The organism is Rhizobium sp. LjRoot98 (assembly GCF_964252935.1).
In the GTDB taxonomy this organism is placed as follows: Bacteria; Pseudomonadota; Alphaproteobacteria; order Rhizobiales; family Rhizobiaceae; genus Pararhizobium.
On sequence record NZ_CAXUPW020000001.1, the window covers coordinates 226,230 to 282,637 of the forward strand.

Genomic DNA, 56,408 nt, shown 5'->3' on the forward strand with positions numbered 1-56,408 from the left:
GCCTATTTCGTCCTCTCGCCTCTGAAAGCGAGCCCGCTGGCCGCAAGCTTTCGAAGTTGGCTGCATGTGGAGGCGGGCCGCACCGCCTGAACCGGCATCCACAAGCAAACACTAAAATTTTACCAAAACCTTTAAGTCACCGTTCAAATGGAGGCTTTAACTTTCCGTTCCATGAAACACGAATCGCAAAATGCCTTCCGGTTCCGGCGCGTCAAATGGGGCGATCCCAGGCACGCGATGAATGCGCTGCGCAACAAGGAGCCGGTTTTCATCGAGGAGGAACCGGCGTCAAACCGCCTGTTCTGGACCCTCGTCGTGCTTCTGGTGATTGCGGTGTTCGTCAGCATCGTCATCTTCGGCAGCCATCGCAACCTGCCGTTTTGGAACTGACGCGCCCTATCCCAACTCGAAAGTGGTAATTCCGTAGATCTGACCGAGCGGCAGGTCCGGCGCAGGGCCGCGATACATCCGCGCCGTTTCGAAGACCGGCTTTAGATTGTAGCGATCACACAGCGCGCGGGCGGCCGCGTTCGGCTCGGGAATATCCAGATAAACCTGGCCACCGCCGACACTGGTCACCAGCTTGCGGAAAATCAGATCGGCGTTCGTTTCGCTGTCGGCAAACAGCGGACCGATCTTGTGACCCTCGCGGCAGGCGCGAATCGTCCCGTAACCAACGACTTCGGAATTGCGCAGGAGAGCAAAGCTTTCGCGCGTATCCATGGCTTTCAGCCATTCGCGCAGGAACGCATCTCTGCGCACCGGATTGAACCGCGCGTCATAATCGGCCAGCATCGGCACAAGGACGGGCGAGACAGAAACCAGTTCCGTGCCGGGCGGCTCGGTGCAGACAACCTCGCCGCCGTAGCGGAAATTGGCATGAGCATAGGCAAACCCGGACTTGCGGTAATTGTCCTGCTGGGCCACCACCCCATCCAGCCCCACCGTTCGGCTGCCTGCCTCCGAAAGCGCCCTTTGCCATAGCGCCAGACCGATCCCCTGCCCGCGATAATCGGGATGGGCCATGTAAAAACCCAGAAAGGCATAGGTTTCGTCGTAGCGCACCAGCGACAGTGCCGCAGCCATGGTGCCATCCTCTTCGGCAATCCAGTAGCCGTCCGGATCCGCCGCCCAAAACGCCGGCGCATCGTCGAAACCGGGGTTCCAGCCCTCCGTCGCAGCCCAGTCTATCAGGATATCGAGATCGGCGCGGCTGGCTTTTCGAATGATCGGGGACATGGCGACTCCTGTTTCAAAATGCAGACTACCCAAATAGCGCAGCTTGGCTATTGTCCACCACCGGCAAAGACGATTGTCTGCAAGTCATCGTTTACAGACTGCGACAGCCGCTTGCCCGGAACCGTCTTTCTGCTACAAAGCCCACCATAAAAGTCATACAAATCGAGCGACACATCATGAGCCCCATTCATATCTCGATCGTTGGCGTCGGCAAGATCGTCCGCGACCAACACCTTCCCTCCATCGCCAAGAATGCCGACTACAAGCTGATCGCCGCCGCCAGCCGCCATGGCGTCGTCGATGGCATCGACAATTTCAAGTCGATCGAGGCGATGCTCGACGCGGTTCCGGCCATCGATGCCGTCTCGCTCTGCATGCCGCCGCAGTTTCGGTATGCCGCCGCCCGTACGGCACTCGAAGCAGGAAAGCACGTCTTCCTCGAAAAGCCGCCAGGTGCGACCCTGAGCGAAGTCGCCGACCTTCAAGCGCTTGCGGATTCGAAAGGCCTGTCGCTGTTTGCCAGCTGGCACTCGCGTTATGCGCCCGCTGTCGAGGCAGCCAAGGCCTTCCTGGCTTCAACGAAGATCAACGATGTCAAGGTGATCTGGAAGGAAGACGTGCGCCACTGGCATCCGAACCAGGACTGGATCTGGGCCGCCGGCGGTCTCGGCGTCTTCGACCCGGGCATCAACGCCCTGTCGATCGTCACCCATATCCTGCCGAACCCGCTGTTCATCACCTCGGCAACGCTGGAATTCCCGGAAAACCGCGATGCGCCGATCGCTGCCTCGATCGTCTTCAGCGACGCCAACAACCTGCCGGTCTCGGCAGAATTCGACTGGCGCCAGACCGGCCATCAGAGCTGGGACATCGTCGCCGAAACCGATGCCGGCATGATGGTTCTCTCCGAAGGCGGCGCAAAACTGTCGATCGACGGCAAGCTGGTGCATGACGAACCGGAGCAGGAATACCCAGCGCTTTACGCCCGCTTCGCCGAAATCATCAAGGCGAAGACGTCGGACGTCGATCTCTCCCCGCTCCGCCACGTCGCCGACGCCTTCATGCTCGGACGGCGCAAATTCGTCGACGCGTTTTTCGATTGAGTCTTCAGTCTGCCTCCAACATCAAAGGGGCCGTGAAGCGATCCGCGGCCTCTAACTGAATGTGGAACCAACGCATATTTTGAGATCGAACCGCTTGCAGCACAAACATTCAGCTGCCGCCGGATGCCCATTTTGCAACAACGGCACGATGTCCGCTTTCGGCCCTGAGCGGACACCGGGGAGTTCGGCATCGCAATTGCAGAGTTAGGCCGCAATGCCCCGCGGCCTAACTTGTTGTTGATGGTATGTTCAGCAATCCTCGCCTATAGCTCAGACGGTTAGGGTTTCCCCGTCGGCTGGGATGAGCAGGCTTCCCGCGAAACCGCGTCTGTCGGCAAAATCTTTCAGATCAGCACGGCTGAGGATGCAATGGTTGATCGCCTCCATGTGCGTCGCGACGATCTTGGCTGCCGGGGCGGCCTTATGGACGGCCAAGACGTCTTCGCGTCCCATTATGATCGGGTCCAACCCGAGCACGACGGCGTTGCCCGTGTTGAGGATGATCACATCTGGCTTGTGCTGGGCCATACTGCTTGCGACGAAGCTGTTCCAAACGGTATCGCCTGCGAGATAGATCGTCTTCTGATCTGGATGGCTGAACACGACGCCGCAGACCTTTCCGAGGACCTCACCTGCAACAGCAAGTGTTGCATCCGAGCCGTGCTGACCTTCAGTCTTTGTCAGTTTCACGCCCTTGAACTCCGACGTGCCCGAAAGCACACGGACATCGCTGAAACCATCCTTCCTGATCAGCGCGGCATCCGTATCGTTCTGGGCGTAGATGGGCAGAGACTTTGGCAGTTTCGATTTCGCCGCTTCGTCCCAGTGATCGGGATGTAGATGGGTGACGATGGCTGCGTCGACATCGATGATCCTGTCTATGGGCATCGGCAGTTCGACGAGCGGGTTGCGAAGCTGGCTATGGGCCGTTCCAGGAAAACCCGGAAACGCGCCCTTGTCGGATAACATCGGGTCGACGAGGAACCGTGCTCCACCGTATTCGACGAGAAGGGTCGCGTTGCGGACCTGGGTGATTTTCGCGTTGCCGCCTTTGGTCGCGGTCTCGGCCAGGGAGAGAGAGGGCGATATCAACGACGAGGCAAGGGCCGCGCCGCCGATCATCAGCGTATGTCGTCGTGTTACGGAGTTCGTTTTGATATTCATGACAGGCTCTTTCGATCAGTTTTTGCTCTGCGAGGCGAGTTCGGCGGCAGACAGCACCTGGCCATAGGCGAACGCGAGTGCCGACATGTAGGCTGCGTGGACCTTGGCGGCGGAAACGACTTCACCTCTGAACTCGACATCGCGTGTGGCGCAGGCATCTTCGACAATGGTAGTACGGTAGCCGAGATCGACTGAGGCCCGTGCGGTTGCGTCGATGCACATATGGCTCATCGCGCCGACCAGAACGACATCCTCTACTGCCGAGGCATTGAGGACGCCGGCAAGGTTCGTTTCGCGAAACGCATTGGGGTAATTTTTTGTAATCACCGTCTCGCCTTCAGCCGGGGCGATCGCCGGAATAAACTCCGTGCCCTCGGTTCCGATAGCGAAGAACGGTGCTTCTGCGGGGCTCTCATGCCGGACATGGATGACGATGTCACCCTTGTTCCGGGCAGCCTCTACAACCTGCGTCGCCTTTGATACTGCCGCATCGATCCCCACCAGCGGAAACCGGCCCGAACCCAGATAATCCTTTTGGAGGTCGATGATGACCACTGCGCGTTTGCCCATCAGGCATCTCCTTTTCTGAAGTGATGAGCTAGAATAGTCGCGTCATTTGCACCATGTGAGTGGCGGTAATGACAAATGGCGGGTCGATATGGACAACGATGAGCTCATTCCTGAGATAGGCATTGTAGACTACGAGGGCGCACAGACAGCCTCGGTGCTCGGGATGACCGACCTCTTGGCCGCCGCCGAGGCTCGTGCGCGCGAGCGAGGCGGCGGCAACCAGTTAAGACTAAGAATTAGCCATTGGCGCACAGCTGCAGGCCAGAGTGCACCCGAGAGAACCTACGACACCCTGCCGGGAGCACTTGGACACCCAACGGTGATCATTGTTCCGCCCGGATTGGGCGATCTGCCTCCGACGGCCGAGGCAGAGGTCTATGCGGATTGGCTTCGCGAGCAACACGCCAAGGGCTCGGTGCTCGGTTCGGTCTGCAAGGGAGCATTCCTTCTAGGCGAGACGGGACTTTTTGCGGGGCGAACGGTCACGACCCACTGGACCTATGAGGAACAACTTGTCCGAACGTTTCCCGGCGTCTCGATCAACACGGACAGGATCATCATCGACGACGGTGATATTCTGACAGCCGGCGGCGTGATGGCCTGGATCGACCTCAGTCTCAAGCTGATCGAACGCTTTCTCGGTCCTAGCGTGATGTTGGATACTGCTCGTGCATTCTTGGTCGATCCCCCCGGTCGAGAGCAAAGCTACTATAGCGCCTTTTCTCCGCGCCTGAACCATGGTGACGCGGCCATCCTGAAGGTCCAGCATTGGCTTCAGGCCATTGAAGGAAAAGAGACCAGGCTAGGTGTCCTTGCCGAACAGGCTGGTCTTGAAGAGCGCACCTTCATGCGCAGGTTCCAGAAGGCTACCGGCCACACCACAGGCGAATATGTGCAGCGCCTGCGCATGCATAAAGCCCGCGATCTCCTGCAGTTTACCCAAGACCCCGTCGGTACGGTCGCCTGGAAAGTGCATTACATCGATCCGAGCGCGTTTCGAAAAGTATTCAATCGGATTGTCGGTCTCACTCCGGCGGAATACAGACAGCGATTTCGAGGTGGATTGTAGCTTGCGCCACGGCAGTCCCGATTTTTTGCTCCCAGTCGAGTTGGATCGAAGCTTCAAATACCCCGAGATATCCGGCCATTGGTTCGCAACGACATAGGCAGATCATGCAGTCCCATTGTTGCTGTCTCGACCATACAGAGCCGTCGACTTCAGTTTCAATGTCCGGTATTGGGCGCAAAGCCGACGTGATGCCGTCGACTTTCATGACCGCTTCCTGCAACAATACGCCTTCCACGTTCAAGCCAGAGGCTAACGGCACGATCCTTGGCCTCTTCGATTGATGCCCGAAAGCATCACGCCTTCTTCACCCAGCGCCCGTCCTGATTCTGCTGCCAATAGGTCAGCGTGTGCCCCTCGCCCTTCAGCACCTTCCAGTGCGCCCGCGCCCCTTCCAGCTGTTCCTGATCGTATCCATCGAACATGAACACCACCCGTTCATAGTCGCCGACCGGTGGCGGCATGGCGCCGTCGATGATGAAGCGGACGGTGGCGGCGTTGCCGTTCCCCTCGCCTGCCGTCAGGAGAATCGGCTGGTCGCCCGAAAACTCCGTCGCATCGGTGCCGTGCGGCAGGAAACTGTCATCCCGATAGGTCCACAGATGACTGTCGAGCATGTCGCGGCGCTCGTCGTTCAGCGTCTGGACGACGACACGCCAGCCGCGCTCGACACAACGGTCGAGCAACGGCGGCAGCGCGTCTTCGAGCTTGGATTCTGTCAGGTGGTAGAACAGGATTTCGGTCACGTCGCGGGTCAGTTCTCGTAATTGGCGCGGACCAGTTCATCCAGCAGCCGCACACCGAAGCCGGAGGCCCAGGACTGGTTGATCTCGTCGGTCGGTGAACCCATCGCGGTTCCTGCGATGTCGAGATGCGCCCAAGGCGTATCCTTGACGAAGCGCTTCAGGAACTGGGCGGCGGTGATGGACCCGGCGTAGCGACCGCCTGTATTCTTCATATCGGCAAACTTGCTGTCGATCATCTTGTCATATTCCTTGCCGAGCGGCAGGCGCCATAGGCGTTCCTGCGTGGTCAGCCCGGCCGCGGTCAGCTGCCCGGCCAGCCGGTCGTCATTGGTGAACAGGCCGGCATGATGGCTGCCGAGCGCCACCATGACGGCGCCAGTCAGCGTCGCCAGGTTGATCATGAACTGCGGCTTGAAGCGGTCGTTACAATACCACAGCGCATCGCACAGCACGAGCCGGCCCTCGGCATCGGTGTTGATGATCTCGATGGTCTGGCCGGACATCGAGGTGACGATATCGCCCGGACGCTGGGCGTTGCCATCCGGCATGTTTTCCACAAGGCCGATGATTCCGACGACATTCGCCTTGGCCTTGCGGCTTGCCAGCACGTGCATCAGGCCGGTCACGGCGGCAGCGCCGCCCATATCGCCCTTCATCTCTTCCATGCCCGCACCAGGCTTGATCGAGATGCCGCCACTGTCGAACACCACGCCCTTGCCAACGAAGGCAACCGGCTTATCCTTCGGCTTGCCACCCTTCCACTGCATGACCGCCAGACGCGGCGGCCGCACCGACCCCTGTGCCACGCCGAGCAGCGCACCCATGCCGAGCTTCTTCATTTCGCGCTCGGTGAGGAGCTCGACTTCGACGCCGAGCTTTTCCAGCTCCTTCGCTTTGGCCGCGAATTCGACAGGTCCGAGAATATTGGCGGGCTCGTTGACGAGGTCACGGGCGATGAAGACACCTTCGGCAATCGCCTGCGAATTGATCGCGGCCTTCTTGGCGGCAAGGACGGCGCCTGTGACGATCGTCACCCTGACCGGCTTGGGCGGCCCTTTCTGGTCGTCATCGTCCTTCTTCGTCGTCTTGTAGGCGTCGAAGCTGTAGGCATTCATCTCCATGCCGAGGGCGAAATCGGCCGCCGCCTTGCCCGACACCTCGATGCCCGGTGCATCGAGGAAAATCACCACCTTGTCGGCACCACGGATTTTCGACGCAGCAGCACCGCCAGCCCTCAGCCAGTCATGCGCCGCCAGCTCGGCACCATCGCCGATGCCAAGCACCACGATGCGATCGACGGGCGCGCCCTGCGGCGCAACGATGTCGAGTGTCCGTAGCGATTTCGCCTTGAACTTGGCGATTCGCGCAGCCTTTTCAATAATTGCGCCGGGATCGGCTTCCGCAGCCCCAGCCGCCTCTTTTCCGTCAAGAGTCTTCAGCAGGATCGCCAGGCCGCCTGACAGGCGCGCTGACTTGCTGAAACCGATTTCAAATTTCAATGACATGAAGAAACTCCAGAATTGCCTTTGGCCGACGCCAGTCTGTTACATGGCGGTTACAGTGGCAAACATTCGCCATCAACCGCAAGCCCGGAAACATGTTCATGCACCGTTGTCGGTTTCGATGACCTTGGCAAGGCGCCGCCTTGCGTTTACATGCTGTTAACTATCATTCTTTGCCGAGCCTTAGCCCTGCTCTTTTACAATTTGGTTATCGTGGAAAACTTGCAAACCGGTTCGATCAGCGCGATAGGGACATTTGGCTTGGCCATGCCCAGACTGGCGATGGCAAACCGGACATACGGCAGGAAGATGGGCCAGGACCCCGCATGAAACTGATCGAACGCTATATCCTGAAGCGGGCAACGGGCATGTTCTTTGCCACGCTTTTGCCGCTGATGGCGATTGTCTGGACGACGCAGGCGCTGGCAAGCGTCAATCTGGTTACCGATAGCGGCCAGTCGGTGCTGGCCTTCATGCGCCTTGCAACGCTCGTCCTGCCGTCGATCATTCCCCTTATTCTCCCCTTCGCGCTGGTCATCGGCGTGGCACAGACGCTGACGGCGATGAATGCCGATTCGGAGTTGACGGTGCTAAATGCCGCCGGCAGCTCCCGCATGATGATCATCCGGCCGATCATCTATCTCGGCCTCGCGCTCAGCGCGGTGTCGTTCACCGTCGATAACTTCGTCGAGCCTTATTCGCGCATGGCCGTGCGCAAGATGATTGCTACCGCGCATGCCGACCTTCTGTCGTCGGTCGTTCAGGAAAACACCTTTCGCAAGATCGCCGATGGCCTCTATGTCCAGGTCGCCTCACGGCGCAGCGGCGGCGTCCTGCACGGCATTTTCGTCGCCGATTCGCGCGACCCTGCCTACGAACTCGTCTATTATGCCCGCGAAGGCGCCGTTGATGACAGCGGTTCTGCACTGGTGATGAAAGACGGCGAGGTGCATCGCAAACTGCCCGACGGCAATGTTTCGATCATCAAATTCGACAGCTACGCCTTCGATCTGACCGATATGACGAAAGCAGCCGGCCAGGCGACGATCCGCGCCAAAGACCGGGACCTGCCCTTCCTGATCAATCCCGATCCGAAGGACCCGGTCTATGAGAAAAATCCGGGATCTTTCGAGGCGGAACTGCATCGCCGTCTCACCGAATGGACATATCCGCTACTGTTTGCCTTGATCGCGCTGGTCTTCAGCAGCGATGCCCGCTCGCACCGCGAAGCTCGCGTGCATCCGATGATCACGGCGCTTTTGACCTGTCTGTTCATCCGCTGGACAACCTTCTATGCGGCCAACAGCGCCGAGGAATCGCGCTTCTTCATCCCGATCATGTATTTGATCCCGCTTGGCACCGGCTATCTGGCGATACGGCAGTTGATGGGCAACAGGCGGCTTGAAATTCCTCTCACGCTGGAGCAGAAGGTCAACGAGATTCTGGTTCGCCTGCGCCTGACCAAGGCCAACCCGGCATCTGACGGGAACCAGGTGAAATGATCTTCACGACGCTCGGGCGTTATTTTTTCAAGCGATACGCGATCACCACATTCTGGTTCCTCGCCGGTATCTTCGCGTTGATCTTCATCATCGACTTCAGCGAACTCGCCAACCGGATGTCGCAACTGCCGCGCTACTCTGTTACCGGGGCGCTGTTGATGACGACGTTCCGCATCCCGATGATTTTGCAGCAGACAGTGCCTTTCGTCGCCCTGTTTGCTGGCATGGCCGCCCTGATTTCACTCAATCGCCGCTATGAACTGGTGGTGACACGCGCCGCCGGCATCTCCGTTTGGCAGTTCCTGCAGCCTTTCGTTATCGGCGCATTCCTGTTCGGCGTTGCAACGGTGATCGTGCTCAATCCGATCGCATCCTGGGGCACGAAACAGGCAGAAGCGCTTGAGGCTGAATGGGGCAGTTCATCCTCGGCCGTCTCGGCAATTTCCATCCCCTGGCTGCGCCAGATCTACGGAAAAGACGATACGATCATCGGCGCCCGGTCCGTTCAGGACGAAGGCAAGACGCTGATCAATGTGACGGTGATCCATTTCGATCCGCTTGGCACGATCGTTTTAAGGCAGGACGCCGCCTCGGCAAAACTGGAAGATGGTTACTGGCTTCTTAATGGGGTGACGGAAACCCGCAACGGTGAGCTGCCACGCCGCCTCGCAACGGTACAACTGCCGACCCATCTGAAGCCGGAATTCGTCCAGGAAACGTTGACGAAGGCTGATTCTATTCAATTTTTCGACCTGAGGCGCAAAATCGAAGTAGCGAAGTCCTTCGGCTTCCCGACCAATGCGATGGAAACCCAATTCCACTCCATGCTGGCGCTCCCGCTGCTTCTGGTCGCAATGACTCTGATCGCTGCAAGCGTCTCGTTAAAATTTAGCCGGTTTAACCAATCGAGACCGGTAATTCTCGGTGGAATCCTGTCGGGCTTCGTGCTTTATGTCGTCACCGTGCTTGTCAAAGCATTCGGGAGCAGCGGCATAGTGCCTCCGTTCGTTGCAGCCTGGTTGCCAGTTGTTGTAGCGATGGCGCTGGGTTCGACGATTCTATTGCATGAGGAGGATGGCTAGTGGCGGCAAGCAACCGCAAACATATCAGGCTGCTGGCGGCCATTCTGCTTTCCGGTGTTGCGCTGCAGGTGCTGACGCCGATCGCACCCGCATGGGCACAAGACACCAATATCGATTCGCTCAATCCGAAGCTCCCCGAAGACGCCAAGATGCTTCTGTCGGCCAACGAGCTCGTCTACAACAAGGATGCGGAGCGCGTCATCGTACGCGGCGCAGTCCAGATCAATTATGGCGGCTACCAGATGGTCGCCCAGCAGGTCGAATACAGCCAGAAGACCGGGCGCATCATTGCGACCGGTGAAATCGAGCTGATCGAGCCCGGCGGCAACAAGGTCTATGCCGACCAGATGGACGTGACCGACGATTTCGGCAACGGCTTCATCGAGCGGCTGCGGGTCGAAACCACCGACCTGACGAAGCTCGCCGCCGTGACCGGCGAGCGGCGCAATGGCGAGGAGATGATTCTCAACAACGCCGTCTACACGGCTTGCACCCCCTGCGCGACCGATCCCGACCACAAGTCGCTCTGGCACGTCAAGGCGCAGCGCATCGTTCAGAACGGCAAGACCCATACGATCCGTATGGAGAATGCCAAGTTCGAGCTGTTCGGCAAGCCGATCCTGTACCTGCCGGTGCTCGAGGTTCCTGACCAGACGGTCAAGCGCAAGAGCGGCTTCCTCATTCCGAAATTCGGCTATACCCAGAAGCTCGGCGCCGGTGTCAGCATTCCTTATTACTGGGCGATCTCGCCCTATATGGATGCGACGGTCACGGCAACCGGCCTCAGCCGCCAGGGTTTCCTGCTGCAGGGCGAGTTCCGCCAGCGCTTCGAAAACGGCGAACATATTCTCAGCATGGCTGGGATCAGTCAGCTGAACCGCAGCAGCTTTACCGGCAACACCGTCGACGCCCAGGAAACCAATCGCGGCATGATCGGTTCCAAGGCCAAGTTCGATATCAACCCGCGCTGGACCTTCGGCTGGGATGTTCTCGTCCAAAGCGACAACAACTTCGCCAAGACCTATGAGCTTTCGACCTTCGACGGCACGACCTTTACAAACCAAGTCTATCTGTCGGGTCTCGGCAAGCGCAATTCCTTCGATGCCCGCGCCTTCTATTTCGATATCCAGGATGCCGATCCGGACAGCATCGCGGAAAACAAGCAGGCCGTCGCTCAGGTTCTCGATTATTCCTATACCCACCCGGCACCGGTGTTCGGTGGCGAGTTGACCGCCGATATCAATCTGACAAACATCAATCGCAACCGCGAGGATGAGCTGGAAATACCGGGCATTGTCGATCGCTTCCGCGGCCTTGAGGGCACGTATCAGCGTTTCACGGCCGACCTTGAGTGGAAACGCAATTTCATCGTTCCCGGTGGCCTGTCGCTGACGCCGATCCTGGCGGCTCGCGGCGACCTGATCGGATCGTCGATGACCGATCCGGGCATCGACTATACCGGCAACTTCAACAGCGACGACGCCACCACGCGGCGGATGCTGACCGCCGGTATCGATGCACGTTACCCCATCCTTTTGGCGACCGACTACAGCAGCCACATCATCGAACCGATCGCCCAGATTTTCGCCCGGCCCAATGAGGAATATGCTGGCGGTTTGCCGAACGAAGATGCGCAGAGCTTCGTCTTCGACGCGACATCGCTGTTCGACCGCGACAAGTTCTCGGGTTATGACCGTATCGAAGGTGGAACACGCGCCAATCTTGGCGTGCGCTATACCGGTGCTCTTGGCAACGGCTATGCCTTGCGTGCCATCGCCGGCCAATCCTTCCATCTTGGCGGCGTGAATTCGTTTGCAACCGACGACCTGGTCAAGGCCGGTGCGAATTCGGGCCTTGAAACCGACCGCTCCGATTATGTAACGATGATCGGCATCGACGCGCCTTCCGGCATCACAGCCAGCCTCAGTGGCCGCTTCGACGAGAAAGATTTCAACATGCGCCGTGCCGATGCGACGCTTGGTTATCAAGGTATCTTCTGGCAGACGGCCCTCACCTATACCAGTATCCAGGCACAGCCACTTTATGGCTCGACCAGTGATCAGGATGAAATCCAGACGGCTGCGGCCTACAAGTTTGCCGATTACTGGTCGGTGTTCGGATCGATTACGTACGATCTGAACAGTAATGTCATCACCCGCAATGGCATCGGCATCACCTATGACGACCGGGATACGATCTTCTCGCTGGTCTACAAGGAAGAGCGCGACAGCAATCAATCCATTGCCAATGACTGGTCGATCGGCGCGCGTATCAGCTTCCGTACACTCGGCGATATCTACGTTGGTGACACGAAGTTTGACGGCTTGAACTGAGGCGCGCCGCCCTGATGGCGCCCTCGTCTCCGCTGTAACAGCCGTTTTCTAAACGTGCTGTCACAGAGAATTGACGGCCGAAGCGCTATTTTGCGGCGAACGGCAGGTCTTGTCATTGTTCGGCCGCATGTATTATGCATCTGTTGCGCAGAAATGCGCAGGATGATGGCGCTTGGCATGAAGACCATGGCCCGGACACAGGATGTCCAGGGCAAATGAAAAGGACTAAAGAATGGGCGGGAAGCTTTCGATCACGCGCACGGTTTCGGCAATAGTTCTTGCCTGCGGCCTGGCTCTTTCCTCCGCGCCGGTCACTTACGCCGCAAGCAAGGTGGTTGCTGTCGTCAACGGTTCGCCCATCACATCCGGCGACATTGCCAAGCGCGCTGCTTTCATGCGCCTGCAGCGACAGAGCGGCGGCCCGGGCGCTGCCCGCGAGCAGATGATCGATGAAGCCCTCAAGCGCGAGGAAGTTCTGCGCGTCGGCGCCTCGGTCAGCACCACGGAAGTCGAAGGCGCCGTTGGGCGCTTCGCCGCCGGCAACAAGCTCTCCGTTCAGCAGCTGTCGCAGGTTCTCGATCAGGCAGGGGTCGGCATCGATCACTTCAGGAACTATGTCGCCGTTGCCATGAGCTGGCCACGGGTCGTCAATGCCCGCTTCGGCGGCGGCGGCGGTGGACGCCTGTCGAACGAAGACCTCGTCCGGCGCATGCAGGAAAACGGCGGCAACAAGCCGGTCACCACGGAATACTTCCTGCAGCAGGTGATCTTTGTCGTGCCCGCCGCCAAGCGCAACGCCATCATCGGCAAGCGCCAGGCTGAGGCCAATGCGTCGCGCTCGAAATTCCCGGGCTGTGAGCAGGCAAAGGTCTTTGCTGCCACGATGCGCGACGTATCGATCCGCAATCTCGGCCGCATGATGGCGCAGGAGCTTCCGGCCGACTGGAAGCCACTGATCGAAAAGGCTGGCGACAACGGCACGACCGGCACCCGCGTCACGGAACGTGGTGTCGAATATCTCGCCATCTGCAAGAAGCGCGAAGTCTCTGACGATCTGGCTGCCGAAATCGTTTTCCGTGCCGAAGATCTCGGTAAGAAGACCGGTGGGGAAGATCCCAACAGCAAGCGTTACATCGAGGAACTGCGCAAGCGCGCACAGATCATCGAAAAGTAATAAAACAGCATGAACCCGACGCGCGCCAGGCCGCTCGCCCTGACCATGGGCGATCCCGCCGGGATTGGCCTCGACATTACCCTTGACGCCTGGATCAACAGGCAAGCCTGGCAGACGCCGCCGTTCATTCTGATCGGCGATGCCGCTGCGCTTGAGGCCAGAGCCCGTGTTCTCGGCCATAGCGCTGCCATCCGCGAAACGGATTGCGCCAGCGCTATCAGCATCTTCAACGATGCTCTGCCAGTGCTGCCAGTGGCCTGCGCGGCAGCTGTCACGCCCGGCATGCCGGACTCCACCAATGCAGCCGCCATCACCGGTGCCATCGAAACCGCGGTGCGGCTGACGATGGAAGGTTCCACCTCCGCCATTGTCACCAATCCGATCGCCAAGTCGGTGCTCTATGACGCCGGCTTTCAATTTCCAGGCCATACGGAATTTCTCGCCGACCTCGGCGAGCGCCTGACAGGTGAGCCGCTGCTTCCGGTCATGATGCTTGCCGGGCCGAAGCTGATGGCCGTTCCGGTGACGATCCATATCCCGCTGAAGGATGTGCCGGAGCAGTTGAGTGCCGATCTGATTTACCGCACCTGCGCGATCACCGTGCGCGACTTGAAGGAACGCTTCGGTCTTGCCTCCCCTCGCGTCGCCGTTGCCGGTCTCAATCCGCATGCGGGTGAAGGCGGCGCACTTGGGCTGGAAGACGATGCAATCATCCGCCCCGTCATCGAACGATTGAAGATCGAAGGCGTCGATATCACCGGCCCCCTGCCCGCCGACACCATGTTCCATGACCGCGCCCGCGCCACATACGATGTAGCGATCTGCATGTATCACGATCAGGCGCTGATCCCTGCCAAGGCGCTCGGCTTCGACGACAGCGTCAACGCGACGCTCGGGCTGCCGTTCATCCGCACCTCGCCGGATCACGGCACGGCGTTCAGCCTTGCCGGCAAGGGCATTGCCCGCGCCGACAGCCTGCTGGCAGCACTGCGGATGGCACAGCAATTGGCCGATAATACCGCACGAGGAGAAAACTGATGGCAGCGATCGACGGTTTGCCGCCGCTGCGCGACGTTATCGCCCGCCACGGCCTGGATGCTAAAAAGGCGCTCGGCCAGAACTTTCTGCTCGACCTCAACCTCACCCAGAAGATCGCCCGCACGGCTGGTCCGCTTGAGGGCGTGACGGTGATCGAGGTCGGCCCCGGTCCGGGCGGCCTCACCCGCGCCATCCTGTCGCTGGGCGCCAAGAAGGTCATTGCCATCGAGCGCGATTCCCGCTGCCTGCCCGCTCTTGCCGAAATTTCGGATTTCTATCCCGGCCGTCTCGAAGTGGTCGAAGGCGATGCGCTGAAGACACGGTTCGAGGAGCTTGTCACCGAGGGGCCAGTCAAGATCATCGCCAACCTGCCTTACAATGTCGGCACGCAGCTTCTGGTCAACTGGCTTTTGCCGAAGGTCTGGCCGCCGTTCTACCAGTCGATGACGCTGATGTTCCAGCGCGAAGTGGGCCTCAGGATCGTTGCCGAAGCCGATGACGACCATTACGGCCGCCTCGGCGTGCTTTGCGGCTGGCGCACGAACGCCCGCATGGCCTTCGACGTACCGCCACAAGCCTTCTCACCGCCGCCGAAGGTCACGTCATCCGTGGTGCATCTCGAACCGCTCGAAAACCCGATCCCCTGCTCGGCAGAAGCCCTCGAAAAGGTAACGATGGCCGCCTTTGGCCAGCGCCGCAAAATGCTGCGCCAGAGCGTCAAATCGATCGGTGGAGAAGCCTTGCTGGCCAAGGCCGAGATCGACCCGAAACGCCGGGCGGAAACACTGTCGGTGGAAGAGTTCTGCCGGTTGGCGAATTGTATGTAGCCTGTCCTCTTCTCCCCAGCGGGGAGAAGTGCCGAGCGCATTCGAGGCGATGAGGGGGAGCTTTCCACGAATCGGAAGCCTGCCGCCCCCTCATCTGGCCCTACGGGCCACCTTCTCCCCGCTGGGGAGAAGAGAGAGCAATTGGCACCTGATCCCTAACCAGAGACCATCAGAGCTTCGGCGTTTCCGTCAGCAAACCATTGACGAATTCGAACAGTCCCGGACGACGGTCGCGGCGAAGCCGCTCGGCCTCGACAATGGCCTTGACGGAGGCGAAGGCGCTGTCGAGATCCTCGTTGACGACGATATAGTCATATTCCAGCCAGTGCTCGATCTCCGAGCGCGAATTGGCCAGCCGCGTGGCAATCACCTCTTCGGTATCCTCGGCACGCCGATGCAGACGGGACTGCAGTTCGGCCATGGTCGGCGGCAGGATGAAGATCGAGACGACATCGCCGCCCATCTTTTCCTGCAACTGCTGGGCACCCTGCCAATCGATATCGAACAGCATGTCCTGCCCTTCCGACATCGCCGTCTCGACGGCATCGCGTGGCGTGCCGTAGAAATTGCCGTGAACCTCGGCCCATTCCAGCAGCGCATCGGTCTGGCGCAACCCCTCAAATTCGCGGATCGACTTGAAGAAATAGTGCCGCCCTTCGATCTCGCTCGGACGCCGCTTGCGCGTCGTGACACTGACCGAAATGCTCATATGCGGATCGGATTCGAGCAGGTTGCGCGCAATCGTCGACTTGCCCGCGCCCGAAGGCGACGAGATCACCAGCATGAGACCGCGGCGCTGAATGGCTTTGGTGGACGTTTGGCTCACGGGGTTCACTCCAGATTTTGGACCTGTTCACGGAACTGGTCGATGACGACCTTCAATTCAATACCAGCGGCAGTGACCGCAGCGGCATTCGACTTGGAACAGATGGTATTTGATTCGCGGTTAAATTCCTGAGAAAGGAAATCGAGTTTGCGGCCGACAGGGCCGCCTTTTTGCAAAAGATCCCGGGCTGCCGTCACATGGGTGCGCAAGCGGTCGATCTCCTCGCGGATATCGGCCTTGGCCGCCAGCAGTGCCACTTCGGCATAGAGACGTTCCGGATCGATCTTCGAGCCGCCGTCCATCACCAGGGCCACCTGGCTGGCAAGGCGGGCGGTAATGACGGCCACACTGCGCGACGGGTCTGCCTCGATCTCGCTGGTCAGCGTCTCGATCCGGTCGATCTGTTCCAGCAAGACCCGGCGGAGCGCCACGCCTTCCCCCTCGCGCATCGAGGTCATGTCGGAAAGGGCCTGACGCAATCCGGCGAGGATATCGCTATCGCGGGTGGCGCGCTCGCCCTCCTGTTCTTCCGGTTCGCGAAAATCAACGATGCCGCGAATGGACAGAAGCGTATCGAGGCGCAGTGGCGCCGGATCGATGACATCGCGCAACTGCTCGCGCAACGACAGGACGGCTGAAAGAGCCCCCTGGTTGATCACCGGCTCGACGCTGGTTTCGCTGGCGCTGACGGTGAGGTTGACCTGCATGTTGCCGCGCGCGAAGCTCTCACCGGCCAGCTTGCGGACGTCCGTTTCCAGATGCTCCGTGCCCGTCGGCAGCCGCAACCGCAGATCCAGCCCCTTGCCGTTGACCGAACGGAGTTCCCACGCCCAGCGGTAACGTCCGCAAGTCCCCTCGCGGCGGGCAAATCCCGTCATGGATTGCAGCGGCATCGTTTTTTCCTCCGGCCCGGCAGTATTCTCCTCAACGAAGTGTCGGAAGCTGCGGAACTTTGAATTGTTGCATGAATGTGTACGGCCCCGGCACGGTCAACCGCAAGGGTCAAGCGTACCGGAGCCGTGTCATCCACAAGCCTGATGGAGGCCCGATTATTCCTGGGCTGGTGCGGTCTCCGCCGCTTTCGCCGCAGCGGCCTTTTCGGCCTCGATCTTGCGCCAGCGGCGGACATTGCTGTTGTGTTCATCGAGCGTGGCGGCAAACACATGCCCACCCGTGCCGTCGGCGACAAAATAGAGGTCGGACGTGCGCGACGGATTGGAAACCGCTTCGAGCGCTGCCCGGCCTGGATTGGCGATCGGTGTCGGCGGCAGGCCCTTGATCATGTAGGTGTTGTAAGGCGTGTCCTTCTCGAGGTCAGACTTCAGGATCGGCCGGTCGGTCGGTTTGCCATCACCGCCAAAAATCCCATAGATGATCGTCGGGTCGGACTGCAGCCGCATGCCCTTTTCCAGGCGATTGATGAAGACCGATGCAACGCGCGACCGTTCATCCGCAATGCCGGTTTCCTTCTCGACGATCGATGCCAGGGTGACGAATTCTTCACGGCTGGCAATCGGCAAGTCCGGATCACGCCGGTCCCAGATCTGATCGACAAGCTGCTTCTGTGCCGCTGCCATCTGCGCGACGATTTCAGCCCGCTTGGTACCACGCGAAAACTTGTATGTATCCGGACGCAGCGTGCCTTCTGCCGGCATTGCCGCGGGAAGGTCGCCTTCCAGAACGGGGTCACTGCTCAATCGGGAGAACATCTGCTTGACCGTCAGGCCTTCCGGCAGCGACACCGAATAGAGGATGGACTTGCCCGATTTCAGGAGCTGCATGATCTCCTGCATCGAGGAACCGGCCTTGATCTCGTATTCGCCGGCCTTCAGCGTATCGTTGTCATCGAGATAGGCCTCCGACATGAAACGGAAGACGCGACCATCGGACACGATATTGTTGCGCTCAAGGCTGCTGGCGATTTCCTGGATGCCGGCGCCATTGCGCACGATGAAATTCGTATTGGCCGTCAGCGGGCCGTTGTCCTCATAGGCGGACATTGCATAGTAAACCGTACCGGCTGCCGCGATCGTCAGGCAGACGATCACGGTCATCAGGAAATTCAGAAAGATAACGACCTGGCTTTTTGCCTTGCGCGACCGCTTTGGCGGCTGCGGCACTTTTTCTGGACGAAGAGCTTCGCTCGCCGATTTCGGGATGATCGGGCCGTTATTGCCCGCCTCGTTGCGGCCGAAAGGCGCTGCGCTGTTTTCGTTTGCGTCGTTCACTGGTGTCCTGGGTCTGGAATTCGCGTCATGCACGTCTTCATCCCTGATGCGAACTCCAGAAGAGAAACAGGAATGAGAATCACCTTGTTGCGATTGTAGCCGCAGTACGCTTTTGGCCTTGTGTCAGTATGGACACAAGGCACTGGGCTGACGATACCGGTTCAGTCGCAAACGTCCGTATGCCATGTTTGAACCGAGCAATGCGGCAAAAGCACGATAGTGGGAGAATTATCGTGCTTGCGGGGTACGCCGGAATGATACCGGCGTTGATGACGGGCCGCCATCCGGCAGGCCCGCTATATCCAAAATCAGGCGTAACGACGCAGAACCAGCGAGGCGTTGGTGCCGCCGAAGCCGAAGGAATTCGACAGGGCGACATTGATCTCGCGCTTGCGCGCCACATGCGGCACCAGATCGATCTTGGTTTCGACCGACGGATTGTCGAGATTGAGCGTCGGGGGAGCGACATTGTCGCGGATCGCCAGCGCGCAGAAAATCGCTTCGACAGCACCGGCTGCACCAAGCAGGTGGCCAATCGCCGACTTTGTCGATGACATCGAGACCTTGCCCGCATGCTCGCCGAGAACGCGCTCGGCAGCACCCAGTTCGATCGTGTCGGCCATGGTCGATGTGCCGTGGGCATTGATATAGTCGATATCGCCTGCCGACAGGCCAGCGCGCTTCAGAGCCATCTGCATGCAGCGATACGCGCCGTCGCCGTCCTCGGCCGGTGCCGTGATATGGAAAGCGTCGCCGGAGAGACCGTAGCCAACGACTTCGGCATAGATTTTGGCGCCGCGCGCCTTGGCGTGCTCGAGTTCTTCCAGCACGACGATACCGGCGCCCTCGCCCATGACGAAACCGTCACGGTCCTTGTCATAGGGGCGCGATGCCTTGGTCGGGTCGTCATTGTGCTGGGTGGAAAGCGCCTTGCAGGCGGCAAAGCCGGCCAGCGCAATGCGTGAAATCGGTGACTCCGTCCCGCCGGCGACCATCACGTCGGCATCGCCCAGGGCGATGAAGCGGGCGGCGTCGCCAATGGCGTGGGCGCCCGTCGAGCAGGCGGTAACGACGGAATGATTGGGGCCGCGCAACTTGTGGCGGATCGATACCTGGCCGGAGGCAAGGTTGATCAGGCGGCCTGGAATGAAGAAAGGAGAAACCCGGCGCGGGCCACGGTCGCGCAGCGTGATGCCGCCTTCAACGATGCCTTCGAGGCCGCCGATGCCCGAGCCGATCATCACGCCGGTGGCGATCTGGTCTTCGTCGGTCTTCGGATGCCAGTCAGCGTCGGCAAGCGCCATATCGGCGGCGGCCATTGCATAGACGATGAAACTGTCGACCTTGCGCTGCTCCTTCAACTCCATCCAGTTGTCCGGATTGAAGGTACCATTGGTGCCATCGCCGAACGGCAGGCGGCAGGCGATTTTTGCGGGAAGGTCTTCGACTTCGAATTCTGTGACTTTACGGGCGGCGTTTTCGCCGGCGATGAGCCGCGACCAGGATATCTCAGTCCCGCAGCCCAAGGGAGATACCATGCCGGTACCGGTGATAACGACACGTCTCATGCCCGTGATCCATCCTGCCTGTTCGTTCCAGAACCGGACCGGACCTCGCGCAAAAAACCGGATCCGTACATCCTATTCCGTGATGCTGTACTGCGTGATCTCAGGTACGGAAGCCTTGAGGCTTTCCTTGATCATGCTTTTTGCTCTCGTAACGGAGAGCGCGCCCCATGAAGGGACGAAAGGCGGGCCGCAAAGCGCCCCGCCCGAACACGGCCTGATATTAGGCCTGTGCCTTCTCGATGAACTTGACAGCGTCGCCGACCGTCAGGATCGAATCCGCTGCATCGTCAGGAATTTCGACGCCGAACTCTTCTTCGAATGCCATGACCAGTTCGACGGTGTCGAGCGAGTCAGCGCCCAGATCGTCGATGAAGCTTGCGCCTTCCGAGACCTTTTCGGCATCGACGCCAAGATGATCAATAACAATTTTCTTTACGCGTTCTGCTACGTCGCTCATGTCGGATTCCTCGACCTTTGTTTTTCTCAACGATGCCGTTCTGACATCGGTACCCTATTAACGCCTGACAGATCAAGACGATCCGCCTGGCAATTCGTTCAACCGGAAGCGGGCAAACCACGCCTGCCAAAGCCAGCATATACCGCATATCTTCCGATCGACTGCGCACAGTCATGGCCCGCTTAACACGGTTTAAGTCTGCCGCAAAGTCCGAAAATGGCCGGGAATGGCTTGGTCAACATGCAATTCCCGGTATTTCGGCCCCACATCTCCGATAGAGCCGGAAACGTGGTGGCACAGGCCTTTGACGGCCTATGCCAAGGGGTTAGATCATCGCCATGCCGCCGTTGACATGGATGGTCTGGCCGGTGACGTAGGCCGCCTCGTTGGAAGCCAGATAAGCAACCGCCGACGCCACTTCGCCGCCGGTGCCCATCCGCTTCATCGGGATGGCGCCCATGATGGCGTCCTTCTGCTTGTCGTTCAGCTTGCCGGTCATCGCACTTTCGATGAAGCCCGGGGCGACGCAGTTGACCGTCACGTTGCGGGTGGCGATTTCCTGGGCAAGCGACTTCGACATGCCGATCATGCCGGCCTTGGCGGCACAGTAATTGGCCTGGCCCGGATTGCCGGTCACGCCGACGATCGAGGTGATGTTGATGATGCGGCCATGGCGGCGGCGCATCATCGGATGCGTCAGCTCGCGGGTCAGCCGGAAGACCGAGGTCAGGTTGACTTCGAGAACGGCATCCCAGTCTTCGTCGCTCATCCGCACGAACAGGCCGTCCTTGGTGATCCCGGCATTGTTGACGAGGATGTCGACGCCGCCGAGTTCGGCTTCGGCCTTTTCGCCGAGCGCCTTGACGGCATCGCGATCAGCCAGATTGGCCGGGAAGAGATGAACACGCTCGCCAAGCGAATTGGCAAGCTCTTCCAGCTTTTCGACGCGGGTGCCGTGCAGGCCGACGATGGCGCCCTGCGCATGCAGGATGCGGGCAATCTCTTCGCCGATGCCGCCGGATGCGCCGGTAACGAGGGCCTTGCGGCCAGACAGATCGAACATGGTCTTGGGTCCTTGTTGGGTTCGGCTTAGCCGAGCAGAGCTTGAAGCGCCGTATCGATATCGGCGGGAGAATTGACGGCGATGCCGGTGACAGTCTTGTCGATGCGGCGCGCCAGGCCGGTCAACACCTTGCCGGAACCAACCTCGTACAATGTCGTCACATCATGGGCGGCAAACCACTCGACGGTCTCGCGCCAGCGGACCTGGCCGGTGACCTGCTCGACCAGTAGCTTGGCAATCTCGTCCGCATCGGTGACCGGGGCTGCGCGCACATTGGCGATCAGCGGCACGGCCGGATTGTTCTTTGCGACCGTGGACAGCGCCTCGCGCATGGCGTCGGCAGCCGGTCCCATCAGCGTCGAATGGAAGGGAGCGGAAACCGGCAGCAGGATGGCGCGCTTGGCGCCTTTTTCCGTCGCCAGGGCAGCCGCCTTTTCGACAGCCGCCTTCTCGCCCGAAATCACCAGCTGGCCGCCGCCATTGTCATTGGCGATCTGGCAGGAACCGAGGGCGGATGCTTCCGTGCAGACGGCATCAACATCCGCATGCTCAAGCCCGATGATCGCTGCCATCGCGCCTTTGCCGACCGGAACCGCCGCCTGCATGGCGTTGCCGCGAATGCGCAAGAGCCGCGCCGTATCGGCGAGCGAAAACGTGCCGGCGGCACAGAGTGCGGAATATTCGCCAAGCGAGTGGCCGGCGACGTAGGAAACCTTGGATTTCAGGTCGAGACCTTTTGCTTCGAGGACCCGCAGCGCCGCGATCGACACCGCCATTAGCGCCGGCTGGGCGTTGGCTGTCAGCGTCAGCGTTTCCTCGGGACCGTTCCACATGATATCGGAGAGCTTTTCGCCGAGTGCGTCGTCGACTTCGGCAAAGACGGCGGCGGCTTCCGGAAAGGCCTCGGCCAGATCCTTGCCCATGCCCAGCGCCTGGCTGCCCTGTCCTGGAAATGTGAATGCAATTGCCATGAGGTTATTCCTCGTCATGCGCAGCCTGGCTACGCCGTTTCATTCCAACCCATTGCCGGCAAACATAAGGCAGGCAGGAGCTTTTTCCTCTCCATTCACATTCCTGACGCATGAGTCAAGCTTTCGAGCCCCAAAGCCGGCGCCTGTGCACGGCTCTGCTTTTCTCTTGCGCCGCAGCAAACAGCCTCTACATTCGCCGCCGGACACAGTTTGAGGCACGTTAAGCACCATGAAATACAACACACTCGGCCGCACCGGCATCACGGTTTCGGAAATCTGCCTGGGCACCATGACCTGGGGCACGCAGAACAGCGAAGCGGAAGCGCATGAGCAGATGGATTATGCCGTCGGCCAGGGCGTCAACTTTTTCGACACTGCTGAGCTTTACCCCGTCACTCCGGCCGGCCCCGAAACCATGGGCCTCACCGAAGACTATATCGGCACATGGCTGAAGAAGAGCGGCAAGCGCGATGACATCGTCGTCGCCACCAAGGTCGCCGGTCCCGGCCGTCCCTATATTCGTGGTGGAACGCCTGCGAGCCCCAAGACCATGCGCGAAGCGCTTGAAGTCAGCCTGAAGCGCCTGCAGACCGATCATGTCGATCTCTACCAGATGCACTGGCCGAACCGCGGCCACTATCATTTCCGCCAGTCGTGGACCTATGATCCCTCGCATCAGGACACGTCCGCGACGATCGACGATCTCCACGCCATCCTCGAAACGCTGGGCGCCTTCGTCAAGGAAGGCAAGGTCCGCGCCGTCGGCCTCTCCAACGATACCGCCTGGGGTACGATGAAGATGCTGGCGCTTGCCGAGAAACTCGGGGCTCCCCGCATCGCCTCGCTGCAAAATGAATACAATTTCCTCTACCGCGCCTTCGACCTCGATCTGGCCGAAGTCAGCCATCATGAAAATGTCGGCCTGCTTGCCTATTCGCCGCTCGCCGCCGGTCTTCTCTCCGGCAAATACCTGAACGGCGCCAATCCGGAGGGTTCACGCCTGTCGATCAACGGCGACCTCGGCGGCCGCTACACCGAATATCAGGAGCCCGCAGTCCAGGCCTACGCGGCGCTGGCTCGCGAACACGGTCTAGACCTCGCCCAGATGCAGCTCGCCTTCAGCCTCACCCGCCCCTTCATGACCTCGGTGATTATCGGCGCGACGAGCATGGCACAGTTGAAGACGAATATCGGCGCAAAGGATGTGGTTCTGTCAGCCGACGTGCTGAAGGGCATTGCGAAACTGCACAAGATGTATCCGGCGCCCATCTGAAACATTCGGCCGGAAGGCCACACCGTCCTTTCGCGGGCGGTGTGGCTCTGACGTATTCAAGGCGCTCCCGCATGAATGTGCGGCACAGCCGGCCTACCGGACAGGCTTAGGCTCGGGGAAGGTCCAGGAGCCATCGAGAATGTCCGCGCGTGGACGATACAGCCTCACCGTGTAGTTCCAGCCCTTCATGACCGGCAGGCAATTGGGGATTTTCCCGTCGCAGCCGCCGAACTGCACCGAAATCGATCCGTCCGGATTTTTCTTGGCCGTCACATTGTTGAGCGAATAGGAATTATAGGGATTCTTTTCGTAGTAGCCCCCGGCATCGTAGAGACTAATCGACCAGAAGCCATCGACCGGAACATCCTTGACGTCGAGCTTGTAGACGACCGTTCCATCGTTGTTTGCCGGTGTAATGTTGAGGTAGGTCGCATCCTTGTCGGGGTTTCCGCCCCATCCGGCAGCACTGGCAACGAGATGGCGGACTGGATCCACGTCAGTCTTTGATCCGAACGCCCTGTTGAAATCCGGCATCGTCGTCGCCAGGATCAGCAGCGCGTCGCGCACCTTCTTCTGGCTGGCCTGGTCCCATTCCGGCAGGTCGAGTTTTCCCGGTCCTCCGGGCTGCTCAACATTCAGCTTGTCCTGAAGCGCGTGCACCTGCTTGACGTCGTCCGGGCTGTTCGGATCGACGAAGGTTCGAACCCCCACAACGGCATACCGGGTTCCCACCCCCTCCCTCGTCAGGGTGGTCGTCCCCGTGTAGGAAACCGTCGAGATGTAATGATCCTGGTTGATCACCATGAGCGACATAAAACGCCCGCCGGCGTCAGGCAGGGCGATACTGACTGGCCCTGCGTCGAGATCCACAACCGCCGACGAATACAGAGTGTCCCGGTTCAGGCGGATGACGGTCTGCTTATCGACATCGGCCGGCTCGCGGCGATGAAGAAATGTACCTAAGCCGCCCTCCCCGGCGAGATTATGGAAATAGAGATCGCTTTCCGCACGGATGAAATTATCGACGGTTACCGCGTCAGCGGCAAAAACGTCCGGGATGTGCAGAAGGAATGCCAGTCCAAGCATTCCGGCCCTTGCTGTAACTATACGGATCATTTCATACCTCTATCTAGCTGGCGTGAACGAGAACCGGCGCTTTCCCAGCGGCCGCCCACTGCTTCCTTCTTCGCAGCTGCATGGCCATAAAGTAGGGACCGTTGCATCGGGCAGGCACAATTGCCGGAACCAAGTCTATTTCCGGACCTGCTCAACGTCCGAAAGCACCCATGTCTTGTCGAACAAGGCCTTTGTCGGTGCATAGAGCCGGAACATCAGTTCGAAGTCCCGCTTTGGATCGGTCGGTATCCAGTTCATATCTTTGCCATCAGGCGCTTTCGGTCCGAGGAACAGATCGACCGAGCCGTCGGCATTCTTGATCAACTCCGGGATCTGCGACGAGCGGCTGGCGCGCGGCATGTTGCGGATCAGCGCATGGGTCTCACGATCATAGGCGGTCAGCGACCAATATTGCTCAACCGGCACGTTCGCAGGCACATTAAGACGGTATGTTTTTGATCCGTCAAAGGTCTTGCCATCCTTGTCCTTGATGGAAATTAAATAGAACTGGCCCGTTCCGAGGCGTTTGATGCCAATGTAGCCGTAGCTGTAAGTCAGGCCGCGAATATCGACGGGATAAGCGTCAGGCTCGTCGAAGGAGGCGGATGCGGCTTTGACCAATTCGGGGTTGGCCGGAAAATTCCAGCGTCCCTTGTCATAGAAGGGTATCAGTTCCGAGGCATATTTGGCTTCGAGCCACTGCTGCGCCTCATGAACACCAACTTCAAGCTGCTTGCTCGTTTGCACATCCGGTTCGAAGGGTTTGCCCTTCTGGATGCCAAGCGTCCTCAACTGGTCGATCATCACCCGGTCACGTGGCAGCCACGGTTCGGTTTGGATGATGCGGTCGAGCGATTTGAAAAAGCTGGCATCGTAGCGGATGGTGCTATCGAACAGTACGTCCTTGGCGTCGCTGAAAACCGTCTCCGATGGGTTGGCCGCCTGCGATAACGGATAGACCTTCAGTTTCTTTCCGTAGGCAACCGACTTCTCGATATCGGCTTCGCTATGGCTGGGGAGATTCGACCGGAGCAGCGCGTAGCCGCCATAGGTATCCGACTTCAGCGGGATGTAACCGTCTGGGATCTTTTCGGCGTAACCAGGCGGCAGGATGAGATATTTGCCGCCCTTGCCCTGATCCGCCCCCATAGGCCCCGCGTCCTCAAGCGGCATCTGCCAGACGTTGACGATGTTGCCGTTGATCGAGCCGCCTTGCGCAGGTGGTACCTCGATGACGATCGGCCCAACGTCCTTTGTGTTGGTGAAGGTCATCAGATAGATCGCGTCCGGATTGGGCGTCAGCGTCTGGTTGTGCCAGTCGAGTGGCCGGGACCAGTAGACGATCTGGTTGACCTTACCCTTCGTCTTTGCCAGCATTTCCTGCAGCATCAGATCATAGTTGACGGCCGGAATACCCCAGATGACGGCTTCCACAGCGCGGCGCTCAAGCGTACGTTGCCGCAATTCTTGAGGAGAGAAGGCCGCGACGGTCGTCGAGATCATCGCCGTGGCCAGCACGGTAACGAGGAACAAGCGTCTCATAACAATACTCCTTTGGATGCGGGTATCACAGGAGCACTTAGCGGCCGGGCGGGGAAGTACGTTACGGTTACAATGGTCGCAATGCACCGCACGGCAAGGGCTCGGGTGATATCCTGGGCAAAAATCATCCCCGCAAATCCCCGCCCTTAAAACCAGTGCCATACTCGCTGCGTCCCATCACGGATACACCGGAAAGCGTTGCCGGCGAGGTGGGGCCGGTGCCCGGATGGTTTGGCGAAACGCGCGCGAAATCCCCGGGGCTGCGTGAAAGGTGGTTCTCCTCCGGTTCGCAAATGAACCGGGCGTGCCGGGTGGTCACACCGTTCTTGGACGGTCCAGGGCCAAACCCCGCCGGATTGAAAGGCTTGGCGGATAAGCGGCCGGGCTGGGGCATTGGAGGCTTTCCGGTCAGAGCGGAAAGCGCAGAAGAACCTGAGAAACGCGGCAAAAGACATAGAACGGGGCGCTGAGAGGTGTCACCTATTACTACTTTACGAGGCAGCTTTCAGCGCCCCGGCCAAGTTGCTCTTTGACACCCACGGCGACATTTTCGCGCGGGGATGGATCACGATGCGCGTCTGACGGCGTTAAGAAGAGAAAACACGCCACCTTCTGTCATGCATATTTTTTCAAAAGCCCTCAGATGGGCACGAGGCTCCCTGACGCCTCTTCCTTCAGCCAGCCGATGAAGTTTTGCACCGTGCTGCGAGTGGCAGTGTGCGGATGCGTGACGGCGTAATAGGCAAAATCGGTTGGCCAAGGTGTGTCCAACACAAGGGCAAGACGGCCAAGGGCAATCTCCTCGGTAACATAAAGGTCGCGGACCAGGGCCATTCCCTGACCAGCGATAGCGGCACGGACGAGCAGGAAATCGTCGTCGAATGAGGGGCCACGCCCGGCACGCTGATCGTCGGGTACACCGAGGGCCTGAAACCACATCGGCCAGTCCGCCCGTGCGCCATCCTGAAGAAGCGGATAGGCAAGGCAATCTGCGGGAGTGTTGATCGACGGTCCGTCCCTCAACAACGCAGGCGCTGCGACCGGCAGGAGGACCGGCGCCATCAACAGTTCCGAAACGAGGCCCGGATAGCGGCCAAGACCATGCCGTATCGCAACGTCGACGCGATCCCTTTGCAGATCGGCGAGTTCCGCCGTCGCCTCGACACGGACCTCGATATCCGGATGCCGGGCAGCAAACCGCCCTAGGCGAGGCACCAGCCAGGATGCGGCAAAAGATGGCTCCGTGCTGACGGTCAGTGCCGGTGGGACGTTTGCTGTTTCCAGAATTTCAAGACTTCGAGCGATCTGGTCGAAAGCCAGAACAAGCGCCGGGTGAACTCTCTCGCCAGCTTGCGTCAAACGGACACCATAGCGGGTGCGGGTGAACAGGATCACGCCGAGCCGCTCCTCCAGCTGCCGGATCTGCTGGCTAATGGCCCCGGCTGTGACACCCATCGCATCCGCGGCTTTCTTCAAGCTGCCATGGCGCCCGGTTTCAGCAAACGCCCGCAGCGCAAGAAGAGGGAGAACAGGATTCAAAGATTAGCCTACCTAAACTCTAAGAGAAGATTGAATCGTTTTTTATCGGTACCTATTCAATCTATTAACAGACAGGTGGCCGTCACACAAATTTAGAAAAGCGTATATCAAAAAGAGACACAGAACAGATGCCTAACCTAGTCCATGGACGAATTTCCACGACCACAGTCATGAATGGGTCAGCGGATCACACCGGATTTTTATCTCCCCAGCAGGACAACCTGAATGATTGACCTTTATACCGACGCCTCCCCGAACGGGTTCAAGGCAACAATTGCACTCGAAGAGCTCGCCTTGCCCTATCGCCTGCATCATATCGCCATCGACAAGGGCGAACACCGGCAACCGGCCTTCCTGGCCCTCAATCCACACGGCCGGATTCCCGTGATCACCGATCACGAGACTGGCGTCACCCTGTTCGAATCTGCCGCCATCCTGCTCTATCTCGCAGAAAAAAGCGGGCAGCTTCTTCCGCAGGCACCCCTTGCGCGATGGGAAGCGATCAAGTGGCTTCAGTTCCACTCATCGAGCCTCGGACCCCTTTTGGGCCAGCGGGTGCACTTCGAAATGTTTGCTGGCACAAAAATACCCGATGCAATCGAGCGCTACCGCCGCCTGACCGAAGATGCGTTCGCCGTGCTCGACGGCCAGCTGTCGGCGAATGAATGGCTGGCGGGTGACACTTATTCCGTCGCGGATATCGCCAATTTCGGCTGGACCCACATCGCCACGATCTGCGGGTTTGGCCTCGCTCATCACCAGCACCTTACCCGATGGCACGATCAGGTTGCGCTTCGCCCCGCCGTCCAGCGCGGCATTTCCCTTCCGGCTCCGGCAACGGGCCCTTGAGCACGCGTTTCACAGGATACCATCACGATGAACATCATCAACAACACTGTATCGACGGACAGCCTGCCTGGAGGCGCTTCCTTTGACGCCTTCGCGGCGCATCCGGGCTATCGCCGCATGTTCGCACCCGGCCACCTGACCATCGGTATCTTCCTGCCGCTGCGTTTCTGGCAGGGTGACATGCGGGTGCTGGAAGGCCAGGCCGAGCACGTTGCCGATATTGATCGGCGCGGTTTTGCGGCCGTGTGGGTCCGCGACGTCCCGCTCTACGATCCGAACTTCGGTGACGCGGGACAGGTCTTCGACCCGTTCACCTATCTCGCCTATCTGGCGGCGAAGACCGAACGCATTGCGCTGGCAACCGGAAGCGCGATCTTTAGTTTGCGCCATCCCATCGACCTTGCGAAAATGTCGACAACGATCGACCATCTGTCGGGTGGGCGGCTGGTGATGGGCATTGCGTCTGGCGACCGGCCTGTCGAGTTCCCGGCTTATGGCATTGATTTCGACACGCGAAGCGCACGTTTCGCCGAAACCGTCGCCTGGTTTCGCCAGCTTGTCGCCGCAGGCCAACCTTCCATCCGCGGAACTCTGGGCACGATCCAGGAGGCGACCCTCATGCCCAAGGCCGTAACAGGGCGTATCCCGCTCATTGTGACAGGATCAAGCCGGCAGTCGCCGGAATGGGTGGCTGAGCACGCGGATGGCTGGCTGACATATCCGCAGGCTACCCATACCGCGGATGGCCCCAAACGGCTTGCCGCCAACATCCGTGCATGGCGCAATCTTATCCCTGATGGCGGGTTCAGGCCGCATATGACCAACGAATGGCTCGATCTGGTCGATGATACCGACTTCCCACCCACCCCGCTGCAGGGCGGTTTCGTGCTCCGAACCGGCAGAAAAGGCCTGATCGCGCTGCTTCATGCGTGGCGGGAGGCCGGTGTCAATCATGCGGCCCTTGGCATCCAGTTTTCTCAACGCCCTGTTAAGGAGATTATCCAGGAACTGGCCGAGGAGGTCCTGCCGCACTTTCCCTCGTTTGAAGGTCATGAGCGGGTGGGAGCAAAATGGTGAGGGATATCGGCGCGAAGGATGAGGTGCTGCCAGCCGACGTCATGAAAGGCGGATGGGGCCGGCAGGCCTGTCCTGACAGCTCTTGATTCGGACAGCCGCGATGGCATCGGCGATAGACCTACTGTAGGATAATGCCCAGAGCACGCCGAGAAAGCCCGGATATGGAGCGCCATCTCGCAGCAATCCTGATCGCCGATGTCGTTGGTTACAGTCGTTTGAGCCAGATCGACGAGGAAGGCACGCGCGTTCGTTTCCAGACCGACATGAAACAGATCTTCGAGCCGGCGATTGCTGAGCACAATGGCCGGCTGGTCAAGACCATGGGAGACGGCGTGCTGGTGGAATTCCATAGCGTCGTTGATGCCTTGCGCTGTGCGATAGGCGTGCAGCAGCAGAAAGCAAAGCAGAATGCCGCCACGCCACCCCATCTCCGGCTTGAGTTCCGCATCGGTGTCAATCTCGGCGACATCATCGTCGAGGGGGAGGACATCCATGGCGACAGCGTCAACATTGCGGACCGGATACAGGCGCTGGCCGAACCGGGCGGCATCGCCATTTCCGGAACGGCCTATGACCAGGTGAAGACGAAGCTTGCGGTCGGCTATGCCTCGCTCGGCGAACAGAAGGTCAAAAGCATCAGTGAGCCTATCCGGGTATACCGGATTTTGCTGAACCCGGCAGTGGCGGGCATAACGATTGGCGCCCCCAGAAAACGGCGTTCCTGGCGGGTTCCGGCCGCAATGGTGGCGATACTTGCCCTTCTGTTGGCGGGTGCTGCCTTCTGGTGGCAACCGTGGACACTTCTCCAGACGCCTGCGGCCGTGAACCGTCTGGCTTACCCGCTGCCGGACAAGCCCTCGGTCGCCGTATTGCCCTTTATCAATGTCAGCGGCGACAAGGAACATGATCACCTTGCTGAAGGGCTGACAGACGATCTCATCACCGAACTGTCGAAGGTGTCCGGCCTATTCGTCATCGCACGCCATTCCGTTTTCGCGATCGGCGATGCATCCGGAAAGATTCAGGACGTGGCTGCGGAACTCGGCGTCCACTACGTTCTGGAAGGCACATTGCAGCGGGCGGGAGCAAGATTGCGGATCAACGTCAAGCTGATCGATGCGCTCACCGGACTGTCGCTCTGGGCCGAACGCTACGATCGCCAGTATGCCGACCTCTTTGCCGTGCAAGACGATGTCATCGGCAAGATCATCTCGGCCCTGGCCGTCAAGCTCAGCGAGGGCGAGCGGGACCAGTTGGCGCGAATCCCCACCGACAATCTGGAGGCCTACGATTATTATCTGAGAGCGGAACAGGAGGGCATAACCTATAGCGACGTCGAGACCTATCGCAGGACCCTGTCGTTTTACCAGAAAGCAATCGATCTCGATCCAAACTTTGCCAATGCTCACGCCGGCATCGCCCGCGTCGCCGTCGATGTCTGGCGCAACGACTACACCTATCTCTGGTCGGCGGCCGTGGCCCGCAAGATCGCCTACGACGCGGCGGGGCAAGCCTTGAAGCTGGATGCCAAAAACGCCAGGGCGCTGGCTGTACTTGCCTTGCTTCAACTGGTCGACGGGCGGGAGACCGAGGCGATTGCGTCCGCCAACCAGGCGGTGGAAGCCCAGCCAAGCGATGCGGAAGCCTTTGGAAATCTGGCACTCATTCTCGCCCACACCGGTAGCCATGAACAGGCCATCGCTGAAATGGAGAAGGCTCTGCGGCTTGACCCCTCCCCGCCGCCAAGTTTTCAGCTCCTGGCCGGCATCGTCTTTTACACGGCGCGCGACAACGAGCGGGCCATCCCCTTCATGGAAGCGGCGCGGATAGCGCTGCCCAACGCCGAACCGGTGCATGAATATCTGGCGGCGGCATACATGACGCAGGGCGACCGGACGCGCGGTGCTGAAGAAAAGGCAAGGTTGCTTGAACTGTTTCCCGACAGCAATCTGACCTATTACGGCTATCTCTATGACTACTGGCACGAGGACGACCTGCAGTATCACCTGACCGGCCTGCGGGCAGCCGGCATTCCCGAATGGCCTTTCGGGTTTGAAGGCGCCAAGGCCGATCGGCTCAGCGGGGCAGACCTGCGAAATCTGGTGAACAACAAGACATGGACCGGCAAGCACAAGAACGGCACCGATTTCATCCAGTATTTCGACACGGCAGGAAACACCGCCTATCGCAGCGCCAATACCAGCATTACCGGTGTGACCGAAATTCAGGACGACCGCCTCTGCGAGACGTTTGCCGGCTATTTTCTGGATCGCATGGTCTGCGGATATGTCTACCGCAACAGGGACAAGCAGAACCCTGCCGCGCAATATGTCCATGTCACGCCGCAAGCCCTGAAGTTTTTTTCGCTATCCCCCTGACGGAAGACACAAACCCGGCGGCGGCGGACGGATCAATTGACGCTCTTGCGCCAATCCTTGTGCAGCTTTTCCGTGACAAGGGTTTGCTGGACTTCTGCCCAATGCTTTTGTGAATTGCCGACCTTGGCCGGGTTCTTTTCAAAACCGTCGGCAGCACCCGGATCATAGCTGATATAGAGTTTTCCTTCGATGATCCGCCAGGCTTTCGGATCGATATTGGTGGTCACCGTACCAAGCGAGACACCGTCGGCACAATATCCGCCATACTGCGGCGCATATCTGGCCGGTTCCTTTATGAAGAGGTCCCGGTTTTCGGCGCTCACAAAATGCCAGGTCGCGCCCAGCCAGTGATGACTGTATTTCTCTGATCCTTCCACGGCTTCATTCTGCGTGAAATAGGCAACCGGATCGTAACCTCGAATCGCCACGTCGCCGAAATAGCCCGTGTTGACCAAGGGATCCTCGGCCGCCGCGCCAGAGGCAAACAGCAGCAAACCGGCAAGACCTGCGGCCACTGCTGCACGCGTGACAAAGGTTTTTCGCTTAGCATCAGACATAACATGCTCCGTTTGGCCGGCCGGCGTGCGGTTTGAAGGAAAACTCACTTTCGTTTCGTACATTCGGTGTAGAGCCACTCGCCAACGATACCGGCTTGCTGGCAGACAGCGCCTGCCTTCAAAAGCAGGCCTGCGGCCTCCCAATGCTCCCGCCAACCGGCCTGGGTCAAAGGCGTCACGCCGTTTCGTTCCTTTGCCTCGATGTCCGCCTTGCTCTCCAACAGAAATGCGACCACATCCGTGCGGCCCTCTTCGGCGGCCGCGTGAAGCGGCGTCATATGATAGAAATTCCTGTTATCGTTCACGGCCGCGCCCTTCGCGACAAGTAGCTTCACGACATCAAGATTTCCGCCATAGGCAGCGGCATGCAAGGCAGTCAGTCCGCCTTTATTGCGCACCTCGATGTCAGCGCCGCGTTCCAGCAGAACGGCAACGACGTCCGCATGTCCGGCAAGCGATGCGAGAACAAGCGGCGGATCGCCCGCGCCATCGGGTTCCGCCACATCAGCACCCTGATCCAGCAGGTGTTTCGTGCCCGCAACATCTCCATTTTTGGCCGCATCGTGCAAAGGGCCAGCCAATACAACCGACGCCCAAAACATGGTCCCAACAACGGAAGTGCAAAGAAAATTCATCTCTCACCCACCCATCCCGCTCTGGTTTGGCAACAGCCGAAGGGTATTTAAGATATCATGAATGTACCCCTGGAACAAGAATCGCACGGGAAAGTCGCCGTTTTGGGCAGAGGCGATCCGGTTCCCGCCACGATAAAAATTATCCCCGTAACCCACGGCGATCCTTCGCGCGGCGACGATGCATGTTGTGGGTGCGACAGATACCGGACCACTCCCTCCACTTGTGGGTAGGATTAGGGAGCAGCAAGGCCACAGGCGCGGAGCACAAGAAGCCCCTCCCGGCCCGTTAAGCCACCCTCCCCACAAGGGGAAAGGAAAGAAGGGCCGCCCGCCCCCTAAATTCCCCTCACCCCTTGCTTCCTGCCCGAAAATGCGTATAAGCGCGCTGTTCGCAACACCCGGTCTTCTGGCTGGTGGCTGAACGGAGGGCCGGTTTCCCTTAAGAGACCTGTCAGGACCTAAAGGGGTCCAGCCTCCCGTGTCTCCGCTCTCGACCGTCTCGAAACAACACTTTCTTGCCGGCTGCTCGCAGCCACTTGAACAGTCGTTGAGGCTTAGCCGCCGATTTCCGGGTGACGATTAACGCAAGAAAGGCAAAGCCTCATGGCTCTTTATGAACATGTATTCCTTGCCCGGCAGGATATTTCCGCACAGCAGGTCGACGCTCTCGTCGAACAGTACAAGGGTGTACTGGAAGCTAACGGCGGAAAAGTCGGGCGCGTCGAAAACTGGGGCCTCAAGTCCCTGACGTACCGCATCAACAAGAACCGCAAGGCTCACTACGTTCTGATGGACATCGATGCTCCGGCACCGGCCGTTCACGAGATCGAGCGCCAGATGCGCATCAACGAAGACATCCTTCGTTACATGACCATCGCTGTTGAGCAGCATGAAGACGGCCCGTCCGCCATGATGCAGAAGCGCGACCGCGACGACCGTCCGCGCCGCGATGGCGACGATCGTGGCCCGCGCCGCGAATTCGGCGACCGCCCGCCACGTGGTGATCGTGAAGACCGTCCGCGCCGTCCGCGCGAAGACCGGGCATAAGGAGAGAAGACCATGGCTGATACACTGTCCGCTCCGGCACGCCGCCCGTTCCATCGCCGTCGCAAGACCTGCCCCTTCTCCGGCGCCAACGCTCCGAAGATCGATTACAAGGACATCCGTCTGCTGCAGCGCTACATTTCCGAGCGCGGCAAGATCGTTCCTTCGCGTATCACGGCAGTTTCCCAGAAGAAGCAGCGCGAACTGGCCCAGGCCATCAAGCGCGCCCGCTTCCTCGGCCTCCTGCCTTACGTCATGTCCTAAGACTTGACCGTCCGTTGAGGCATTGACTCAACGGAAGCTGACTCAAGGTGAGGCGAACAGCCGATGGCATCGCCTCACCTTCTCCCTTCCGCGTTGGGCGCGGATCGGAAACACCGGCGCACTCAGCGCTAAAACCCATGTTGGGGCTTTGTTTCTGAATCAAGAAACGCCTCTAACTGCTTGATAGCAGGACAGCGAACCGTGAAGACATTGAACCAAACATCGCTGTTGACCGGCGCTTTCGCCGGCGTGACCGCTGCCTTGCTTTCGCTTGGCGCGAACACGCAGTCGTCGTTTGCAATCGTGCTTTACGCTGCGTCCGCGCTACCCATCCTGATTGCCGGCCTTGGCTGGGGCAACACCGCCGCGATCACCGCCGTCGTCGTTGCCGGCCTGACCGGCACCGTGCTTGTCTCCCCCTATTTCGCGCTTCTGATCGCCGTCATCACGCTGATCCCTGCCGCATGGCTCAGCCACCTCGCCAACCTCGCCCGTCCGGCGTCCGAGCTTGGCGGCCCTGATGGGGCAATGGCCTGGTATCCGCTCTCGGATATCCTGACCAATCTCGCCATCCTCGTGACGATCGGCATGCTCATCGTCGGCGTCATCATCGGTTACGACGGCGCCATGTCCGACCGGATGATCGATATCGTCATGGAAGCGCTGAAGGCGCAGGAACCCGGCTATAATCCGGATGCCGCCTCGATCGCGCAGATCAAATCGATCTTTTCCGTCGCCCTGCCTATGGTTCAGGGCGCCATCTGGGTGCTGATGCTGTTTGCGGCCTATTACATCGCCACCCGCATCGTCCAGACCTCCGGCAAGAGCCTTCGTCCGCGCGAAGACATGCCCTCGACGCTGCGCATGCACCGCTTTTCGATCTTTGCCTTCCTCGGAGGCCTTTTGCTCGCCTTCACGGGCGGCGTTCCGGCAATCGTCGGCGCCCTCATCTGCGGCACATTCGGCGCCGGATTCATGCTGGCCGGCTTTGCCGTCTTCCATTTCCGCACACGCGGCAAGTCCTGGCGGCTTCCCGTGTTGTGGCTTGGCTATCTGTCGGTTTTGCTCTTCACGATCCCGGCATTCTTCTTTCTCCTGTCGGGTCTGATGGACACGCGGCGCGCCATCGCGCTGTCACCGGCAGGGAAAACCACTGAGACTGACACTAAAGACCTCTGAACAGACACACGAAAGGACTAAACCAATGCAAGTCATTCTTCTCGAACGCGTTGCCAAGCTCGGCCAGATGGGCGAAACCGTCAAGGTTCGCGACGGCTTTGCCCGTAACTACCTGCTGCCGCTCGGCAAGGCGCTGCGCGCCAACGAAGCCAACAAGAAGCGTTTCGAAGCCGAGCGTGCAACGCTTGAAGCCCGTAACCTCGAGCGCAAGTCCGAAGCCCAGGCTGTCGCCGAAACGCTTGGCGGCAAGTCCTTCATCGTCGTCCGTTCGGCCGGCGAAACCGGTCAGCTCTACGGTTCGGTTGCTGCCCGCGACATCGTCGACGTTCTGGCTGCCGAAGGCTTCAACATCGGCCGCAACCAGGTCGACCTGAACAACCCGATCAAGACCATCGGCCTGCACGACGTTGTCCTGCACCTGCATTCGGAAGTCGAAATCAAGGTTCAGATGAACGTTGCCCGTTCGGCTGAAGAAGCTGAGCGTCAGCTCAAGGGCGAAAGCCTGACGTCGGCCGACGCCATCTACGGCGTTGACGAAGACGCCCTGAAGCCGGAAGACTTCTTCAACCCGGAAGCCGAATTCGAAGGCGAAGACGAGTAATCGTCAAAACGATCGGTGCACCGGCGGCACCTATCTTGCCAGACCGGCAAAACGAAAGGCCCGCGATGCAAATCGCGGGCCTTTCGCGTTTCAAGGGTTGATTGGCAATTACTTTAGCAGTTGCGGTTCCGCCGCCTTGTCGACGCTGACCTCCACCGACATGCCCGGCGCCAAAGCTGCTGCCAGCGGTTGGTCCGGATCGATCGAAACGCGAACGCCGACACGCTGGGCCACCTTGGTGAAATTACCGGTGGCATTGTCGGCACGGATGACGCTGAATTCGGAGCCGGCCGCCGGCGAAAAGCGCTCGACATGGCCGTTCAACCGCGCCTTGTTAAGGGCATCCACCGTAAACACCACCGGCTGGCCGATCTTCATCCCATCAAGCTGGGCTTCCTTGAAATTGGCGATGATCCAGACATCCTTCGGCACAACGGCCATCAATTGCGTGCCTGCCGTCACATACTGCCCGAGCCGCGCGCCGACTTCGCCAAGCCTGCCATCCTGCGGCGCGGTGATCGTGGTGTTGTCGAGATCGATCTGCGCCAGCTGGACGGCAGCTTCCGCGCTGCGCACACCGGCTTCGAGCCCTGCCCTGGAGCCGATCGTGGTGGCAAGATTTTGGCGAGACACCTCGATCGCCGCCGTCGCCTGATCGACACCGGCCTTTGCCTGATTAAGCGTTGCCTGAGCGGTGTCGACATCGACCGATGTGGCGATACCCTTTTCGGCCAGCGGTTGAATCCGCACCCAGGCCTGATTGGCCCTCGTCAACGCGGCGGCAGTGATGTCGCGCTGGGCTTCGCTGGCGACGATGCTTGCCCTGGCCGAGAGCTCCTGCTGGTATGAGTTGGCAAGCAACGCCTTCTGCGCGTCCAGCGTACCCTTGGCTTGCGCCAGCTTCTGGGCAAAAATCCGATCGTCGATCTTCACCAAAACCTGCCCTGCCCTGACCGCCTCATAATCCTTGACCGGGACTGCTGCCACATAGCCGGACAGCTGCGGGCTGACGATCGTCACAAAACCGCGAACGTAGGCGTTGTCGGTCATCTCTACGGTGGTGGCAAACGGCGGCAGGCGCCATGCGTAGAGGACCAGTAGCACGCCGGCAAGGCCTGCCAGGAGCGTCAGGATGGTCGCGGGGGAACGAAATGTCTTCAGCATGGATGAACTCTGGGCGTGTCAGGACTGGGTGGCAACCGCACTCGCGGCTGTTTTGTGCGGAATGAGGCGCTGCCAAGCGAGATGTCCGAGCAGCAGGACAAGACCAATGGCGGAGGCAACGGCAATGACGAGAAAGGCGTCGTTATAGGCAAGGATATTGGCTTCGCGCGTCACCTGCTGGCCAAGCAATTGCAGGCCTTCGGCATTCAGCAGCGACTTGTCGGTGATGACCTTGCCATAAGAGGCGGAGAGTTGCGACACGCGCTGCGCCACAAAGGGATTTGTAAGCAGGATATGCTCGACCAGGACGTTGGAGTGGAATTTTTCCCGCAGGGTGACAAAAGAACCGAGCGCCGCCTGTGCCAAAAGCGCTCCGATGCTCTGGGTGAACAGGAAGATCAGCAGGAAATTGACGATGAAAGCTGGCCCCCTGGCCAGGGCGGCAGCAAATCCTCGGGACATGACCGGCGGCAGGAACATCGCAGCGCCCGCCGCCACCATCGCCTGGCTAAGATACATCTGCTCCGGCCGGGTGAGGCTCGTCGATTGGCTGTCGAGAAAGGCGCCGGTGGCGATCAACACCAGGGCCAGCGCATGCGCCGTTTCGACATATCTCGTCAGCATCAGAACCGTGCAGGCTAGCCCGCCGGCAATCGAGGCCATCAGGATGATCGCGTACATCGTCTGCGTCTGCTCGTTGAGCAAACCCAGCTGCATGTAGAAATTGGCCGCTGTCGTGGTCTGCTCGGAACTGACAACACGAAACAGAAGCAGGATGCCGGCCATATGCATGTTCTCTTTCGAGAACACCCAGCGAAGATCGATCAAAGGTAATTTACGCGGCAACTCAAGCGCCACCATCAGCGTCAACGCTGCGATCGATCCGGCCAAAAGCAAACCGAGCCACGACGCCTCGAACCACCAGTAGAGCCGTCCGAGCGTCAAGAAGACCGCCAGACAACCGAAACCAACGGCCAGCAACAGATAACTGAGAATGTCCATCTTCTGGATGACGTTTGCACGTGGCGGCGGCGTCAACGGCAGAAGATAGACGACCGGCAGCGCCATCAATGCCAGCCCCATCTCGAAGGTGTAAAGCGCATGCCAGCCGCCGAGATCCATCAGCGGCGGCGAGATGATGCGGGCGATCGGCGCTGCGAGCGTCGTGTTCATCAAGGCAAGGCTCACCCCCACCGACAATTTACGCGCCGGCGGGAAGGCTTCGAGCATGTAGAGGAAGCCGAGTGTCGACAGAGGCGCCGCCGCCATGCCGCTGAGGAAGCGGACGACGGTTGCCGAATGCAGGTCGGAGACGAAGAGATTGAGGACGGACGCAAAAACGAAACAGATGATGCTGAGTTCGGCAAACCGCCGCAGGCCAAACTGGGCGCGAATCTTGAACAGCCCGATCGACATCGAGGCATAGGGCGCCATGTAAGCGGCCGAGAGCCAGGCGATTTCCGATGTCGTTGCCGAGAGTGATCCTTGAAGCTGGTAGATATTGGCGTTGAGCAGGTTCATGCCCAGGCCCTGTGTAAGAAACAGGAGAAGCGAGGACACCATGTAGATGGCAGCCCTCGCCGGGCTCATCGGCTCCGGCGGCGGCTGGATGGGGAGTGGGACCGGATCGGCGACCGGCGGTTCGCGCTCGATGTCATTGTCATCATCGATCCGCTGGTCCACCGTGCTCATGTGCAGCTCAGTTCCGGCCGATGGCAAGAATATTGCCATTCATCAGGCTGACCACCTGCAAAGCTGTCGCCTTGTCCCGCGCATCGACACCGCCCAGCACCTGTTCACGGATTTCGCAGGCGAGCTTGTCGATTTCGTCGGCGATGCCGCGGCCGTGGGCTGTCATGTGGATCTGCTTGGCACGTCTATCGCTCGCCTCGACCCGCCGCTCGATGAACCCCTGCTTCTCCATACCATCGAGCAGGCGCACGATCGTCGGCGTCTCGATGCCGAGCTCGTCGGCCAGTTCGCGCTGATTGAGGCCATCGCGCTTCGACAGGGCAAACAGGGCTCTGGCACGCGACAGCGTCAGCCCCCGCTCCTTCACCCGCGCATCAAACAGCGCCCGCAGCTTGCGGTTCACCGAAGCCAGCGCATCGAAGAGTTCGCGATTGACGGCGGAGTTCAACATTTCGTACCTTTTTCATATTAGTAGCATACTACTTATTTTAGTCCTACTTAATCGATCGAGGTCCGTCTTTCAAGCTGTTGATCCCGTCTCAGGTAAAAACCGTGTGAACTGCAATGGATCGGGGTAAGACACCGCAACCTACTGCCGGACGCCGATTCGAAAGGAATCCGGTCAACAGGAAATAGCGCTATCGACAGATTTTTCGAGTTCGCCCATAAGCCCCTGTGAACAACGGTGACGGCTGGCCGCTACTGCCACTGTGGCGGCCACTGTTGCAGCCAGGTCATTGACGCTTGGCAGCAAGCCGCTCAAACCGGTGGCACACCAAAAATGACGAAAGACAAAGGCGGAACGCCATGAATGAAGCAGCGCGGAGAATTGTACCCATGACGAAAGATCAGGGCGACACAGCCTATCGCGAAGCGCCAAACAATCTTGAGGCGGAACAGGCGTTGCTGGGCGCTATCCTGGTCAACAACGATGCCTTCTACCGCGTCTCGGACTTTCTGAAGCCCGTCCATCTTAACGAGCCCCTGCACCGTAAAATCTTCGAGGTCGCCGGCGACATCATCCGCATGGGCAAGACCGCCAATCCGGTGACGATCAAGACCTTTCTGAAGGCCGACGAGAAGGTCGGCGACATGACGGTGGCGCAGTATCTTGCCCGCCTCGCCTCGGAAGCCGTCTCGATCATCAACGCGGAGGACTATGGCCGGGCGATCTACGATCTGGCGCTGCGCCGCTCGCTGATCACCATCGGCGAGGACATGGTCAATATCGCCTATGACGCACCGCTCGACATGCCGCCGCAGAGCCAGATCGAAGATGCCGAACGCCGGCTGTTCGAACTTGCCGAAACCGGCCGCTACGACGGCGGCTTTCAGGCGTTCAACGATGCCGTGGCCCTGGCGATCGACATGGCCGGACAGGCCTTCGAGCGCGACGGCCATCTTTCCGGCATTTCCAGCGGCATCCTGTCGCTCGATGCCCGCATGGGCGGGTTGCAACGCTCCGACTTGATCGTTCTGGCCGGACGCCCGGGCATGGGCAAGACCTCGCTTGCCACCAACATCGCCTGGAACGTGGCGCATGCCTATGAACCGGAAGTCCAGGCAGACGGCTCCTTCAAGGCGAAGAATGGCGGCGTTGTCGGTTTCTACTCGCTCGAAATGTCCTCCGAACAGCTGGCCACGCGTATCATCTCCGAGCAGACCGACGTTTCGTCCTCAAAAATCCGGCGCGGTGATATTTCCGAAGCCGAGTTCGAGAAGCTGGTCGTCTTTTCCCAGACGATGCAGAAAACGCCGCTCTATATCGACCAGACCGGTGGTATCTCGATCGCCCAGCTATCGGCCCGCGCCCGCCGCCTGAAGCGCCAGCGCGGCCTCGATTGCCTGGTGGTGGACTATATCCAGCTGATGACCGGCTCGGGAAAGTCCGGCGAAAACCGCGTGCAGGAAATCACCCAGATCACCACGGGCCTGAAGGCGCTCGGCAAGGAACTGAACGTGCCGATCATCGCGCTGTCGCAGCTGTCCCGTCAGGTGGAAAGCCGCGAAGACAAGCGCCCGCAGCTCTCCGACCTGCGTGAATCCGGCTCGATCGAGCAGGACGCCGACGTCGTGCTGTTCGTGTTCCGCGAAGAATATTACGTGAAGAACCTTGAACCGCGCGACGAGTTCGACCCGAAATACGAAGAGTGGAAACAGAAGTTCGAATCGGTCAAGGGCACGGCGGACGTGATCATCGCCAAGCAGCGTCACGGGCCGACCGGCACGGTCAAGCTCGCCTTCCAGTCGGAATTCACCCGCTTCACCGATCTGGCAGATCCGTCCTTCACCCAATACGAGGAACCGTGACCCGCGAAAAATGACCCTTCCCCCGGCAACGGCCGCTGGCCGTGTTGCAAATATCCAGACTTGCGGTTAAGCGGGAAGAAATTTAGCAAAGCCTTCGCAGCCCTTGGCCGCGAAGGGCAGTCTGGAGAAATCAGTTGACGGAAGCTATTATCGCGCTGCTGCAGGTGCTTGCGATCGATCTCGTTCTCGCAGGCGACAATGCCATTGTCATCGGTCTTGCGGCAGCCGGTCTTCCCAAGGAACAGCGTGGCAAGGCGATCCTAATCGGCATCGCTGCAGCCACAGTCCTGCGTATCATCTTCGCCCTTCTCGCCACCCAGCTTCTACAGATTCTCGGTCTTCTGCTCGTCGGCGGCATCCTGCTTCTGTGGGTCTGCTGGAAGATGTGGCGCGAGCTGCGGACGTCCGCGAAGGAGGAAAACGAGGGCCTGGAGACGCTGACCGGCGAAGACATGGACAAGAGCGGCACAGTCGGCAACGGCGCGCCGCGCAAGACGCTGAAGCAGGCCGCAATCCAGATCGTCATCGCTGACGTTTCCATGTCGCTCGATAACGTGCTGGCCGTGGCCGGTGCCGCGCGCGAGCATCCGAACATCCTCATCCTCGGCCTTGCGGTATCCGTCGCGCTGATGGGCATTGCCGCATCCTACATCGCCAAGCTTTTGCACCGCTTCCCCTGGGTTTCCTATCTTGGCCTTGCCATCATCCTCTTCGTCGCGCTGAAGATGATCTACGAAGGCTTCATGGAAGTCGAACCGCTGATCACATCATCGCTGATGTAATCCGGCGGGCGAAACGTCGCCCTTTCCGTGATCGCAACCGTTGCGATCGCGGGCCACACAACGCACGGTGCCGGCCGATGCATGGTGCTGACGATTGCAGCCGCCCCGATCTGGCTGTATCTCTCTTGCCATGGCCAATTTGCACACTCCCCCCTTCGCCGATCCCGCCTTTGAGGCTGCGTCCAACCGTCTGACCATCGATCTCGGTGCGCTCGCCAGCAACTGGCGCCATATGGACAAATTGTCCGGCAAGGCGCGGGCCGCGGCGGTGCTGAAAGCCAATGCCTATGGGATCGGCATCGAACCTGCGGCAAGCACGCTCTATGCCGCAGGTGCCCGGGATTTCTTCGTCGCCAGTGTCGAGGAAGGCGTGGCGCTTCGCCCGATCGTTCCGGATGGCCGCATCCATATTCTTGCCGGTATGTGGCCGGGCAACGAGCAGCTATTCTTCGACAATGGTCTAGTGCCAATCATCAATTCCGAGGAGCAACTGGCCTTCTTCATGTCGGTGCTGTCGGAGCGCGGCGATCATCCTTGCGTCCTACACATCGATACCGGCATGAACCGCCTGGGGCTGACGCTGGACGAAGCACTGGCACTTGCCGGTGATCCGGCTCGCCCCGCGAGCTTCTCGCCCATTCTGGTCATGAGCCATCTCGCCTGCGCCGACGATCAGGCGCATCCGCTCAACCGCCGGCAACTCGAATCATTCCGCGCGGTTACGGCCGCTTTCGAAGGCGTCGAATCAAGCCTTGCCAATTCGGCAGGCATTCATCTGGGACCAGATTTCCATTTCGACATGACCCGCCCGGGCATTGCTACCTATGGCGGCGAAGCCGTCAATGACGTGAAAAATCCGATGAAACCGGTGGTGACGGCCGAGGCGCGCATCCTGCAGATCCGCCGTGTACGGACCGGCGACACGGCAAGCTATGGCGGCTCGGCCCAGTTTTCCCGCGACAGCCGGGTGGCGATCGTCGCCATCGGCTATGCCGACGGCTATCACCGCTCGGTCTCCGGCGGCGGCGTCACCCTGCGCCAGGCGACACCATCGGGTGCCTACGGCTTCCTGCACGGACAGAAGGTGCCGCATCTCGGCCGCGTCACCATGGATCTCAGCCTGTTCGACATCACTGATTTTGCTGACAATGCCGTTCGACCCGGCGACTATATCGAACTGTTCGGCAATCATGTCGCCATCGATGACGTTGCCCGCGCCGGTGGCACGATCGGCTACGAGATGCTGACGAGCCTCGGGAGCCGGTATGAGCGGGCGTATATCGAGGCCTGATAGCTTTTCGAGATTGCGGCTTGGAATCGGGAAAGTGATGTTATAGATTGGAACAAAAGGAGATCATCGCTATTTTTGCAACCTGACCTCCCGCCGCCCCATCCTCGCGTCTCACCTGTCCGCATCCTTCACGGCCGCCAGGACATGACCTCCGAAGACTTCCCCGAAAGCGAAATTTGATGGCGAAAGCCCGGACACAATTCATCTGCCAGAACTGCGGAACCGTTCACGCCCGGTGGGTGGGGAAATGCGAAGGCTGCAACCAGTGGAACACGATCGTCGAGGAAGACCCGATGGGCGGAATCGGCGGCGGGCCTGGCCGGACGCCGAAGAAGGGCCGTCCCGTTGCGCTCACCACGCTATCGGGCGAGATCGAGGATGCACCGCGCATTCAGACGGGGATTTCCGAGCTTGACCGGGCAACCGGCGGCGGGTTCGTGCGCGGTTCGGCCGTGCTGATCGGCGGTGATCCCGGCATCGGCAAATCGACGGTGCTGATGCAGGCGGCCGCGGCTCTCTCGCGGCGCGGTCACAGGATCATCTATGTCTCGGGCGAAGAGGCCGTGGCGCAGGTGCGGCTCCGGGCACAACGGCTGGGGGCTGCCGATACCGAGGTACTTCTGGCTGCCGAAACCAACGTCGAGGATATCCTTGCCACACTCGGCGAAGGTAAGCGGCCGGACCTCGCCATCATCGATTCGATCCAGACGCTTTGGAGCGACACGGCCGATTCGGCACCCGGCACGGTGACGCAGGTGCGCACCGGCGTTCAGGCGATGATCCGTTTTGCCAAGCAGACGGGGGCCGCCATCGTTTTGGTCGGCCATGTCACCAAGGAAGGCCAGATCGCCGGTCCGCGCGTCGTCGAACACATGGTCGATGCCGTACTCTATTTCGAAGGCGACCGCGGCCATCACTACCGCATTCTGCGCACCGTCAAGAATCGTTTTGGCCCGACCGACGAGATCGGCGTGTTCGAGATGTCCGACAAGGGACTGCGCGAAGTCACCAATCCGTCCGAACTGTTTCTCGGCGAGCGTAACGCGAAATCGCCGGGTGCCGCAGTCTTTGCCGGCATGGAGGGGACACGGCCCGTGCTGGTCGAAGTCCAGGCGCTGGTGGCGCCAACATCGCTTGGAACGCCGCGCCGCGCCGTCGTCGGCTGGGACTCGGCACGGCTGTCGATGATACTTGCGGTGCTCGAGGCCCATTGCGGGGTCCGGCTCGGTCAGCACGACGTTTATCTCAATATTGCCGGTGGATACCGGATTTCGGAGCCCGCGGCAGACCTTGCGGTCGCTTCCGCATTGGTTTCCTCGCTTGCCGGTCTTGCCCTTCCCTCCGATTGCGTCTATTTCGGCGAAGTCAGTCTGTCCGGGGCCATCCGGCCGGTTGCGCATACCGCCCAGCGCCTTAAAGAAGCCGAAAAACTCGGCTTTTCACAGGCCGTCCTGCCTTCCGCCTCCGCCGACCTGCCCAAGGGCAACGGCATGAGTTGGGCGGAGATGGAAAGCCTGCCGGATCTGGTGGCGCGCATTGCCGGCTCGAAGGGAGCCTTGAAGCAGGCGGACAATGATGATTGAGGAAATTGCCGCTTAAAAATGGCGAATTCCGGTGAAAACAGTGTTCAATCATGGACCATCGAAAGACGCCCCTCGCGTCATCATATATGGTTCGCGAAAAATCAGCGTGGGGCCGTCTCAAGGCGGTTTCGGAGTAGGACAATATGCCCATTACAATTCTCGACGGTATCGTTCTCGGCGTCGCGCTCTTCTCGGCCATTCTGGCGATGGTTCGCGGTTTTTCCCGGGAAGTTCTGTCGGTCGCAAGCTGGGTCGGCGCTGCAGCTGCCGCCTATTTCCTCTACCCATACCTCCTGCCTTACGCAAAGAACTATACCAGCAGCGATACAGTCGCGATGATCGGCTCGGCCGGCGTCGTCTTTCTCGTCGCGCTGATCATCGTCTCCTTCATCACCATGCGGATCGCCGATTTCATCATCGACAGCCGCATCGGCGCGCTGGACCGGACACTCGGGTTTCTGTTTGGCGCGGCGCGTGGCGTCCTGCTCGTCGTCGTCGCCATGCTGTTCTTCAACTGGCTGGTCGCCCCGCAGCAGCAGCCGGTCTGGGTCACAACCGCAAAATCCAAGCCGCTGCTCGACAATCTCGGCGGCAAGCTGATCGCGCTCCTGCCTGAAAATGCCGATGCCACCATTCTCGACCGCCTGCGCGGCAAGGACACGACCGGCGAAGGCGAAAACGAGGCCCCTGCTGGCGCGACCACTCAGCCCCCGGCCGAAGAAACGCCCGCCACCAATGGCGCAGCTACCAACGGCTAAGGCCGGATGCTAAAATGAGAGCCCGCTCCGGCGGGCTCTGTGCATTTTGCAATGATGATGTGCGAAACCTTCAAGTCATGACGGCTTGAAGGCCGCAAGACCCGATACGATATGCCAAACGCGTTCCAGCCGTTAACACAAAGGCCAACAGCGATGACCCATTTGCGAGCCGCAGAAATTCACGATGAGATCGACGGCGACACGCTGCATGAAGAATGCGGCGTGTTCGGCATTCTGGGACACCCGGATGCCGCGACGCTGACGGCGCTCGGGCTGCACGCCCTGCAGCATCGCGGCCAGGAAGCCGCCGGTATCGTCACCTTCGACGGCAAGCAGTTCCATACCGAAAAGCGCATGGGCCTGGTCGGCGACCACTATACCGACCCCGCAGTTCTCGCAAAGCTGCCCGGCTCGATTGCCATCGGCCATACGCGCTATTCGACCACCGGCGAAGTGGCGCTGCGCAACGTGCAGCCGCTGTTTGCCGAACTCGAAGTCGGTGGTATCGCCATTGCCCATAACGGCAACTTCACCAACGGCCTGACGCTGCGCCGCCAGATCATCGCCACCGGCGCCATCTGTCAGTCGACATCGGATACCGAAGTCGTCCTTCATCTCATCGCCCGCTCGCGCCACACCTCGACAGCCGACCGATTCATCGATGCCATCCGCCAGATGGAAGGCGGTTATTCAATGGTGGCCATGACCCGCACCAAGCTGATCGCGGCCCGCGACCCCACCGGCATCCGGCCGCTGGTGATGGGTGAACTCGACGGCAAGCCGATCTTCTGCTCGGAAACCTGTGCACTCGACATTATCGGTGCAAAATACATCCGCGACGTCGAGAACGGCGAAGTGATCATCTGCGAGATCCAGGCCGATGGCTCGATCCAGATCGATGCGCGCAAGCCCGTCAATCCGCAGCCGGAGCGGCTCTGCCTGTTCGAATATGTTTATTTTGCCCGTCCCGATTCTGTGGTCGGCGGCCGTAGCGTCTATGTGGCCCGCAAGAACATGGGCATCAACCTTGCCAAGGAATCGCCGGTCGAGGCCGATGTCGTCGTCCCGGTGCCGGATGGCGGTACGCCCGCAGCGCTCGGCTATGCCCAGCAGAGCGGCATTCCGTTCGAATACGGCATCATCCGCAACCACTATGTCGGCCGCACCTTCATCGAGCCGACGCAGCAAATCCGCGCCTTCGGCGTCAAGCTGAAGCATTCGGCCAACCGCGCGATGATCGAAGGCAAGCGTGTCGTGCTCGTCGACGATTCGATCGTGCGTGGCACAACCTCGCTGAAGATCGTCCAGATGATCCGGGATGCCGGCGCAACCGAAGTTCACATCCGCGTTGCCAGCCCGATGATTTTCTTCCCGGATTTCTACGGCATCGACACGCCGAATGCCGAAAAGCTGCTCGCCAACCAGTACAACGACATCAAGGCGATGGCGAAATTCATCGGCGCCGATTCGCTGGAGTTCCTGACGATCGATGGCCTGTACCGTGCCGTCGGCGGTGAAGACCGCAACAATGCCCGCCCGCAGTTTACCGACCACTATTTCACCGGCGACTATCCGACGCGGTTGCTCGACAAGAATGGTGAAGCCGTAAGCCCGAAACTCTCCATGCTCGCCAGCAATGGCTGATCCCCTTCCTTGAGCCCGAAAGGGCTTGAGGATCGCGCCTGCGCCCTCAACATTCGGTTCCCGGCTTGCGTCGGACGCCGGACGTGTGGCACAGCAAGCCCGCATCAATGAATTCGGAGCCACCCAGACATGATCGATCTCAAGGGCCGCATCGCCTTGGTTACCGGCGCATCGCGCGGCATCGGCTATTTCACAGCGCTTGAACTGGCGAAAGCCGGCGCACAGGTCATCGCCTGCGCCCGCACGGTCGGCGGCCTGGAAGATCTCGATGACGCAATCAAGTCCGCGGGCGGCCTGCCCGCAACGCTGGTTCCTTTCGACCTTGCAGATATGGCAGCGATCGACAAGCTCGGCGGCGCCATCAACGAACGCTGGGGCAAGCTCGACATTCTCGTCGCCAATGCAGGCGTGCTTGGCGTCATCTCGCCGGTCGGCCATGTCGAGGCCAAGGTGTTTGAAAAGGTGATGACCGTCAACGTCACGGCCACCTGGCGGCTGATCCGGTCCGTTGATCCGCTGCTGCAGCAGTCCGATGCCGGACGCGCGCTGGTCCTGTCGTCAAGCGCCGCCCATAAGTGCAAGCCCTTCTGGGGACCCTACTCCGCCTCCAAGGCCGCCGTCGAAGCGCTGGCCCGCACCTGGGCCGGGGAAACGCAGCGCCTGCCCTTGCGCATCCTCTCGGTCGATCCCGGCGCCACCCGCACTGCCATGCGGGCACAGGCCATTCCAGGCGAAGACCCGTCGACTGTACCGCATCCGTCCGAGGTGGCCGCAAAGTTGCTGCCGCTGGTTGGTCCGGATCAGACGGAGACCGGCAAGCTCTTCATCGTCCGCGAAAACCGCATCGCCGACTACCGCCTGCCGGATTGAGATTCTTCGCAGCTGCGTGAACGCCGGCACAAAAAAGCCGCCCGCAACAACGTTGCCGGCGGCATTTTCTATGAACTCAATGTCATGTCTAAGTCTTGTCGCCCGGCAGGCCATCTTCTCCGGGCTGCGAATGATCGGGGTGACCCGGCCATTTGCTGCCATATTTGCGGTGCCAGGCGCGCGCGCCGAACGGTAGCGTCAGCAGATAGCCGACGGCGGTAATGGCCATCGTTTCCCACGTAAAGCTCATCAGCGTTGCGACATAGAGCACAACAACCAGAATGACCGGCAGAACCAGATCGCGACGGACGCGGTTTTCCGACTTGCCCGACCAGACCGGCAGACGGCTGACGAGCAGGAAGGCAATGAGGACGGTGTAGGCGGACGAAATCAAGCCGAGGACACGGTCCGTCTCGACGCCCAGCAGCCCAAGATAGACGGGCAGCAAAACCAGCATGGCTCCGGCCGGGGCCGGCACACCGACGAAATATTCCGACTGCCATTTGGCCTTGATGTCGCGCTCGGCCATGACGTTGAAACGGGCCAGACGAAGACCGGCGGCGATGACGTAGATCAGCGCGGCGATCCAGCCAAACGACCGTGCCTGATCAAGCACATAGGCATAGAGGACGAGTGCCGGCGCGACGCCGAAATTGACGATGTCGGCGAGCGAATCCATCTGCACGCCGAACTTCGACGTTGCCTTCAAGAGACGGGCGACGCGCCCGTCGATACCATCGAGGAAGGCTGCGACCAGCACCATGGCAACGGCAAGCTCGAAGCGGCCTTCGAAGGCGAGACGAATGCCGGAAAGCCCGGCACAGATGGCAAGCACCGTAATCAGGTTGGGCACGAGCAGCCGCAACGGAATTTCTCGAAGGCGCGGGCCACGGGCCTCGTCGTCGTTCGGACCGTGCGGGTCAAAGGGCGGAAAGGGCGTTTCCATGATCTGCTCCTGTTTCGCTTTCGCCTCTTGCATCAACCGCGACGGCTGATGACCGGTCCCTTGGCAGAGCCGAATTCCGCCAGAACGGTTTCACCGGCAATGGCCGTCTGGCCAAGGCTGACGCGGGGCTCGGCACCTTCCGGCAGGAAGACATCGAGGCGCGAGCCAAAGCGGATGAGGCCGAACCGTTCGCCCACCTGCAGCGTGTCGTTCGGGGCCGACCAGCACATGATGCGCCGGGCAACAAGGCCGGCAATCTGGACGACACCGATGTCGCCATGCGTGGTTTCGATGACGAGGCCGTTGCGCTCGTTCTCGTGGCTCGCCTTGTCGAGTTCGGCATTGACGAATTTACCGGCCCGGTAGGCGATCCGGCTGATCTTGCCGCGCATCGGCGCACGGTTCACATGGCAATTGAAGACATTCATGAACACGGTGATGCGCAGCATCGGCACCGTTCCAAGGCCAAGCTCTTCCGGCGGCGTCATCATCGCGATCGACGAGACGCGGCCATCGGCCGGGCTGATCACCAGATCGTCGTCGAGCGGCGTCATACGCTCGGGATCGCGGAAGAAATACGCGCACCAGGCTGTCAGGATGAAGCCGACCCACATCAGTGGCTCCCAGAGGAAACCGAGAACCAGCGAAACAACGAAGAAACCGGCAATAAAGCGATAACCTTCCTTGTGCACCGGAACCAGTGTGTTGCGCACTGTGTTGATCAAGCTCATCTTACGGCATCTCCTGCAAATTTAACGCCATCGACCTAACCTGAAAACATGGCGGGAGCAATGCGGGGCGGTTGCTTTGCAGCCATGTTGACAATCTACGTGCGACGAAAGAAAATCTCCTTGTTGCTGTAGGGCGCATCGGCAGGAGCCGAAGGGGCTATGCCCACCTACGACAGAAACCGTAGTTGCGCCCATGCCAAACATCGAAAACCTGAAGAAGCAGGCCAAGCGATATCTGCGCTGGCATCGTGAACGGCACCATCCCGTGGCGGCGGTCATTCGCGCCACCCAGCCCCGTTTCAGGCATCTCGCTGACCGCGACGTACTGGATGCACCGTTCTCGCTGGCCGATGCACAGGAGCTTGTTGCCCGCCAGAATGGATTTGAGCGATGGGAGGCGCTGACGACAGGAACCCACGCCATGAACAATCCCACCGGGACAATCTCTGAACGTCCCTATCTCAGCGGGACAGAGGCGGTTCTCTATGTCTCCGACTTCGCCGCATCCCTCAGTTTCTTCACCGGAAAACTCGGCTTTGCCGTCGATTTCTCCTATGGTGATCCGCCATTCTTCGGCATCGTTAAACGAGACAAGGCGCGGCTTTGCTTTCGGCTTGTTTCAGAGCCTGTGTTCGTGGGCGATATCCGCCAGCGTGAGGAACTTCTGTCGGCGGCGATAACGCTCGACAGCGCCGCTGATATCAAGGCACTCTTCCTCGAGTATCAGGCGGCCGGGATTACCTTTCACCAGACATTGAAGACGCAGCCTTGGGGCGCACGGACTTTCATCGTGCTTGATCCGAACGGCAATCTGATTCTGTTTGCAGGACCGGGCGGCTGACGCTCAGACTGCTGCCGGGCCACGAACGATGACGCCGAGATCGTCGCTCTCGCGTACCTTCTTGAGGGTCTCTTCCGCCTGCGTTGCCTCGCGCTGACGGTTCCACATCGAGGCGTAGAGACCGTCTCGGTCGATCAGTTCGCCATGGGTGCCTCGCTCGGCGATACCGCCGTCCTTCAGGACGATGATCTCATCGGCATGGATGACGGTGGACAGCCGGTGGGCGATCACCAGCGTCGTGCGGTTCTGCGAGACGATGTCGAGGGCCGTCTGGATTTCCTGTTCGGTGCGGGTATCGAGCGCCGAAGTTGCCTCGTCGAGAATCAGGATCGGTGGACTTTTCAAAACGGTGCGGGCGATCGCCACGCGCTGCTTCTCGCCACCTGACAGCTTCAAGCCGCGCTCACCGACCATGGCACCATAACCTTCCGGCAGGCTCTTGATGAAACCGCCGATCTGGGCGATGTCGGCTGCCGCCTCGACCTCCGCTTGCGTGGCGGAGATGCGACCGTAGCGGATATTGTAGGCGATGGTGTCGTTGAACAGCACCGTATCCTGCGGCACCATGCCGATGACGGCGCGCAGGCTCTTCTGCTTCACGTCGCGCACGTCCTGACCATCGATGGTGATCGAACCGTCCTGCACGTCGTAGAACCGGTAGAGCAGCCGCGACAAGGTGGATTTTCCGGCACCCGAGGGACCGACGACGGCGACCGTCTTTCCGGCCGGCACCTCGAAAGAGATGCCCTTGAGGATCGGCCGGGCCGGGTCATAGGCGAAATGCACATCCTTGAAGGCGATGGCGCCCTTGTCGATCGCCAGTTCCTTGGCATCCGGGCTATCTACGACCTCTGCCTCGACTTCCAGCAGGTCGAACATCTGCTCGATATCCGTCAGGCCCTGACGGATTTCGCGGTAGACGAAGCCGATGAAATTGAGCGGAATGGAAAGCTGCATCAGCATGGCGTTGATGAAGACAAAATCGCCGAGCGACTGTTCGCCGCGCTGCACCGCCAGGGCGGACATGACCATCATCACCGCGGTGCCTGCGCCGAAAATCACCGCCTGTCCGAAGTTCAGCCAGCCAAGCGACGTCCAGACCTGCGTCGCCGAACGCTCGTAGCGCTCCATCGACTGATCGAAGCGCTGGGCTTCCATCTGCTCGTTGCCGAAATACTTTACGGTTTCGAAGTTCAACAGAGAATCGATCGCCTTGGTGTTGGCGTCGGTATCGCTGTCGTTCATCGAGCGGCGGATCGCAATACGCCAGTCGCTGGCCTTGATGGTGAACCAGATATAGAGGGCGACAGTGACGGCCGTGACCAGCAGGTAGCTGAACCCGTACCCCCACCAGAAGATCACCGCCGTCATCAGGAACTCGATCAGCGTCGGCACCGTGTTGAGGATGGTGAAGCGGACGATCGTTTCGATGCCCTTGGTGCCGCGCTCGATGATGCGCGACAGGCCGCCGGTGCGCCGTTCCAGATGGAAGCGCAGCGACAGCTGGTGCATGTGGACGAAGGTGCGATAGGCAAGCTGGCGCACAGCATGCTGGCCGACGCTGGCAAACAGCGCATCGCGCAGCTGATTCAACCCCGCTTGCAACAGGCGGGCAAGATTATAGGCCAGCACCAGCATGACGGCGCCCGTGAACACGACAGGGAGAACACCGACGATATCGGTCTTGCCGTTCAGCGCATCGGTCGCCCATTTGAAGAAATAGGGCACCAGCAGCAGCACGACCTTGGCGACCAGCAGGATGACCGTCGCCCAGACGACGCGCATCTTCAGGTCCATGCGGTCACTCGGCCACATGTAAGGCCAGAGATTGATGATCGTCTGCAGCGGATTGCCTGAATCCGCCGATACCGTTTTCTTTTGCGCTGCCACGTCCTGTCCCGCCTTCGTTCACCAGCCGCACGTTACACGCGGCAGTCCTTGCGCGTCTTGGATGTCACGACAATGAAGGACATCGAGGAGGTGGCGCGCAGAAGTTACTTTCAATCAAAAGCGGCGCCCCTTTCAAGGCGCCGCTGTATGTTTGAGATAGGTCTTATCATCGGCGGCCGCAATGGAGCGGCACGTAAAAAACCGGTCAGGGCAGATGCTTCACATGCTTGCGGTGCATCTCTTCCGATTCGGCTTCCGACATCGCCTTGTCCGGCACGCCGAAAATCTGGCCCGGCAGAATCCGGTCGGGATCGGCGATCTGGTCCTCATTGGCAAGGTAGATCGTCGTGTAGCGGACACCGGCGCCATAGACGCGGCGCGAAATCTGCCAGAGCGTATCGCCGCGGCGGATGATCACCGAGGTCTTGCTCTGCTGCAACGGTGCCTGTTGGACGGTTTCCGGTTCGGCAGATGCTTGGCCGGTGGCAGCGGAGGCATCATCGGTTACCGTAGCGGCAGTGCCTGACTCTGCGGCAGGCTTCTGTGCCGTCTCCGTCGTCGCAGGCTTGGCTGCATCGCTGCTTTCAGCCGGTGCCGTGCCTGCAGCAGCGACAGCATCCTGGGAAGGCGCCGGTGTCGCGGTTTGGCTGGCAACGGCATCGTTACCCGTACCATCAGTGCGCGGCATCAAGGCCGAGCCGACCGCAGTCTCGATCTTGCCGAGCGATGCAGACACACTTGCCGCATCCTTGGGGAGCGCCTTCAGCATGGTCAGCGCATCCGTGGCGGCCGAGGCGGTCTTGGCCGCCATTTCCTTGACATTCGCATCCAGATTGTCGGCAACCTTGAAATCGGCGAGCGACTTCAGAGCGATTTCTGTCGCCGAACGCGCCGCCGCCAGTTCTTCTGCCGACGGCACCTTGCCACCCGCAAACAGGCCCTTCAGCAGGCTCAAAGCCTTGGTCGCTTCCAGGCGCAAGCCATCGAAGCTGCCGCCTTCGAGCGGTACGACGGAACCCTGTGCGTTACCCTGCGCCACGGCTGCCACCTGATCACCGGCCGGACGATCGAACGGCACGGCGGCACGCAACTCGACCTTGCTGCCATCAGCGCCCATCATGTCGGCACGTATCGTGTGGTTGCCGACAGGCAGCTCGATCGTGCCGTCGACGACGAAGCGGCCCTGCTCGTCGGTCTTGGTTTCCCCGACCAGCGTGTCGTCGGCGTAGATGCGCACCAGCGCACCCGCCTTGGCGTTACCGGCCACGAAAATCTTCTTGCCTTCAATCTCGACGGCTGAAACGCCAACGACCGATTTGTCGCCGGTTGCTGCGGCGGCAGCCGCATCGCCTGTCGCCGGAGGTTGAGCGGAAACTGCCGTACCGGCAGGCTGAGCGACATCCGTCGCGGTCTGTGCAACCGCCGGTGAAGGCTCGGCTTTAGCCACTTGACCGGAAGCAACGGCGGCGGCGCCTGCTACCGGCTTGGTGATGATACGGCTGGCCTCACCGGGCTTGGAGACCATGGCGAGCAATTCGCCTGTCTTGTCTTTCGGGATCGAGACGGTTGCGACTTCATCCGAGGGCGTGGTCACGCCGTTTTCACCGATGCTGCGCAGCGTCAACTGATAGTCGCCTGCCGGCAGCGGATTATCGAAGATCGCAGCGAAATCGCCGGTCGCACCGACATCTGCAGTCGCAACGACTGTTTCGCCGTTGACGATCTCCAGTTTGGTATTGGGCTGTGCCCGTCCTGCAATCACCGTCGAACCATCGGGCTCGACGCGCAGCACGTCGAAACCAGGTACGGTCAACGCAGAAGCCGCATCGGCGGGCTTGGCATCGGTCGCAGTCGCGGTGTCGCCTGCGGCGGCCGGGCGCGCACTCTTGGCGTCTGCCGGCTTGGCGTCTGCCGTTTTGCTATCGGCGGTATCTGCTGGCGTTTGCGCCGGAGCTTGCGCCGTGACCTTGTCCTTACTGCCGTTGATATTGGGCATGACAAAGAAAATCATCAGCAGTGTCGCAATTGCCAGGACGATAAGAGCCACCCAGCCGGCCTTGTTCTTCATCATGCACATCTCCAAATGGCCCGGAACCGCCTACGCCCGGCATGGGCGCAGAAGGGCAGCTTTTTCCAAGCCTTACTGCCAGCAGCTTTCCGTCAGTTGCTGTTGAACGGAATCAACCTCACTATAACGTCAGCTCAAGCTTAAAAAATGCTAACGATTCCCGAGGTTTTCCACAAGCATCGCCGCATGTTCAGACCGGCCGAAAGCCCCGTTTCCCGTCATTTTTCTTGACGCATCCTGCCCACGGTGTCTCTTTGGGGCATGAGCGAGAAAAACATCCCGATTCGATCCGTTTGCGTCTACTGTGGCTCCCAGCCCGGACGCGATCCGTCCTTCATGGACGCCGGCCGGATTCTCGGCAAATCCATCGCCGAAAATCACCTTCGCCTCGTCTATGGCGGCGGCACGAAAGGCATCATGGGAGCCGTCGCAAGCGGCGTTCTTTCGCATGGCGGCCGCGTGACAGGTATTATACCAGAATTCCTGATGGATATGGAGGCCACCCGCCATTCGCTGGGGCAGCTCAGCGAACTGATCGTGACGCCGGACATGCATGAGCGCAAACACAAGATGTTTGAGCGTTCGGATGCGTTCGTCACCCTGCCCGGCGGCATTGGCACGCTCGAGGAGATCGTCGAGGTCATGACCTGGGCGCAGCTTGGCCGCCACCGCAAACCGATCGTGCTGGTCAACATCAACGGCTTCTGGGATCCGCTGATGAAGCTGATCCATCATATGGCCGACAGCGGCTTCATCCACACCGCCCACCTCGTCCAGCCGCTGGTCATCGACAGCGCCGACGAAGTCGTTCCGGCCCTGCTTGCCCATTGGGCCAGCCAGGTCGACCGCGACGGCGACGACGGCATCATCGCCAAGCTGTAATCGTCGCGGCGCAATGGTATTTGACGAGACCATTCGGCCGGTTCCTGCCCGTATTGATCGACCGGCTGCAGAGTTGTACTCTGGCGGTAGAACAAGGTGTGCCGGAAATATATTTTGATGAGCGACAAAAACAGCATTTCCGAAGATTTAAGCCGCCGCATCGATAAGCTGGCTGCCCGGTCAGCTTTGACGCGCCAGCAGATCATTGAGGATGCGCTATCGCATGGCCGCTCCCTTGCCTGGCAGGAAAAATGGGTTGAAGGCGTGCAGGACGGCATCGAAGAAGCCGATCGTGGCAATTTCGCCACCTCGGAGGACATTGCAGCGGTTCTGAACAAGTACAACCAGGCATAAGGGCCGTGCGGATCGTATGGACGAAACGCTATCTGCTCGAGCTTAGCCGCATCGGTGATTACATTGCCACGCGAAACCCACGGGCCGCT

At 60.0% G+C, this 56,408-nt stretch carries 54 protein-coding genes (2 of these 54 cut by a window edge); 29 read left to right on the forward strand and 25 right to left on the reverse strand.

The features are described 5' to 3' along the window. Together gcvA and ACSQ3J_RS01105 are read left to right on the forward strand one after the other, a co-directional pair. On the forward strand, positions 1-90 hold the final stretch of the coding sequence (gcvA, locus tag ACSQ3J_RS01100) for a transcriptional regulator GcvA (RefSeq protein WP_060503520.1). The gene continues 825 nt to the left of window position 1, outside the view; only the last 90 of its 915 coding nucleotides appear in the window; its start codon lies beyond the left edge, outside the window; it ends in the stop codon at positions 88-90. A gap of 81 nt (positions 91-171) precedes the next feature. Then, positions 172-390: a hypothetical protein gene (locus ACSQ3J_RS01105; RefSeq protein WP_060503521.1), complete on the forward strand. Its 219-nt coding sequence runs from the start codon at positions 172-174 to the stop codon at positions 388-390. A 6-nt stretch (positions 391-396) separates the two neighbouring features. On the opposite strand, the gene ACSQ3J_RS01110 is transcribed toward ACSQ3J_RS01105, so the two are convergent. Further along, on the reverse strand, positions 397-1,239 hold the full coding sequence (locus ACSQ3J_RS01110) for a GNAT family N-acetyltransferase (protein ID WP_060503522.1): 843 nt from the start codon (positions 1,237-1,239) through the stop codon (positions 397-399). A gap of 176 nt (positions 1,240-1,415) precedes the next feature. Here ACSQ3J_RS01110 and ACSQ3J_RS01115 point away from each other — a divergent pair, with 176 nt between their 5' ends. Beyond that, positions 1,416-2,342 carry a Gfo/Idh/MocA family protein gene (locus ACSQ3J_RS01115; protein ID WP_060503523.1) on the forward strand — a complete coding sequence of 309 codons (927 nt, stop codon included), beginning with the start codon at positions 1,416-1,418 and terminating at the stop codon, positions 2,340-2,342. 270 nt (positions 2,343-2,612) lie between these two features. Here the strand turns inward: ACSQ3J_RS01115 and ACSQ3J_RS01120 are convergent, their stop codons facing one another. Further along, positions 2,613-3,506, reverse strand: a complete 894-nt coding sequence (locus ACSQ3J_RS01120) for an MBL fold metallo-hydrolase (protein WP_082512058.1) — start codon at positions 3,504-3,506, stop codon at positions 2,613-2,615. A 15-nt stretch (positions 3,507-3,521) separates the two neighbouring features. Next, positions 3,522-4,076, reverse strand: coding sequence for a cysteine hydrolase family protein (locus ACSQ3J_RS01125; protein ID WP_060503524.1), 555 nt, complete (start codon positions 4,074-4,076; stop codon positions 3,522-3,524). Positions 4,077-4,131: 55 nt separating this feature from the next. On the opposite strand from ACSQ3J_RS01125, the gene ACSQ3J_RS01130 reads away from it, so the two are divergent. After that, the gene (locus ACSQ3J_RS01130) at positions 4,132-5,145 is read left to right on the forward strand and encodes a GlxA family transcriptional regulator (protein WP_060503525.1); all 1,014 of its coding nucleotides are present in this window, start codon (positions 4,132-4,134) and stop codon (positions 5,143-5,145) included. Here ACSQ3J_RS01130 and ACSQ3J_RS01135 read toward each other — a convergent pair. The 3 genes from ACSQ3J_RS01135 to ACSQ3J_RS01145 all read right to left on the reverse strand — a co-directional run bounded on the left by ACSQ3J_RS01135 (position 5,102) and on the right by ACSQ3J_RS01145 (position 7,393). Continuing rightward, positions 5,102-5,350: a hypothetical protein gene (locus ACSQ3J_RS01135; RefSeq protein WP_156393791.1), complete on the reverse strand. Its 249-nt coding sequence runs from the start codon at positions 5,348-5,350 to the stop codon at positions 5,102-5,104. The two genes, ACSQ3J_RS01130 and ACSQ3J_RS01135, sit on opposite strands and share 44 nt — an antisense overlap. 88 nt (positions 5,351-5,438) lie before the next feature. After that, a complete protein-coding gene (locus tag ACSQ3J_RS01140; RefSeq protein WP_060503526.1) occupies positions 5,439-5,888 on the reverse strand; it encodes a DNA polymerase III subunit chi in 450 nt (149 codons plus the stop codon). Positions 5,889-5,896: 8 nt separating this feature from the next. Next, entirely contained in the window at positions 5,897-7,393 is a 1,497-nt protein-coding gene (locus tag ACSQ3J_RS01145; RefSeq protein ID WP_060503527.1) for a leucyl aminopeptidase, read from the reverse strand. A gap of 323 nt (positions 7,394-7,716) precedes the next feature. Between ACSQ3J_RS01145 and lptF the strand changes: the two genes are divergently transcribed. The 6 genes from lptF to rsmA all read left to right on the forward strand — a co-directional run bounded on the left by lptF (position 7,717) and on the right by rsmA (position 15,346). Continuing rightward, positions 7,717-8,892, forward strand: coding sequence for an LPS export ABC transporter permease LptF (gene lptF, locus ACSQ3J_RS01150; RefSeq protein WP_060503528.1), 1,176 nt, complete (start codon positions 7,717-7,719; stop codon positions 8,890-8,892). After that, on the forward strand, positions 8,889-9,974 hold the full coding sequence (gene lptG, locus ACSQ3J_RS01155) for an LPS export ABC transporter permease LptG (RefSeq protein ID WP_060503529.1): 1,086 nt from the start codon (positions 8,889-8,891) through the stop codon (positions 9,972-9,974). Before lptF ends, lptG begins: the two co-directional genes overlap by 4 nt. Then, entirely contained in the window at positions 9,974-12,307 is a 2,334-nt protein-coding gene (locus ACSQ3J_RS01160) for an LPS-assembly protein LptD (protein WP_060503530.1), read from the forward strand. Before lptG ends, ACSQ3J_RS01160 begins: the two co-directional genes overlap by 1 nt. Positions 12,308-12,539: 232 nt before the next feature. Then, positions 12,540-13,481 (forward strand): molecular chaperone SurA, encoded by a 942-nt coding sequence (locus tag ACSQ3J_RS01165; RefSeq protein ID WP_060503531.1) that lies wholly within the window; start codon positions 12,540-12,542, stop codon positions 13,479-13,481. A 9-nt stretch (positions 13,482-13,490) separates the two neighbouring features. Beyond that, positions 13,491-14,519, forward strand: a complete 1,029-nt coding sequence (pdxA, locus tag ACSQ3J_RS01170) for a 4-hydroxythreonine-4-phosphate dehydrogenase PdxA (RefSeq protein WP_060503532.1) — start codon at positions 13,491-13,493, stop codon at positions 14,517-14,519. After that, positions 14,519-15,346 (forward strand): 16S rRNA (adenine(1518)-N(6)/adenine(1519)-N(6))-dimethyltransferase RsmA, encoded by an 828-nt coding sequence (rsmA, locus tag ACSQ3J_RS01175; protein ID WP_060503533.1) that lies wholly within the window; start codon positions 14,519-14,521, stop codon positions 15,344-15,346. The genes pdxA and rsmA overlap by 1 nt, the downstream gene beginning before the upstream one ends. 169 nt (positions 15,347-15,515) lie before the next feature. Here the strand turns inward: rsmA and gmk are convergent, their stop codons facing one another. The 7 genes from gmk to fabD all read right to left on the reverse strand — a co-directional run bounded on the left by gmk (position 15,516) and on the right by fabD (position 22,459). Further along, complete coding sequence (gene gmk / locus ACSQ3J_RS01180) at positions 15,516-16,130, reverse strand: guanylate kinase (RefSeq protein ID WP_112834562.1); 615 nt, start codon at positions 16,128-16,130, stop codon at positions 15,516-15,518. A gap of 47 nt (positions 16,131-16,177) precedes the next feature. Then, positions 16,178-17,065, reverse strand: a complete 888-nt coding sequence (locus ACSQ3J_RS01185; protein WP_060503535.1) for a YicC/YloC family endoribonuclease — start codon at positions 17,063-17,065, stop codon at positions 16,178-16,180. A gap of 156 nt (positions 17,066-17,221) precedes the next feature. Continuing rightward, positions 17,222-18,400 (reverse strand): endolytic transglycosylase MltG, encoded by a 1,179-nt coding sequence (gene mltG, locus ACSQ3J_RS01190; RefSeq protein ID WP_060503536.1) that lies wholly within the window; start codon positions 18,398-18,400, stop codon positions 17,222-17,224. Positions 18,401-18,708: 308 nt separating this feature from the next. Continuing rightward, the gene (gene fabF, locus ACSQ3J_RS01195; RefSeq protein WP_060503537.1) at positions 18,709-19,968 is read right to left on the reverse strand and encodes a beta-ketoacyl-ACP synthase II; all 1,260 of its coding nucleotides are present in this window, start codon (positions 19,966-19,968) and stop codon (positions 18,709-18,711) included. Positions 19,969-20,188: 220 nt separating this feature from the next. Next, a complete protein-coding gene (locus ACSQ3J_RS01200; protein ID WP_018327362.1) occupies positions 20,189-20,425 on the reverse strand; it encodes an acyl carrier protein in 237 nt (78 codons plus the stop codon). A 325-nt stretch (positions 20,426-20,750) separates the two neighbouring features. Further along, on the reverse strand, positions 20,751-21,488 hold the full coding sequence (fabG, locus tag ACSQ3J_RS01205) for a 3-oxoacyl-[acyl-carrier-protein] reductase (RefSeq protein WP_060503538.1): 738 nt from the start codon (positions 21,486-21,488) through the stop codon (positions 20,751-20,753). Between the two features lie 26 nt (positions 21,489-21,514). Further along, positions 21,515-22,459 (reverse strand): ACP S-malonyltransferase, encoded by a 945-nt coding sequence (fabD, locus tag ACSQ3J_RS01210; RefSeq protein WP_060503539.1) that lies wholly within the window; start codon positions 22,457-22,459, stop codon positions 21,515-21,517. A gap of 229 nt (positions 22,460-22,688) precedes the next feature. Between fabD and ACSQ3J_RS01215 the strand changes: the two genes are divergently transcribed. Then, positions 22,689-23,732 (forward strand): aldo/keto reductase, encoded by a 1,044-nt coding sequence (locus ACSQ3J_RS01215; protein WP_060503540.1) that lies wholly within the window; start codon positions 22,689-22,691, stop codon positions 23,730-23,732. Positions 23,733-23,825: 93 nt separating this feature from the next. Here ACSQ3J_RS01215 and ACSQ3J_RS01220 read toward each other — a convergent pair whose 3' ends face one another. From ACSQ3J_RS01220 to ACSQ3J_RS01230, 3 genes are all read right to left on the reverse strand, one after another. Beyond that, complete coding sequence (locus ACSQ3J_RS01220) at positions 23,826-24,818, reverse strand: DUF1254 domain-containing protein (protein ID WP_060503541.1); 993 nt, start codon at positions 24,816-24,818, stop codon at positions 23,826-23,828. A 165-nt stretch (positions 24,819-24,983) separates the two neighbouring features. Continuing rightward, a complete protein-coding gene (locus tag ACSQ3J_RS01225; protein ID WP_060503542.1) occupies positions 24,984-26,390 on the reverse strand; it encodes a DUF1254 domain-containing protein in 1,407 nt (468 codons plus the stop codon). Between the two features lie 639 nt (positions 26,391-27,029). After that, entirely contained in the window at positions 27,030-27,929 is a 900-nt protein-coding gene (locus ACSQ3J_RS01230; RefSeq protein WP_060503544.1) for a LysR substrate-binding domain-containing protein, read from the reverse strand. 225 nt (positions 27,930-28,154) lie between these two features. On the opposite strand from ACSQ3J_RS01230, the gene ACSQ3J_RS01235 reads away from it, so the two are divergent. From ACSQ3J_RS01235 to ACSQ3J_RS01245, 3 genes are all read left to right on the forward strand, one after another. After that, positions 28,155-28,778 (forward strand): glutathione S-transferase family protein, encoded by a 624-nt coding sequence (locus ACSQ3J_RS01235; RefSeq protein ID WP_060503545.1) that lies wholly within the window; start codon positions 28,155-28,157, stop codon positions 28,776-28,778. Between the two features lie 27 nt (positions 28,779-28,805). Further along, complete coding sequence (locus tag ACSQ3J_RS01240; protein ID WP_060503546.1) at positions 28,806-29,855, forward strand: LLM class oxidoreductase; 1,050 nt, start codon at positions 28,806-28,808, stop codon at positions 29,853-29,855. A 161-nt stretch (positions 29,856-30,016) separates the two neighbouring features. Next, positions 30,017-32,233, forward strand: a complete 2,217-nt coding sequence (locus ACSQ3J_RS01245; protein ID WP_060503547.1) for an adenylate/guanylate cyclase domain-containing protein — start codon at positions 30,017-30,019, stop codon at positions 32,231-32,233. Between the two features lie 32 nt (positions 32,234-32,265). Here ACSQ3J_RS01245 and ACSQ3J_RS01250 read toward each other — a convergent pair whose 3' ends face one another. Continuing rightward, on the reverse strand, positions 32,266-32,790 hold the full coding sequence (locus tag ACSQ3J_RS01250; RefSeq protein ID WP_060503548.1) for a YHS domain-containing (seleno)protein: 525 nt from the start codon (positions 32,788-32,790) through the stop codon (positions 32,266-32,268). A gap of 44 nt (positions 32,791-32,834) precedes the next feature. Next, positions 32,835-33,425: an ankyrin repeat domain-containing protein gene (locus ACSQ3J_RS01255; protein WP_060503549.1), complete on the reverse strand. Its 591-nt coding sequence runs from the start codon at positions 33,423-33,425 to the stop codon at positions 32,835-32,837. Between the two features lie 603 nt (positions 33,426-34,028). Here ACSQ3J_RS01255 and rpsF point away from each other — a divergent pair. From rpsF to rplI, 4 genes are all read left to right on the forward strand, one after another. Further along, positions 34,029-34,472, forward strand: coding sequence for a 30S ribosomal protein S6 (rpsF, locus tag ACSQ3J_RS01260; protein ID WP_037107253.1), 444 nt, complete (start codon positions 34,029-34,031; stop codon positions 34,470-34,472). Positions 34,473-34,484: 12 nt separating this feature from the next. Continuing rightward, positions 34,485-34,733, forward strand: coding sequence for a 30S ribosomal protein S18 (gene rpsR, locus ACSQ3J_RS01265; RefSeq protein WP_037107250.1), 249 nt, complete (start codon positions 34,485-34,487; stop codon positions 34,731-34,733). A gap of 201 nt (positions 34,734-34,934) precedes the next feature. Continuing rightward, positions 34,935-35,912, forward strand: a complete 978-nt coding sequence (locus ACSQ3J_RS01270) for a DUF2232 domain-containing protein (RefSeq protein WP_060503550.1) — start codon at positions 34,935-34,937, stop codon at positions 35,910-35,912. 25 nt (positions 35,913-35,937) lie between these two features. Next, positions 35,938-36,513: a 50S ribosomal protein L9 gene (gene rplI / locus ACSQ3J_RS01275; protein ID WP_060503551.1), complete on the forward strand. Its 576-nt coding sequence runs from the start codon at positions 35,938-35,940 to the stop codon at positions 36,511-36,513. Positions 36,514-36,621: 108 nt separating this feature from the next. Here the strand turns inward: rplI and ACSQ3J_RS01280 are convergent, their stop codons facing one another. From ACSQ3J_RS01280 to ACSQ3J_RS01290, 3 genes are read right to left on the reverse strand one after another with little or no spacing between them, the layout of a single operon-like run. Continuing rightward, on the reverse strand, positions 36,622-37,677 hold the full coding sequence (locus ACSQ3J_RS01280) for an HlyD family secretion protein (RefSeq protein ID WP_060503552.1): 1,056 nt from the start codon (positions 37,675-37,677) through the stop codon (positions 36,622-36,624). An 18-nt stretch (positions 37,678-37,695) separates the two neighbouring features. Beyond that, a complete protein-coding gene (locus ACSQ3J_RS01285; protein ID WP_060503553.1) occupies positions 37,696-39,369 on the reverse strand; it encodes an MFS transporter in 1,674 nt (557 codons plus the stop codon). Positions 39,370-39,376: 7 nt separating this feature from the next. Next, positions 39,377-39,820: a MarR family winged helix-turn-helix transcriptional regulator gene (locus tag ACSQ3J_RS01290; RefSeq protein WP_060503554.1), complete on the reverse strand. Its 444-nt coding sequence runs from the start codon at positions 39,818-39,820 to the stop codon at positions 39,377-39,379. 356 nt (positions 39,821-40,176) lie between these two features. Here ACSQ3J_RS01290 and ACSQ3J_RS01295 point away from each other — a divergent pair, with 356 nt between their 5' ends. The 7 genes from ACSQ3J_RS01295 to ACSQ3J_RS01325 all read left to right on the forward strand — a co-directional run bounded on the left by ACSQ3J_RS01295 (position 40,177) and on the right by ACSQ3J_RS01325 (position 48,607). After that, a complete protein-coding gene (locus ACSQ3J_RS01295) occupies positions 40,177-41,679 on the forward strand; it encodes a replicative DNA helicase (RefSeq protein ID WP_060503555.1) in 1,503 nt (500 codons plus the stop codon). 134 nt (positions 41,680-41,813) lie between these two features. Continuing rightward, positions 41,814-42,461 carry a TerC family protein gene (locus ACSQ3J_RS01300; protein WP_060503556.1) on the forward strand — a complete coding sequence of 216 codons (648 nt, stop codon included), beginning with the start codon at positions 41,814-41,816 and terminating at the stop codon, positions 42,459-42,461. A 130-nt stretch (positions 42,462-42,591) separates the two neighbouring features. Further along, positions 42,592-43,752: an alanine racemase gene (gene alr, locus ACSQ3J_RS01305; RefSeq protein ID WP_060503557.1), complete on the forward strand. Its 1,161-nt coding sequence runs from the start codon at positions 42,592-42,594 to the stop codon at positions 43,750-43,752. Between the two features lie 179 nt (positions 43,753-43,931). Continuing rightward, positions 43,932-45,335 (forward strand): DNA repair protein RadA, encoded by a 1,404-nt coding sequence (radA, locus tag ACSQ3J_RS01310; protein WP_436038525.1) that lies wholly within the window; start codon positions 43,932-43,934, stop codon positions 45,333-45,335. A 143-nt stretch (positions 45,336-45,478) separates the two neighbouring features. Next, complete coding sequence (locus ACSQ3J_RS01315) at positions 45,479-46,093, forward strand: CvpA family protein (protein WP_060503559.1); 615 nt, start codon at positions 45,479-45,481, stop codon at positions 46,091-46,093. Between the two features lie 153 nt (positions 46,094-46,246). Continuing rightward, positions 46,247-47,737, forward strand: coding sequence for an amidophosphoribosyltransferase (purF, locus tag ACSQ3J_RS01320; RefSeq protein ID WP_060503560.1), 1,491 nt, complete (start codon positions 46,247-46,249; stop codon positions 47,735-47,737). Between the two features lie 129 nt (positions 47,738-47,866). Then, complete coding sequence (locus ACSQ3J_RS01325) at positions 47,867-48,607, forward strand: SDR family NAD(P)-dependent oxidoreductase (RefSeq protein WP_060503561.1); 741 nt, start codon at positions 47,867-47,869, stop codon at positions 48,605-48,607. 88 nt (positions 48,608-48,695) lie between these two features. Here the strand turns inward: ACSQ3J_RS01325 and pssA are convergent, their stop codons facing one another. Continuing rightward, a complete protein-coding gene (gene pssA / locus ACSQ3J_RS01330; RefSeq protein ID WP_436038526.1) occupies positions 48,696-49,553 on the reverse strand; it encodes a CDP-diacylglycerol--serine O-phosphatidyltransferase in 858 nt (285 codons plus the stop codon). 32 nt (positions 49,554-49,585) lie between these two features. Next, complete coding sequence (locus ACSQ3J_RS01335; RefSeq protein WP_060503562.1) at positions 49,586-50,284, reverse strand: phosphatidylserine decarboxylase; 699 nt, start codon at positions 50,282-50,284, stop codon at positions 49,586-49,588. A 193-nt stretch (positions 50,285-50,477) separates the two neighbouring features. Between ACSQ3J_RS01335 and ACSQ3J_RS01340 the strand changes: the two genes are divergently transcribed. After that, positions 50,478-51,125, forward strand: coding sequence for a VOC family protein (locus ACSQ3J_RS01340; RefSeq protein ID WP_436038527.1), 648 nt, complete (start codon positions 50,478-50,480; stop codon positions 51,123-51,125). Positions 51,126-51,128: 3 nt separating this feature from the next. Here the strand turns inward: ACSQ3J_RS01340 and ACSQ3J_RS01345 are convergent, their stop codons facing one another. Both ACSQ3J_RS01345 and ACSQ3J_RS01350 read right to left on the reverse strand, forming a co-directional pair. Next, positions 51,129-53,015, reverse strand: coding sequence for an ABCB family ABC transporter ATP-binding protein/permease (locus tag ACSQ3J_RS01345; protein WP_436038528.1), 1,887 nt, complete (start codon positions 53,013-53,015; stop codon positions 51,129-51,131). 205 nt (positions 53,016-53,220) lie between these two features. Continuing rightward, positions 53,221-55,086 (reverse strand): LysM peptidoglycan-binding domain-containing protein, encoded by a 1,866-nt coding sequence (locus ACSQ3J_RS01350; RefSeq protein WP_436038529.1) that lies wholly within the window; start codon positions 55,084-55,086, stop codon positions 53,221-53,223. Positions 55,087-55,344: 258 nt separating this feature from the next. Here ACSQ3J_RS01350 and ACSQ3J_RS01355 point away from each other — a divergent pair, with 258 nt between their 5' ends. The 3 genes from ACSQ3J_RS01355 to ACSQ3J_RS01365 form a co-directional block, all read left to right on the forward strand. Further along, positions 55,345-55,965: a TIGR00730 family Rossman fold protein gene (locus ACSQ3J_RS01355; protein WP_082512060.1), complete on the forward strand. Its 621-nt coding sequence runs from the start codon at positions 55,345-55,347 to the stop codon at positions 55,963-55,965. Positions 55,966-56,082: 117 nt separating this feature from the next. After that, entirely contained in the window at positions 56,083-56,319 is a 237-nt protein-coding gene (locus tag ACSQ3J_RS01360) for a hypothetical protein (protein ID WP_060503566.1), read from the forward strand. Between the two features lie 5 nt (positions 56,320-56,324). Continuing rightward, positions 56,325-56,408: the 5' portion of a type II toxin-antitoxin system RelE/ParE family toxin gene (locus ACSQ3J_RS01365; protein WP_436038530.1), read on the forward strand. Its footprint extends 204 nt past the window's final position; only the first 84 of its 288 coding nucleotides appear in the window; its start codon is at positions 56,325-56,327; the stop codon falls past the right edge of the window.

Excerpts from the sequence above, each read along its gene's own strand:
- ACSQ3J_RS01225 (WP_060503542.1), bottom strand. The coding sequence starts at position 26,390 with ATGAGACGCTTGTTCCTCGTTACCGTGCTGGCCACGGCGATGATCTCG.
- rplI (WP_060503551.1), top strand. The coding sequence starts at position 35,938 with ATGCAAGTCATTCTTCTCGAACGCGTTGCCAAGCTCGGCCAGATGGGC.
- ACSQ3J_RS01240 (WP_060503546.1), top strand. The coding sequence starts at position 28,806 with ATGAACATCATCAACAACACTGTATCGACGGACAGCCTGCCTGGAGGC.
- ACSQ3J_RS01280 (WP_060503552.1), bottom strand. The coding sequence starts at position 37,677 with ATGCTGAAGACATTTCGTTCCCCCGCGACCATCCTGACGCTCCTGGCA.
- ACSQ3J_RS01220 (WP_060503541.1), bottom strand. The coding sequence starts at position 24,818 with ATGCTTGGACTGGCATTCCTTCTGCACATCCCGGACGTTTTTGCCGCT.
- ACSQ3J_RS01340 (WP_436038527.1), top strand. The coding sequence starts at position 50,478 with ATGCCAAACATCGAAAACCTGAAGAAGCAGGCCAAGCGATATCTGCGC.
- ACSQ3J_RS01335 (WP_060503562.1), bottom strand. The coding sequence starts at position 50,284 with ATGAGCTTGATCAACACAGTGCGCAACACACTGGTTCCGGTGCACAAG.
- radA (WP_436038525.1), top strand. The coding sequence starts at position 43,932 with ATGGCGAAAGCCCGGACACAATTCATCTGCCAGAACTGCGGAACCGTT.
- ACSQ3J_RS01255 (WP_060503549.1), bottom strand. The coding sequence starts at position 33,425 with ATGAATTTTCTTTGCACTTCCGTTGTTGGGACCATGTTTTGGGCGTCG.
- lptF (WP_060503528.1), top strand. The coding sequence starts at position 7,717 with ATGAAACTGATCGAACGCTATATCCTGAAGCGGGCAACGGGCATGTTC.
- ACSQ3J_RS01315 (WP_060503559.1), top strand. The coding sequence starts at position 45,479 with ATGCCCATTACAATTCTCGACGGTATCGTTCTCGGCGTCGCGCTCTTC.
- pssA (WP_436038526.1), bottom strand. The coding sequence starts at position 49,553 with ATGGAAACGCCCTTTCCGCCCTTTGACCCGCACGGTCCGAACGACGAC.
- fabF (WP_060503537.1), bottom strand. The coding sequence starts at position 19,968 with ATGAGACGTGTCGTTATCACCGGTACCGGCATGGTATCTCCCTTGGGC.
- ACSQ3J_RS01105 (WP_060503521.1), top strand. The coding sequence starts at position 172 with ATGAAACACGAATCGCAAAATGCCTTCCGGTTCCGGCGCGTCAAATGG.
- ACSQ3J_RS01235 (WP_060503545.1), top strand. The coding sequence starts at position 28,155 with ATGATTGACCTTTATACCGACGCCTCCCCGAACGGGTTCAAGGCAACA.
- ACSQ3J_RS01250 (WP_060503548.1), bottom strand. The coding sequence starts at position 32,790 with ATGTCTGATGCTAAGCGAAAAACCTTTGTCACGCGTGCAGCAGTGGCC.
- ACSQ3J_RS01165 (WP_060503531.1), top strand. The coding sequence starts at position 12,540 with ATGGGCGGGAAGCTTTCGATCACGCGCACGGTTTCGGCAATAGTTCTT.
- ACSQ3J_RS01200 (WP_018327362.1), bottom strand. The coding sequence starts at position 20,425 with ATGAGCGACGTAGCAGAACGCGTAAAGAAAATTGTTATTGATCATCTT.
- rsmA (WP_060503533.1), top strand. The coding sequence starts at position 14,519 with ATGGCAGCGATCGACGGTTTGCCGCCGCTGCGCGACGTTATCGCCCGC.
- ACSQ3J_RS01360 (WP_060503566.1), top strand. The coding sequence starts at position 56,083 with ATGAGCGACAAAAACAGCATTTCCGAAGATTTAAGCCGCCGCATCGAT.
- ACSQ3J_RS01145 (WP_060503527.1), bottom strand. The coding sequence starts at position 7,393 with ATGTCATTGAAATTTGAAATCGGTTTCAGCAAGTCAGCGCGCCTGTCA.
- ACSQ3J_RS01350 (WP_436038529.1), bottom strand. The coding sequence starts at position 55,086 with ATGATGAAGAACAAGGCCGGCTGGGTGGCTCTTATCGTCCTGGCAATT.
- ACSQ3J_RS01285 (WP_060503553.1), bottom strand. The coding sequence starts at position 39,369 with ATGAGCACGGTGGACCAGCGGATCGATGATGACAATGACATCGAGCGC.
- ACSQ3J_RS01110 (WP_060503522.1), bottom strand. The coding sequence starts at position 1,239 with ATGTCCCCGATCATTCGAAAAGCCAGCCGCGCCGATCTCGATATCCTG.
- lptG (WP_060503529.1), top strand. The coding sequence starts at position 8,889 with ATGATCTTCACGACGCTCGGGCGTTATTTTTTCAAGCGATACGCGATC.
- fabG (WP_060503538.1), bottom strand. The coding sequence starts at position 21,488 with ATGTTCGATCTGTCTGGCCGCAAGGCCCTCGTTACCGGCGCATCCGGC.
- alr (WP_060503557.1), top strand. The coding sequence starts at position 42,592 with ATGGCCAATTTGCACACTCCCCCCTTCGCCGATCCCGCCTTTGAGGCT.
- ACSQ3J_RS01125 (WP_060503524.1), bottom strand. The coding sequence starts at position 4,076 with ATGGGCAAACGCGCAGTGGTCATCATCGACCTCCAAAAGGATTATCTG.
- ACSQ3J_RS01215 (WP_060503540.1), top strand. The coding sequence starts at position 22,689 with ATGAAATACAACACACTCGGCCGCACCGGCATCACGGTTTCGGAAATC.
- ACSQ3J_RS01135 (WP_156393791.1), bottom strand. The coding sequence starts at position 5,350 with ATGAAAGTCGACGGCATCACGTCGGCTTTGCGCCCAATACCGGACATT.
- ACSQ3J_RS01325 (WP_060503561.1), top strand. The coding sequence starts at position 47,867 with ATGATCGATCTCAAGGGCCGCATCGCCTTGGTTACCGGCGCATCGCGC.
- rpsF (WP_037107253.1), top strand. The coding sequence starts at position 34,029 with ATGGCTCTTTATGAACATGTATTCCTTGCCCGGCAGGATATTTCCGCA.
- ACSQ3J_RS01355 (WP_082512060.1), top strand. The coding sequence starts at position 55,345 with ATGAGCGAGAAAAACATCCCGATTCGATCCGTTTGCGTCTACTGTGGC.
- pdxA (WP_060503532.1), top strand. The coding sequence starts at position 13,491 with ATGAACCCGACGCGCGCCAGGCCGCTCGCCCTGACCATGGGCGATCCC.
- ACSQ3J_RS01185 (WP_060503535.1), bottom strand. The coding sequence starts at position 17,065 with ATGCCGCTGCAATCCATGACGGGATTTGCCCGCCGCGAGGGGACTTGC.
- ACSQ3J_RS01120 (WP_082512058.1), bottom strand. The coding sequence starts at position 3,506 with ATGAATATCAAAACGAACTCCGTAACACGACGACATACGCTGATGATC.
- ACSQ3J_RS01295 (WP_060503555.1), top strand. The coding sequence starts at position 40,177 with ATGAATGAAGCAGCGCGGAGAATTGTACCCATGACGAAAGATCAGGGC.
- ACSQ3J_RS01115 (WP_060503523.1), top strand. The coding sequence starts at position 1,416 with ATGAGCCCCATTCATATCTCGATCGTTGGCGTCGGCAAGATCGTCCGC.
- rpsR (WP_037107250.1), top strand. The coding sequence starts at position 34,485 with ATGGCTGATACACTGTCCGCTCCGGCACGCCGCCCGTTCCATCGCCGT.
- ACSQ3J_RS01245 (WP_060503547.1), top strand. The coding sequence starts at position 30,017 with ATGGAGCGCCATCTCGCAGCAATCCTGATCGCCGATGTCGTTGGTTAC.
- purF (WP_060503560.1), top strand. The coding sequence starts at position 46,247 with ATGACCCATTTGCGAGCCGCAGAAATTCACGATGAGATCGACGGCGAC.
- ACSQ3J_RS01290 (WP_060503554.1), bottom strand. The coding sequence starts at position 39,820 with ATGTTGAACTCCGCCGTCAATCGCGAACTCTTCGATGCGCTGGCTTCG.
- fabD (WP_060503539.1), bottom strand. The coding sequence starts at position 22,459 with ATGGCAATTGCATTCACATTTCCAGGACAGGGCAGCCAGGCGCTGGGC.
- gmk (WP_112834562.1), bottom strand. The coding sequence starts at position 16,130 with ATGCTGGTGATCTCGTCGCCTTCGGGCGCGGGCAAGTCGACGATTGCG.